The organism is Niastella yeongjuensis (assembly GCF_900110245.1).
Classification (GTDB): Bacteria; Bacteroidota; Bacteroidia; order Chitinophagales; family Chitinophagaceae; genus Niastella; species Niastella yeongjuensis.
The window spans coordinates 115,344-159,351 of sequence record NZ_FOCZ01000017.1; the positions used below are offsets into that span (position 1 = coordinate 115,344).

The following is a 44,008-nucleotide window of genomic DNA, read 5'->3' on the forward strand; positions in this document are numbered from 1 at the left end:
TGCTGCCGGCGACTGGCAACATGCCATCAATGGTTTTTGGTCGCCCCTGTATTGCTGGATATTATGTATTTGCAAGCTGGCCGGGTTTCCCCTGTTGCCATGCTGTTATATCATAAATTTTATAGTGGCCGGGCTGGGTTTGTATATTTTATGCAACCTGGCCCGGCGTTATTTAGTAAAGCCCCTGTTTTATTACGCGTTTAACGGCTATATGCTGCTGTTGCTGTTGTTTTACGCTATGTCGGCCCTTACCCCCGATCTGATGGCCGCTGTTTTTTGTATCTGGGTCCTGCGTCTCGTAACTGATAAACGTTTTGAATATAACAATCAAATGCCCTGGTGGGCTGGTACTATTGCAGCCTGTGCTTATTTCGCCAAACTGTATAGCATTGTACCCCTGCATTTGTTTATGGGTGGCTGGCTGTTGTTACTGCTGATAAAATACCGGTCTTTCAAATCAAAGAAAGGAACGTCCTTATTAAAAGCATACGGGCTTTTTATACTTCTCTCTACCTGTTGGATAGTAGTCATAAGCCTTCATGAGGGCAAACCTGTTATTGCAACTGCCGGTCCCTTCAATCATAATTTTATGAGCCCCGATTATGATAAGGAATATCCTACCGATGCAGACTTATATGCCCCGCCATTTTCAGCCGCTTACAACGCACATGTTAACCCCGCTCATTTGCTTGATCAATATGACTGGTCGGTCTTTGGTAATGCCCGCAATTTTAACCACCAGGTAAAACTTATCAAACAATCCACCCGGGAATTGATCAGGAACCTGGATGGAACCGGTGCCAAATGGCTGGTATTGCTCTTCTCTTTATTGATACTGGCTTTTAATCGTAAAAAGCTGGTCAATGAAAACTATGATCGCAGTATTCATACAATAGCCTGGTTCTTTGTTTGCTATCCATTACTCTACCTGCCCTTATTTATTCTTGACCGTTACATTTTAACTTGTATCATTCTGTTTCACCTGTTTCTTTTTTTCGTTGCACAACGGGCCTGGAACCTGTTAAATAAAAAGATCTTTACCCCGGCATTAGCCCTTTTATTGCTGTTAAGTATATATCCTTTTCTTACGCTTGGGCTTCAAAAATTAACCCAGGCTTCAGGAGATTATCAGTATCAAAAAAACTTTTATCAGCAATTGCCACAGTTATCGTTTTTGACAAACCAGCGCATTGCAGTTTACCCATACGCCACCACTGAAGCTTCCCAGCTTTCTTATTATTTTCATTGCCGCAGTTACGGTACCTGGGGCGACAGACAATACCAGTCCCTTAAAAAATTCAATATCCGGTACCTGATCGCAAAAAAAGAGCTGGCCAGGTATCCTTTTCTGCATATAAAAAAGAAAATGCTACTTGCAGAAGTAGCATTTTACGTGTATGAAATCGAATAATGTAGTAGGTGATGTTTCCCTGGTTATTTAGGCAGTTTTTTCAGTTCTGCTTCATTTACTTTAACCGGATATTTTTTCTTTAAATCTGCTATCCATTTTTCTTCCAGGGCTGCCTGGTAATCATTGATCACAAAACCCCGTGCATCGTTAAACCCACGCATTTCGCGGTTAGGATATAATTTAACTATGAATGAAAAAGCCACCGTATTATCCGACTCGTTTTTCACATTGGCAGTAATCAGTCCTTCAGTGAAGTTTGTTCTTCCTACAACGGGTATCTGGCTCAGTTCAAAACGGCCTGAATCGCCCTGCAAGTGACCCGCGCTTTCATTGATGTATCTCTGCCAGTTCTTATAGTTTTCTTTCATTTTTGTTCTGAACTCTTCTGAAAGCTCCTGGTTGGTGACAGTCAGGATAATTGCATCAGCGCTGCTTTCCCACCAGTATTTGTCTTTATGGGCATTGTAGAAATTCCGCAGCCCGGCCGAATCAACAGAAGCAGGGTCCCAGATGTTGCGTTGCATAACTTCGAACAAGAGGTTTCCTTCTTTAAACTCAGCCAACTGGTCTTTAAAATCTTTATTAAATTCTTCCAGGTGCTGGCGGTAGTAATCAAATGCGCTTACTTCAGTAAATTCCTCCAGTATTTGTGCCCTGGTTTTGCCAGTCTTCATGTTTTCATAGTTACGTATTGTTTCAAGGTAGGCTTGAAAATCCTTTACAGTAACTGTTTTTTTGGCAAATGAAAACAGCGGTGTTTTTAATGTAACATCTGCAAAAACCGGTATGCGGTTATTGTCTAAAATACTATCAGCAATCTGAAACAGGTGTTGTTCGTTTACCTTGATCTTTTTATAACCGGTCAACAGAAGCACTTTCTTCAGCAACATTTTCTGTGATACTTCCAGCCTGTCGGTTTGCACTATGCGTTGCTTCATATCGTCGCGCATTTGCGTATTGACGGTATCGCCGGTAGCCGGCTTGTATGATAAACGCTTTATCAGGTGATAGCCAAAACTGGATAATACCGGCTTACTGATCTCACTGTCTTTTGTGAGGGCAAATGCGGCGTTTTCAAAAGGCAGTTCGTATTGTCCAACTCCAAACTCCATCATTTCACCGCCAGCCTGCCAGGAGATGTTATCGTTGCTGAACTTGGTCACCAGCACTTTAAAATCGCCGCCGCTGGTCAATGCGTTATAGATTGAATCGGCTCTTTTTTTTATTATTTCTTTTTGTGCTTCCGTGGCATCTGGAGGGAAAGCCAATAAGATCTGCGCCACTTTCATTCTGCCCAACCCTTCTCTTTCGCCCAGGTTTTTAAAGATGTGAAATCCGGCTTTGCTGCGAAGGACTGTTGTGTATTTGTTAACCGGGGTGCTATATATTCCATTTTCCAACTCATAAGGCAATACCACTGAGGTAATATATCCAATGTCACCTTTATTTGCTGAAACAGTGGCATCTTCAGAATACTGCGCGGCTACTTTACCAAAATCCTGACCCTTTTGTAACTCGCCGTAAGCGGCATTGATTTTATCCTGCGCCTTCTTAACATCTTCCAGGGTGGCATATTTTCCGGCCGCTACGAAGATGTGGGCAATATGAATATCTTTTTTGCCGCGAACAATAGCTTCAGTAGTAAGCTGATTGATGCTGACCTCGTCCCGTACATAACTATCAATTATCTGGGCACGAAAGCTGTTTATTTCAGCCTGCTGGTTGGACATTGTGTCCATTTTTTTATCAAGCGCCGCCTGTACTTTTAGTTTGAAACGTATGTACAGTTCCAGGTAATCGTGGTACGCCTGATCGGTCGGCCTGGTATCGGAATTATTCTTGTTATAGGCCTTTAGAAATTCATTTTTTGTAACCGCTTTGCCGCCATAGGTAAACAATACCTGAGCGTTTGCGGCCGCAGTCATGAAGATCAATAATGAAGCCAGCGCCGCTTTACTGATAACAGTCATAATGCTAGTTAGATTTTTTTGTTTTTAGTTTAAGATCAATCACTTCATCCACTTGCGTGTAGCTGAGTTTCTTGGCTATGATGTTTTTGTCCTTATCGAGCAAATACAAAATAGGGGTTTGGTACACATCGTACAGCTGGCGATAATTGGGTTTGTTCGCGGCTTCCTCTTCTTTTTGCTGGGAAGGTAGCTGGTATACATGGGTCCAGCCGGTAAGTTTATTATCGTTGATGAATTTTTTCCAGTTCTCTTTTCCGCCATCTACCATTACCCCGTATAAAGAAACGCCTTCGTTTTTCCATTTGGCTTTGTAGATAGAATCAACTTTGGGAACGGTTTCTTTACAGTGGCTGCAGGTAGGGTCCCAGAAACAGATCACTACAAAATTGCTTTTTATATTATGCAATGGTGCCGGCTTGTCGAGGGTATCAACCAGGTCAAGGGGGGCCGCCGGTTGCCCAATCAGGTTAGCCATCATGCTATAGGCCCTTTTGAAAGTAAAATCTTTATACTGTTGTGTAAAGAAATCGGCCTGACCTGTATTGATGTATTTTTCAAACAGGTGAACAAATACAGCATCCTGGCCCATGTATTCAGGATTAATGTATTTCTGTACAAAATGCACCATCAGGAATTTAAACATCTCGGTGTTGCTTCTTGAATACAATAACATATGATCGACTTCCGCAATTATTGAATCGGGGTTCGGTACTACCAGTTCTTTATAATATTTTTCGAGCTTTGCTTCAAAGAAGGGAGTTCGCACCAGTCTGCCATCACTGAAAGAAACGCCATCCCAGTAATGAGATTTGAAATACCGGTATGCATACAGAGAGTCGTATTTCCCGCCCGGTTGTTTGGCAGCCGGTGGGATTACCGGTTCTTTCATCGCCTGAAACAGGGTGGTCAAAAATGAATTGGGGTTTTTAGCCATCATACTATCCCGGTACAACTGCATTTTATCGGTAAGCCATTTCAACCGGGTTCTCAGTTTGGTTGAATCCTTTGCGTTCTTTACCGTTTTTAACTCCTCGCCTGTTTTATTGATCTCGTTTCCTATCTGGTTGGTGAACCGGGTATACAAATGGAAGAGGTTATTTTCCTGCGAACCCGTAAAAATTACGCTATTGGGTAGGGTTGCCGAATCGGCAGCGATGGAAAACTGTTGTTGTTTATCCAGCAGCAGCTCGAACAGGATCTCTTTACGGGGCGAAACGACGAAGTAAATACCGCCCGGCAGGGGTTCCTTTCCGGAAAACACACCTTTGCCATTTTCATCCAGCATAGCAGAGTCTGCCAGGGCTTTTAATTTGCCATAATAATAACCCAGGTAAACGTAGGTGTTCTTATAAGGCTTTAACGTAATGGGAATGTTATAACCCGACTGTGCCACAGCTAACGTACAGCTTATCAGGAATATAGTTAGCGATAAAAGTCTTTTCATAGTGTTGCAATAACAGAAAAATAGCTTAATTATTGAAAATTAAAACGGTTAAGTTGTTAATTCCTTGCAAAGGTAATGGGATATACATGTTAACATAGTCGAAAGTTACAATGTTATAGCAGGAAGGCCTGTTTACGCCCCCTAATTGGCAGCGATAGGCTATTTTTGTGTTATAATATTTACAGATGAAACTAAGCCATCTTGCAGAAACTTTAATTGGGTCGGAAATTGTAAAACTGGGCGGTGAAATACGCGATAAGATCCGTGCGGGAGAAAGGATCTACAATTTTACAGTTGGTGATTTTGACCCCGCCATATTCCCTATTCCCCAGGCATTGGAAGAAGAAATTATAAAGGCCTACCGGGAGCATTTTACCAATTACCCCGCTGGAGATGGAAACCTCGATCTGCGGGAGGCCATTGCACAATTCCTGAAAGAACGGGAACAACTCAGCTATAAACCATCAGAAATACTGGTAGCCTCTGGCGGCCGGCCCCTGATCTATTCTTTATACCGCGCCATTTGTGATAAGGAAGACAAGGTGATCTATGCCGTTCCCTCCTGGAACAATAACCATTATACGCATTTTATAGGGGCAGAACATGTGGTCATTGAGGCCCGGGCTGAAAATAACTTTATGCCCATTGCCAAAGACATTAAGCCGCATTTAAAAGGCGCCACTTTACTGGCCTTGTGTTCGCCGCAAAACCCCACGGGTACTACTTTTACCAAACACGACCTGGAAGCCATCTGCGACATGGTGCTGGAAGAAAACAACCGCCGGGGCGAGCATGAAAAGAAGTTATATGCGATGTACGATCAAATGTACTGGCAACTCACCTATGGTGATATTGAACACTACAATCCCGTATCGCTTAGACCAGCCATGCAGGATTACACGATCTTTATTGATGCCATCAGCAAGTGTTTTGCTGCTACCGGTGTACGTGTAGGCTGGGCGTGTGGTCCTCAGATTATCCGCGATAAAATGAACGCCATTTTAAGTCACCTGGGTGCCTGGGCCCCTATGGCCGAACAAAAAGCCTGTGCCCGTTTCCTGTATAATAATGAGGCGATCGACAATTATTTGAAGCATTTTAAAGCAGAAGTGGAAGTGCGTTTGCGGGATATTTACAATGGCCTGCAACAGTTAAAAAAAGAAGGTTTTTCTGTTGATGCCATTGCGCCGCAAGCTGCCATTTATCTTACCATAAAAATTGACCTGGTTGGTAAAAAAACTGCCAGTGGTAATGAATTAGCGCAGCAAAGTGATGTTACCGCCTATTTGTTGAATGAAGCAAAGTTGGCCGTGGTACCATTTTATGCGTTTGGGGCCGACCGTTCATCACCCTGGTATCGCTTAAGTGTGGGAACCTGTAAGAAAGAAGAGATCGGCGAAATGATCGATCAGCTTCGGAATGCGTTGAAGAAATTAAGTTGATCACCAATAAAAAAGATTGGCACGGTTTGGAACCGTGCCAATCTTTTTCTCGCTTTTTTATATAAACAACCGACTAATTCTTGTTGCAGATAAATACAAAGGGTTTTAAAGTATCCTTTTCTATTATCTTTTGTAATTGCGCCTTTTTTGTAAGTATCCGGTATTTCTGTAAATCGAATACCTCATGTGCCAGGCAAAAACTTTCCAGCGTTTCAAAATCCCCTAACAGCGTATTCAACTGTTGAAGCTCATATTGCATGGCTTCCTGGTTTGTATATGCATCCTTTACCAGAACAAGCAAATCGCGATTAGAGTTTTTCATTACACATCGGCTTTAATATCCTACAAATCCCCTGTTTAAACCACAGCCGCATTTTTTGGACGAACCGCCACCAGCAATGCGATTACCGGAACTGCAACTGGCCATAACCAGGCTAACAATTATCACAATGAACACGGAATAACTTACTTTCTTCATATACTTGGTTCTTACTAAATTAAACTATTTTACGAACAAATTAGTACTTCACGTTGGCTGAATTCAACAATTTTAACACCAAACTGCAAAAACCCGTCGTACTATTATCGCCGTTGGACTGGGGATTAGGCCACACCACCCGTTGTATCCCCATCATCCACGAATTGTTACAGCAGGGTTGTACGGTTATTATAGCTTGTAACTCAACACAAAAATCCTTGTTGATCCGGGAGTTTCCCCAGCTTACCTATGTGCAGTTGGCAGGCTATAATTTGAAATACGGCAAAAAGCGGTGGGGTACAATTGTCCGGATCATCCTCCAGACTCCAAAAATATTGATCAAAATCAATAACGAAAACAACTGGTTAAATATTTTCCTGAAATCGCAACCTGTTGATATCATCATATCCGATAACCGGTTCGGTTTATATGCCCGGCATGTGCATTCTATTTTCATTACCCACCAACTGTATATAAAAACCGGGCTGGGTAAGTTCACCGACCGGCTGGTTCAATGGCTAAACTATCGTCGCATTATCCGGTTCACAGCCTGTTGGGTTCCCGACCGCCAGGGAGACAAATCGCTGGGTGGCAGGTTATCCAATCCGGCTACCTTGCCAGCCATTCCGGTTCAATACCTTGGTGGATTGAGCCGGTTTAATGCCTGCCCCCATACAACCAATTCAATTCATTTATTGGTCATTCTTTCAGGTCCTGAGCCGCAGCGAAGCATATTTGAAAAATTGTTGCTGAGGCAGCTGGAACAACAACGGGGTAAAATAGTATTGGTGCGGGGACTACCAGGTGCCGGCGAGGAAGTGCAGGTAAAAAACGAGCTGATCATATACAATCACGTACCTGCTGCAGTATTGAACAACCTGATGTGTAATGCTGCCTTGGTGATCAGCCGATCGGGTTACACTACAGTAATGGACCTGTTGAAGCTGGGTAAAAAAAGCATTTTGGTGCCTACACCGGGGCAGGCTGAACAGGAATATGTAGCTACCCACCTGCACACGGCACAATTGGCCTATACGCTGTCACAGGCTCATTTCAACTTACAAAAAGCATTGACGGCTGCCAATGAATTCAAGTATAAGGTTAGCCCCTGGCCCATGGAAGAATACAAAAAAGCAATTAAAGACTCAATTGAAGAAGTCAAAAAAAGATCCAACCTGTAAGATCAATATAAGAACCAGGCAGGTCATCCCATATCCCAGTTATCCCCAAAATTCTACTTTCCCGGCCCAGCCTTGGGGTAATCAAAAAACCAGTATTCTTTCTCCGCCTCTTTAAATTCAGACCAGTCTTTTATATCAACTTTTATGGCAAAGATGGCGCAGGTAGGCATATCGTCGATGCGTACATCGGTTAATTCATTGGCGAATTCTGTAATACCGGGATTATGTGCAAAGAGGGCAATGGTATTTGCCGATGCAGGCGCCTTTGCTATGGCGTTGTAAAATGCTTCGGGGCCGGCCAGGTATAACTCCGGAACCAGAATGATGTCTTCTTTTTCGCCACCATATTCTTTAATGAACAGTGAGGCGGTTTTACGCGCTCTTTTGGCGGAGCTTGAGATAAATGCATCGACCTTTACATGACGCTCCAATAATCGCGCGGCCATTTTAGGCGCATCTTCTTTACCTCTTTCATTTAAAGGACGATCAAAATCCTCCATGCCGGGTTGGTCCCAGCTGCTCTTGGCGTGCCTTATGATTATTACTGATTTCATAAAAAATAATAGGGGGATAAATCCCCCTAAAAATAATAAGTTCGATCAAAGGAATCAGAAATTTAACAGGTTCCTGTTTATTAAAATTGGTTCCCCATAGGAAGCTAAACGGTCGGCAAGTGCATTTGCCGCAAATACTTTGCCAAATGCACCTACCGACCGTGGAAAAATACGATTAGTTAGGCGTAATAGGAACAAATAAAAAAAGAGGAGAATTACAGTCCGCTTGAATTGATATAATTAATCAGCGAGGCTGTATTTTTTACCTTTAATTTTTTGAGTATGTTGTGGCGGTGCACTTCCACCGTTTTTATAGATATTGCTAACTTGTCTGCTATTTCTTTAGATGACAAGCCGTTGCGAATAAGATTTATCACCTCAATTTCGCGTTCAGAAAGTTGGTTCAAACCATCTCCTCCTTCTTCTTCATTCATCATTTGCTCAGACAGAATGTTCTTCACTTCCTGGCAGATGTAAACATTGCCAGCGGTTACCTGGTGAATAGCATCCAGCATTTCCTTTCGGGGAGAATTTTTGGTTACATAACCACGTGCGCCAAGACGCAGCATTTTTTTAGCATACGCAGGTTGCGAGTGCATGGATACAGCAATGACTTTTGAACCGGGTGATAGTTTACGGATCATTTTCAAGATGTCAAACCCATTCAACGGGGACATATTAATGTCGAGGAGCACAATGTTGGGACGCTTGTCGCGCGCGATTTCAATGGCTCTTTGACCATCCCCTAATTCAGCAATAACTTCCAGTTCTTCGTTCCTTCCTAACAAATACGACCAGGTTTCGCGGATCAAGGTGTGATCATCAACAATCATGATGGTAATTTTACTCATACTAATTTTTTTTCAGTAGTGTGTGAATGAGCTTATAATCTGCACAACGGGGCATACAAAACAGGCACCAAGGCTGTTTCAAGACCTTTTGTACAACTACTAATGGATGAGCTTATACCTTAGTTTCTCAGAGGGTATCGAAGAGGTTACATATAATCCCGTACCTGATATTAAGCATTTTTTCTGATATACACAAATACCAAATTAAAAATGCATTAATAACAGTATAATTTTCAATCTAATAGATTTTTAATACCCTCTTTCGTTTTTACCCTCCATATAGTTAATAAATGCCTTATTTACCACCCGGTTGCCGCCAGGGGTCGGGTAATTACCGGTAAAATACCAGTCGCCTGTATTGGTTGGACACGCTTGATGAAGGGATTCAATTGTCTGAAAAATTACCTGCACCGGGATTTCAAGCCCCTTAGGTGTAATTAATTCAGCAACTTTATTCGAGATCTGTTCGGTTGTGAATGGTTTATAAACGTGCTGAACCACGTTTTCCGTATGTAACTGGTTTAAACGTTGCAATTCTTTACATCTTTCGTACAATTCCGTCAGCTTATGTTCAATACCCTGCTCTTTCATTAACTCTGTAGCCGCTTTGAACGCAATAAAATCGCCCAGCTTACTCATATCAATACCATAACAATCGGGGTAGCGGATCTGTGGCGCCGAAGATACAACAATGATCTTTTTCGGTTCCAGCCTGGCCAGCATACGCACGATGCTTTCTTTAAGGGTTGTACCCCTCACGATAGAATCATCAATCACCACCAAAGTATCAACACCCTTTTCCACCGTTCCGTAGGTAACATCATAAACGTGCTGCACCATTTCATTACGGGTTACGTCCTCAGTAATGAAGGTGCGCATCTTCACGTCTTTAATGGCGATCTTCTCAACCCGTACCTTACGGTTGATCATTTCAGACAACTCAGCCTCGGTAAAATTCTTACCCCAGGACAGTATACGCTCAATTTTTACTTTCTTTAAATAATCATCCAGGCCTTTCCATAACCCGTAAAAGGCTACTTCGGCCGTATTGGGAATAAATGAAAAGATGGTGTGCTTAAGATCGTTGTTAACAGCTTCCAGAATGTGAGGACTCAAATTGTAGCCCAGTTGTTTCCGCTCTACATAGATCTTTTCATCACTGCCGCGTGAAAAATAAATGCGTTCAAAGCTACATGCCTTGCGTTCTTTTGGCTCTACAACTTTGTCGATCGTGAACTCGCCATTGGCTTTTACCACCAATCCCATACCGGGCATCAGTTCCTTCACCTCATTTTCACCAACATTGAACACCGTACGTATAGCCGACCGCTCAGAAGCAGCGACAATTACATCTTCATCTATATAATAGTATGCAGGACGAATGCCATGGGCATCCCTGAATACAAATGAATCGCCATTACCCAGCAAACCACCAACGGTAAAACCGCCATCGAACAAGGGTACTGCTTTACGCAACATCCCCAGAACATCCAGGTCGTGCTGTGCCTGCTCATCGCCCTTAACCAGAAAATGATGGATCACTTCCATCATAGCGGCCAGGTCGCTTTGCTTTTGAAACTCCCCAGGCTCTATATTGATCAGGTTAAACAACTCATCGGTGTTAACCAGGTTAAAGTTGCCTGCCAGCGCCAGGTTACGGGCTGGAATGGTATTCCGTTTTATAAATGGATGACAGAATTCTGCATTGTTCTTTCCCTGAGTGCCATAGCGCAGGTGCCCTAACAGCAGTTCACCGAGAAATGAAATATGCCCCTTCATTAAACCAGGGTGTTTCATTACATCGGGCTGGTATTTCTCCAGCTCTTTCACTTCTGCACTTACTTTGCTAAAGATATCTGCAATCGGTTGATTGGCAGCACTTCTAACCCGGGAGAGAAAGGGGTAACCAGGTTCCACATTCAGCTTCACAGCAGCCAAACCGGCGCCATCCTGGCCTCGGTTGTGTTGCTTTTCCATGAGCAGGTACAGCTTGTTAAGGCCCCACATTACTGTACCGTATTGTTGTAAATAGTAGGAGAACGGCTTTCTTAAACGGATGAATGCCAAACCGCATTCATGCTTTATTGCATCACTCATGTATTACTCCCGATTATAAAAAGAAAGCGCAAAGCTACAAGTAATTAAGGAAAAGAAGAAATGTGAGAGGGGTGTGAAGTGTTAGAGAAAATGAAAAAAACCCCCAGTCTTCATAGGTATGGGGGTTGTTCCTCATCAGGACATTGGATCAATATCTGCGCCGGTTTGTTTTTTAATTTAAACGGGCATTGGACGGTTCGGCTTTCACTAGGATCTTTGGACTACGGACGTTGGATTTTATTGATCTTTTACTATAGATATTGGTAGTACAAACTTCTTAAATTTTCTGAAAGAATTCACAAATTATTCAATGTCTTTTAAACACTTAATGAATTTTCTCAGCAGGATATAAATGTTTACCCCTAGACGAATGATGCAAATCCCCCAAATTGGCGATTAATTGTCCCTTATATTGTTAATACTAAATATTAATTATGTATTATATATAATTGTGTGTTATAAACAACTACATACTCGTTGCCACATTATTAATAAAATTCACCAGCGAGGCCGAATTTTTAAGTTTCAGCTTTTTCAGAATGTTATGCCGGTGCACCTCTACTGTTTTTAATGAAATATTCAGGCTCATGGCAATCTCTTTCGATGATTGTCCTTCCTTAATAAGGTTGATGATCTGAATTTCACGCTCTGTAAGGGCGTTTACATTCGGCACATCCTTATTCTCCTCCAACACCAGCTCAGAGATGTTATTCTTTATTTCATCGCAGATGTATTTATTACCGCTATGCACCTCCATAATAGCGTTTATCATTTCTTCTTTCGAAGAATTCTTGGTAACGTACCCGCGGGCGCCAATCTGCAGCATTTTTTTTGCATAGGCTGGCTGCGAGTGCATGGAGATCCCAATAATACGGGAAGCCGGCGATACCTTCCTGATCTTTTCAGTGGCTTCGAACCCTGAAATAGGCAGCATGTTTATATCCATCAACACAATCTGGGGTTTCTTGTTTTTGGCCATTTCCACAGCCTGCTCCGAGTCGCCGCATTCAGCCACAACAGTAAAGCGGGGATCGTTATTGAGGATGAAACTCCAGGTTTCCCGTATCAATTTGTGGTCATCCGCAATTAAAACACTAATTTTTTCCATAATCAATAAGGGGGTTTAGATATTCGAAATAGGGACATTAATTTTCATTTTACATCCTTCGCCAAGGGCTGTTACAATATTTACGCTTCCATTGAACAGCTGGGCACGGCTGGCTATGTTAGATAGTCCAACTCCTTTTTTCGACCGCACTTTATCCAATTCAAATCCTTTTCCATCATCACTGATCGTAAGGTCAACCTCATGACCCTCACTATCTGCAATTAGCTCAATCACCAGGTTCTTGGCTGCAGCATGTTTTAAAACGTTATTCACCTGCTCCTGGATTATGCGAAAAAGCATCAGCTTCCGCTTTTCATCCAGGATATTATCAATGGTTCCGGAATAATAAAACTCCACGTGCAGGCGGCGCGTGGCTTTAATATTTTCCACCAGGTCCTGTACTGAATCTATAAGGCCGAGATCACCAATACTTGGCGGTACCAGTGACCGGGAAATTGTCCGGATCTCATTGATGGCATCGGAAATATTATTAGTACTGCGCTTGATCAGCTCGAGCCGGCTGGCATCATCTGTTTCCGCCAGTTCAAGGTATAGTTTAGCCGTTGACAGGATCTGGTTCACATTATCATGCAATTCCTTGCCAATTTCAGCCCTTTCTTTTTCCTGGGCGTTCACTACGGCCTGTGCAATCAGCTTTTGTTTATCTACCTGCTGTTTTAATAATTTCTTTTCCAGTTCCTTTTTATCGGTAACATCCTGCATGGAACCCACCATACGGGCTATTTTACCAGAGTGGTCATAAATCAGGAACCCCCGGTCAAACACCAGGGCATATTCGCCATCAGGTTTTATGAACCGGTATTCATCTTCCCAAATTTTGGAAGTACTGTCTGCTATAAACTTGTTTAACCCGTTCACCACGCGGTCGCGGTCTTCGGGGTGAATGCAACTTTCCCAGAAATTAGAGGCATTATCCACGTACCCGGGTTTTAATCCAAACAGGGTATAAATGCCTTCGCCCCAATACAAACTATTGGTGTTCACATCCCAGTCCCAAATGGCATCGTTGGTGGCCTTGGTCACCAGCAAATACCGTTCGTTACTCAATCTTATTTTTAGTTCGGCGCTTTTATTCTCGATGATTATCCGCAATAAACTGATCACCCGTTCGAATAGTTTCAACTCACTTTCGGTTGGGCTGGCCGGATACTTATGGTACACGGCAATGGTAGCCAGCACATCGTTGGCTGAATTTATTATAGGGAACGACCAGCACGACCGTAATCCGAACTTAAGGGCATACTGCTTGTAATTCTCCCACAAGGGATCGGTTTCAACGTCAACCGTAATAACCCGTTCTTTTCTATAAATAGCGGTACCGCAGGATGCCACATAAGGGCCAATCTTCACGCCATTTATTCCGCGTGCAAATTCTTCGGGCAGACTGGGTCCCGATAAATGCATGATGGTTTGCTTGTCTTCAGTCAACATGATCACCGATAAGATTATGTCGGTGAAAGTTTTTTCAAGCCCGCTGAGGTAATAATCGACGGTTGTCTTTAAGGAAGCTGCGGGTTGGGCATTTATTTCCAACACCTGCCTTTCCAATTCCAATAAGCGTTCCTGTGTTTTACGATCGGTAATATCCCGGAAGTATATAAAGGCACCTTGTGAAAACGGATAGACACTTGTTTCCAGCCAGCGATTGAACGTTGGCAGAAAATGTTCAAAGCTTGAAGAGGTATCTTTGTTGATGGCTTCTATATACTGTCTGTACTCAGCCGTTTCAATAAAATTGGGGAAGATCTTTTCTACGCCTGAACCGATCACATGTTTCGATTCAAGGCCGGTTAAATGTTCTACGGCATGGTTCCATAGAAATATGGTCAGCTTTTTATCTACTGCAATAAACCCATCGGTTATGCTGGCCAGGATGTTCGTTATACGTTCACTGTATTCTGTAAGTTGTTGCTGACTGCGTTTTAATTCCAATGAAGCGGCCTGCTCTGCCAGTTTTCGTTCGGTAAGGTCTTTGTTAATGGAAACGATGTCAGTTACTTCACCTTTTTTATTCCTTACCAGTGAAAGTGTTGACCAGAAAACAATTCTTTTACCGTCAGATGGTCTTATAAATGAAATTTCTCCATTCCAGGCACCTGTGGTAAACAACTCCTCCAACAATTTCTCGCGGGTGCTGTCATGAAAGTCGAAATTGATCAACTCATGAATGGCGCGGCCCATAATATCAGCCGTTTTTATCCCAAACAACTTTTCAGCTGCCTGGTTATAGCTTTTTGTATGGTAATTTTCGTCAGATGACATCACGGCATCGAATACATTATCCAACACCGTAGCCTGGTAGCGGTTGGCTTTTTCAGCCATCCGCAGCTGGGTTATTTCATTCTGGGTGGTCCAAACACGTAATAACCTATCATTCTCCACTACGCCCACCAGGTTATTTAAAAAGTAGCGTTTGTTTCCCTGGTGATCTATATGCATGGAGAGCCGGCGGTATACTTTATAGCCTTGTTGTATAAACTCTTTTGCCACCTGGTAAGTAACCGGTTCGTTGGGATCAAAGAAAACCGACACCTTTTTACCAATCATATCACCGGCATTTTCATAACCATAAAAATGCGCCATCTGATCGTTACACTCGGCCAAACAACCCTCAAACAATTGTTGAATTTGTTTTTCTTCGGAATCGTTGATGTTCACCGGTGTTTGTAATTCACAACGCCAGATGATCTCTGAACTCTGTTGTACAAATGCTTTATATCGTTCTGTAACTTCTCTTAATTCCTGGCGGGTAGCTTCAAGAAGTGCCGCTGTATCTTCTGGTTGTTCATTAAATTCCGGTACTGCGTTCCAGGTTATTACATTATTCGCGGTGTGATTGCTTCGCTGACAGGTAGCCCTGAAACCAACATGGCGCACACCCGATTTTCCCTTTATTGCCAGTTGTATATTTAGACCGGTATCTATGCCGGTACCCGTATGTAGTATTGCCTGTAGCTTAGGTTTATCGGCAGCGTCAATTATTTTTTTGAAGGAGTTGCCAATCAGAGCTGACTGGTGTTTACCAGTAAAAGAAAGTAAGTCAACTGAAGCCCATAAGATGATTCCCGCCATGTCTGTTTGCAGGCTAAGGGCGGTAAAATCATAAGTTACTTCAGGAATGGATTTCTTCGACTGTTTTAACATACAGCATAGTGCAGCTTACATGATAAACTTTGACTTAATATTTACATGTAAATACTTATACAAAATACTTAAAAGCTCGTTTATGCCAAGAACCCGAAAGGTGTTTTCTAAGCCATTTAAGTGTTTACACCTACAAATAAATGATTATTTATTACAATGAATAACACATTAGCTCAAAAGCATATAACTGCTGTTTTGCCCAAAATTAGTTAGGTTTCCTACCCAGACACCTGTATAACAAAGAAGCCCCAACGATGTCGTCGGGGCTTTTTATATAAACTTTTACTTTACTTACTTGTTTCCGCTCGATGCATACTGCATCCAGTTTGATAATGTGCTGCAACCTTTGAATTCGTCATCGATCATAATGTAATACGCGGGGATCTTTGAAGCAAACCAGGCTTCCAATGCGTGTTGCTTTTTTACCTCCAATGCGTCTTTAGCCAGGCGGTCATAATCATCTTTCATGTTTTCAACGTGTGGCTCGGTGCGGGTTTTCAGGTAAACAATGCGTACGCCTTTTTTACCTCTTTCATCGGTATAAGGTGTAGGCTTTGAATATTCACCTGGTTTTATTCCCGATTTTGCCAGCATTTCAACCAGGTCTTTATCGAGCTGGCTTAATTCCAGGAATGTTGAACCAGCCTGGTTTTGGATATAACCACCGGTAAATTTGGAGTTTTCATCATCACTGTATCTGGCAACAGCTTCACCAAATGCTATAGTACCGGCAATCAGTTTAGCACGTACAGAATCGAGTTTATTAACAGCTTCATTGATTTCGTCGTCGGTGATGGAAGGTACCCGTAAAATGTGGCGAATGATGGCATCATCACCGGCACGGCTTACCATTTGTATAATGTGGTAGCCAAATTTTGATTTGAATACCGGCGATACCTGTCCTTCTTTAAGCCGGAAGGCATTGCTAAGCCAGGTGGGGTCCCATGTTTTTTCTGTGCGGTTAATGGAATATTGACCACCATTTTCCTTACTGCCGGGGTCCTGTGTATATAATTTGGCGAGGGTCTCAAACTTCTGCTGTCCCGATTCTACCTGTTTCTTAAAATCATTTAATTCATCGATGGTGAGTTTTTCCAGGTCGCGGCTGGCCTTGGGGTTCACCACTATTTGACCAATCACCACTTGCGATTCATAATAAGGCAGGTTTTTCTGGTCCTTTTTTTGGAAGTAGGCGCTTACTTCCTGGGGGGTGATCTTGATATTCTCTACGATCTTATCGCGCATGCGCTCGGCCAGTTTCCTTTCTTTAAAGGTTTGGCGAAAATCTTCTTTTATCTGGTAAACGGTACGACCGGCAATTTCTTCGAGGGCTTCTTTTGAACCGTACATTTGAACGAAACCACGGATCTGGTTATCGAGCAGGGCGTCAATTTCATCGTCCCCAACCTGTAAGGAGTCTTTTTCGGCCTGCAATACCAATGCCTTTAAGGTAAGGATCTGCTCCATAATGGCGCAATTGGCGTTTTCTGGAACCGGCTCCCCCCGGCGCTGGCGGTCGAGGATATCGTTGTACACATCAGATTTTAATATGATCTTATCGCCCACAATGCCTACAATTTTATCGGCAACAACTTTACGTGGGGCCTGGGCTACCGCAATGGTTACAAAAAGCAAGGCGGTAAGAAAGGTAAAAACAGACTTCATCTGAATATTTTTGAAAGGGACAGGGCCAAATTTACTGGTTAACAGGTTGGCGCAGCTGTTATTTAACAAAAGTTTCGGGTACTAGTTTAAGAAAACAAGGCACAAGAAGGAATTCCCGCTTGTGCCTTGACTATTTTGTACTTATAATTTTATAATGTGCGTTTTACTTCTTCCAGTTCAAACGCTTCGATTATATCGCCTACTTTGATATCGGTAAAGCCCTTAACCGTTAAACCGCACTCCATACCTGAAGGTACTTCCTTAACGTCGTCTTTAAAGCGTTTCAAAGATTGCAGTTCACCGCCTTGTCCTTCACCACGCGGGTACTCTACGATTCCATCGCGAATTACGCGGATCTTCGAGTTACGCAGGATCTTACCATCGAGTACATAACAACCTGCCACGGTAGCTTTATCGAATTTGAACACGTTGCGTACTTCCACGTTGGCGATGATCTTTTCAGTGACTTTCGGTTCCAACATCCCTTCCATCGCGCTCTTCACTTCTTCGATAGCGTTGTAGATGATAGAGTAGAGTTTGATTTCCACCCCTTCAGACTCGGCCAGGCGAGCTGCCTGTGTTGAAGGCCGTACGTTGAAACCTACTACGATGGCGTCGGATGCTGTTGCCAGCATTACATCACTTTCGCTGATAGCACCTACTGCTTTATGTACTACTGATACAACGATCTCTTCGGTTGACAGTTTTTGTAATGAGTCGCTCAACGCTTCTACCGAACCATCCACGTCGCCTTTCAGGATCAGGTTCAACTGTTTGAAGTTTCCTAATGCCAAACGACGGCCAATTTCATCGAGCGTGATATGTTTCTTGGTACGTATTCCTTGTTCGCGTAAGATCTGTGCACGGCGGTTAGCTACTTCCTTGGCTTCGGCTTCATCTTCATATACTTTGAATTTCTCACCAGCCTGAGGTGCTCCGTTCAAGCCCAGGATTAATACCGGGGTAGAAGGCGGCGCTTCGTCAACGCGTTTGTTACGCTCGTTGAACATAGCTTTTACACGGCCAAAGAACTGCCCGGATACTACCAGGTCGCCATGTTTCAGGGTACCATTTTGAACCAGAACAGTGGCTACATAACCACGTCCTTTATCGAGGGTAGCCTCAATGATGGTACCGGTTGCTTCCCTGTCGGGGTTGGCTTTCAGATCGAGCAACTCAGCTTCAAGCAGGATTTTTTCAAGCAGGTTGTCTACATTCAATCCTTGTTTGGCGCTCAATTGCTGGCTTTGGTATTTACCTCCCCATTCTTCCACCAACAGGTTCATACCTGCCAGTTGTTCGTATATCTTTTGTGGGTTGGCACCGTCTTTATCAATTTTGTTGATGGCAAAGATCATTGGTACACCGGCAGCCTGTGCGTGGCTGATGGCCTCCTTGGTTTGCGGCATCACCGCATCGTCTGCTGCCACCACAATTACTGCTATATCGGTTACTTTGGCACCACGGGCACGCATCGCTGTAAACGCTTCGTGACCAGGTGTATCGAGGAAGGATATCTTTTTACCATTGGCCAGTGTTACTTCGTAGGCACCAATGTGCTGGGTGATACCACCCGCCTCACCGGCAACCACATTTGCACTGCGGATATAGTCGAGCAACGATGTTTTACCGTGGTCAACGTGACCCATAATGGTAACGATAGGAGCGCGGTGTTGCAGGTCTTCTGCACTGTCTGCTTCTTCTTCTTCCTCCAGTTCCAGCTGCTTTTCCATATCGATAAACTCGGCTTCAAACCCGAATTCACCGGCTACCAGTTCAATTACCTCGGCATCCAAACGCTGGTTGATAGACACCATGAGACCAAGGCTCATACACTTGCTGATCACTTCTGCAAAGCTTACATCCATCAGGTTGGCCAGTTCGCTTACGCTGATAAACTCTGTAACCTGCAGTTTGTTATCCTGTCCATCAACACCTTCACGTTCGGCCATGTTCTGGCGTTTTTCGTGGCGGCGTTGTTTTTTAATGCCTTTTTGGTTTTTGTTACCGGAAAGCTTGGCTTGTGTTTCGCGTATTTTATCCTGGATCTCTTTTTCGTTGATCTCTTTCGGCTCGCGGGATACATGACGATTACCACCTCCCTGGTGACGGTTCTGGCCGGGACGGTTTTGACCGCCTCTGAAGCCTCCGCCGCCCTGGTGCTGGCCACCGCCCGGACGGTGTTGACCGCCACCCTGCTGGCCCTGACCACCGTGATGGCCTCCGCCGCCATGATGACCGCCTTGTCCACCCTGCTGACCTGGTTCTCTTTTCTTGAAAAGATGTTGAGCCCGTTCCTGCGCAGACTGTTGAGATTGCTGCTGCTGGTCCTTCTTTTCAATGGGAATGCGCTTGCGCTTCCTCTTTTCCTCGTTGGGCTTCGGTTTGGTGCGGGCTTCGTCGCCAACCGGTAATTCTATTTTGCCCAGAATTTTCGGTCCCGTAAGTTTATCTGCTTTAATATTTTCAATAACCGGTGGCAGTGCTTCTTCCTTCGGCTCTTCTTGCTTTTGCACCTCCTTAACCGGCTCCTGTTGCTTTTTCTTTTCAACTACTACCTGTTTGGCAGGCTGTTGCTGCTGCTGTGGCCTGGCAACTTCTTCTTTTGGCTTTTTAGCCTTCTCTTCTACCACAGGCGTAGTAGCTGTAACTATTGGAGCTTCTTCTTTGGGCGCCTCTGTTACGGGTGCTTCTTCGGCAACCGTTTTCGGTTTTTCTTCCTTTACAGGCGGCGGCGTTTCTTCCTTCGCCTTTACCGGAGGCTCTTCTTCCTTTTTCTTTACGACTATTGGCGTTTTCTTCGGTCTTGTTGACGAATCTATAGCCGACAGGTCGATCTTATCCAATATTTTCGGCCCTTCAATTCCGGGTGTTTCCACCTTCGTAATTTCAGGTTGCTTATCCTCAGCTTTTGGCTCTTCTACAGCTTCTTTTACAGGCTCCTTCGTTTCTACAATTTCCTTCTTTTCTTCCACTACAACAGGCGGAGCTTCTTCTACAACGGGTGGCTCTTCAACTACAACAGGTTGTTTTTCAACTACCGGCACTACTTCCTCCACTTTTTCTACCTTCTCCTCTTTCTTCTCTTCTTTTTTCTCCTCTTTTTTCTCCTCTTTTTTCTCCTCTTTTTTCTCCTCTTTTTTCTCCTCTACAACTTTCTCTACTTTCTCTTCTTTTTCTACCTTTTCTACTTTCTCTTCTTTCTTCTCTTCCACAACCGGAGCTGGTTCCTGTTTTTTAACCACCTCTTTCTTAACAGCCGCAGCATCATCTTCCTTCTTCTTCTTTGCTTCCAGACTTCCCTTCGGCAGATCAATCTGATCGCTTTTTAACTTGGCCACTTTATCACTCTGGAATTCCTGTTGCAAAGCACGATACATATCCTCCGTCAGTTTTGACGTGGGTTTGAGATCGTCATTACTAAATCCCTTTCCTACCAAAAAGTCTACCAGCGTTTCCTTGCCGATGTTAAACTCTTTGGCTGCGGCCATTAATCTTATTGTTGTTGTTTCTGCCATTCGTTATTGTAAGACAATTTTTTGTTTTGTTCGCTGTTTGGATAAGCAAATTACTTGGAAAAAGGCAAATTGATCACATTTCCTAATTATGTCATATGTATTTAATAACCAATCTGACTATTCTGCCTATCCTTTTTCAAATTCTTCATTCAGAATGCGACGAACTTCGTTGATGGTCTCTCTTTCGAGATCGGTTCTTCTTTCCAGCTCTTCTGCCGTGAGATCCAGCACACTGCGGGCTGTATCGCAACCAACGCGTTTGAGCTCATCAATAATCCAGGTTTCAATTTCATCGCTAAATTCTTCCAGATCGATATCAAATTCCTGGGGTTCGCCTTCCGTATCGCGATAAACGTCGATGCTATATCCCGTTAATTCCTGTGCCAGCTTGATATTCACGCCTTTTTTCCCGATTGCCAGCGACACCTGATCAGGTTTCAGGTAAACATTCGCCTGTTTTTTATCATTGTCAAGATCCTGGGTAGTGATCTTGGCCGGTGTTAGCGAGCGTTGGATCAGCAGTTGAATATTATTGGTCCAGTTAATAACATCGATGTTCTCGTTCTTCAGTTCCCGTACAATTCCATGGATACGGCTACCTTTCATACCTACGCAGGCGCCCACGGGATCAATACGATCGTCGTATGACTCCACGGCCACTTTCGCCCTTTCGCCGGGCTCCCGAACGATCTTTTTAATAACAATTAAACCATCAAATATTTCAGGCACCTCAATTTCAAGCAGTTTTGCAAGGAAAGAGGGAGAGGTACGGGATAAAATAATGACCGGAGAATTGTTTTTTAATTCTACTTTTTTAACAACGGCGCGGATATTTTCACCTTTCTTGAAATAGTCTTGCGGAATTTGCTCACTCTTAGGCAATATTAACTCATTCCCTTCTTCATCGAGCAATAAAATTTCTTTTTTCCAAACCTGGTATACCTCAGCACTGATAATTTCACCTATTCTGTCACCATATTTTTTAACCAGTACGTTCTTTTTCAGATCACTAATACGGCTTGCCAGGGTTTGTTTGGCGGCCAGAATTGCCCGGCGGCCAAAATCGAGGATATTTATTTCCTCATATAATTCTTCCCCTACTTCAAAGTCGGGTTCTATTTTAACGGCATCGCTATAAGCAATTTCAGCCAGCGGGTCCATCACAGCTCCATCCTCAACTATAGTACGGCGGCGCATAATTTCCAGGTCACCCTTTTCTGCATTCACAATTACGTCAAAATTCTCGTCACTGCCATATTTTTTACGCAGCAGGGTTTTGAAAACATCCTCTACCACTTTCATCATGGTAGGGCGATCAATATTTTCCGCGTCCTTAAAGTCTGCGAAGGCCTCTATCAAGTTTATGCTTGCCATATACTACAATTTTTTTCTTCCGGCATTTTGTACCGAAAAACCTTATTAAAATACAGTTTGAATTGTTGTTGATTTAATTTGATCAAATTGAAATTGGTGCGTTATCACCTCTTTCTTTTTATTTTTTCCTTTTGTCTCCTCAACCGTAATGGTGTCTTCTCCCACCTCAGTCATTTTGCCGGCAACTTTAATACCGTCTTTGAGGATTACCTCAACCGACCGGCCCAGGTTCTTCCTGTATTGCCGTAACAACTTTAAGGGTTCGTCAACGCCGGGAGAAGATACTTCAAGCGAAAAGTCTCCATTAGGGAATAGATTGTCCTCTTCGATCTTTTTATATAAAGCCCGGTTCCAGGAGATACACTTCTCAATAGTCACTCCCTGGTCACCATCCAAAAATAGCTTTACGTTATTGGTGGGTTTTACTTTGATCTCTACCAGGAAGTAAGCTGGATCATTAGCCAGCATATCCTGCATCATTTTTTCAATTGCCTGTACTGGTGTTTCCATGTCTTATGGGAAATAAAGAAGGGAACGATTCCGTTCCCTTTCTAATCATCTTTTGCCTTGGCAAAGGTAAGGTAAATAGATTAATACTTCCAAAAACCCTGTTGTTAATTTCGAATAAATGAAAATTTAAATGGGTGACGGCCACCATTTTAAAGAAAGAAAGCCAAAAAACCGCCCGTTACGAACATTCAGAATACAACACTTGTTGATTTGATATAGTTTTGCCAGGTTTCCAATAAATAGTCGGGGGCCTGTTTTTTGCAGCAGCTGAATAGTATTTGCAAGCCCCTAACAGTTTGTTAGCCGGTGTATTTGTACCTTTAGTTTTTGTAATATGAGCATATTTCGCGTACTGTTATATATATTTCTTGCCATCTTCCTTTACAAATTTGTATTCAACTTCCTCGTGCCCGTAATTAAAATGTCGTGGCGCGTACGTAGCCAGATAAAGGAGTTTCAACGCCAGCACCAGCAGCAAGAGGATCCGCTGCAACAAAATACCACGGCCAATAACCGGACGTCTTCTCCCCCCCATAACCATACAGCCAGCAAACCAAAAGCCGGCGATTACATTGATTTTGAAGATGTAAAAGAATAATCAATATTTTAAAGGCCCAGATCGAGGATCGTTTTCCCTCCGGTGAGGTGCAGTCCCTGTAAACCAGCCTTTTGCGCCCCTTCCACATTTACAAGGGCATCGTCAATAAACAGGGTTTCTGCCGCATGCACGCTGCTGTCCTTTATAACATATTCAAATGCCGCTACATCGGGTTTACGCAGTTTTATGAGGTGGGAATAGTACGCCTTTGTAAAAAGATTGTCCATGTCGCTGCCATATACTTCCCGGTAAGCTTTGTGAAAATGCAGTAGGTGTATTTGATTGGTATTGCTGAATAAATAAAGCCGGTATTTGCTTTGCAGCTTTTTAAGGAACTCCACCCGTTTGGCTGGAAAATCCAGCAACATATCATTCCAGGCAGCAATGATCTGGTCTTTGGTGGTGCCTGGTGCCGACAGCTGCTGCGCCTTTTCTATAAACAACTCGTCTGAAATGGTGCCCATTTCATAATCCCTGAAAAAAGAAGTAGCAAAGCCAATGCGAAATAATTCATCAATGTGGGTAAGACCCAATGCTTTAAATGCATCGCTGGTTTTGGGAACATCCAGGTTGAGTAAAACTCCGCCCAAATCAAAAATTATGCTTTTCACAGGTGCCATCAATTATTAATTTGGGAGCAAGTTACACTTCAAAATTATTTCTCCAATCTAAAGCCGGCTTCCTTTACATCACGGCTGTTGGTGCCAATGAATAATTTAAACTCACCGGGCTCCGATACATATTTCAGCTCGCTATTGTAAAATCTAAGGTCGTTCTCACTAATTGTGAATTCCACTTTTTTCATTTCCCCTGCATTCAGTTTTATTTTCTGAAAGCCTTTCAACTCTTTTACCGGGCGGGTTACCGACCCCACGAGGTCCCGGATGTAGAGCTGTACGGTCTCTTCCCCGGCCATATTTCCGGTATTCTTAACCAGCACCGTTGCTGTAATCGGCTGTCCCGGGCGTATTGTATTCTGGCTTAGCTGAATGGTATCGTAAGTGAACGTTGTATAGCTGAGCCCGTAGCCAAAAGGGTACAAGGGCGAATTGTCAACATCCAGGTAATCTGATTTGAATTTGGGGTTGCCACCTTCATACGGCCTGCCGGTATTTTTGTGATTATAGTAAATCGGAATCTGGCCCACATTGCGTGGAAAGGAGGTAGTGAGTTTGCCCGAGGGGTTGTAACTGCCAAACAACACATCGGCAATGGCATTCCCGGCTTCGGTGCCGGCAAACCAGGCCTCTACAATGGCCGGCGCCTGTTCATCGAGCCAGGGAATGGTAAGCGGTCGCCCATTCATTAATACCACCACCAACGGCTTTCCGGTTTTTACCAGGGCTTCTATCAGCCTTCGCTGACTGCCCGGTAAATCCAGACTGGTGCGGCTGGATGACTCGCCCGACATCTCCGCCGCTTCGCCCACCACAGCCACTACCACATCTGCTTTCCCTGCTGCATCAACCGCTTCCTGTATCATTACTTCCGGGGTTCGGGGATCTATTTCTGTTGGTTTGCCAAATGGGCTGATGCGTTTGGCAAAGGCGGTATCATCGGTTATATTGGACCCTTTTGCAAACAACATTTGCACGCTGCCTGCCACATTTTTAAAGCCTTCCTGTATACTTACGCTTTTTGTTTTATCACCACTTACGGCCCAGGTGCCTAACATTTCTGCGTGATTATCGGCCAGCGGGCCTATCAGGGCAATGGTGCCTGATTTTTTTAAGGGCAGGGTCTGGCGTTCATTTTTTAACAGCACCATGGAGCGGGCAGCGGTTTCGCGCGCTGCCTGCCTGTTCTGCGCGGTCAGGATCTCTTTATCGGGCCTTGATTCGTTTATATAACGAAATGGATCATCGAACAAACCGAGCTTGTATTTTGCTTCCAGTACCCGCTGGCAGGCATCGTTGATTTCCTTCGGGGTTACCTTACCTGCTTTCAGGGAGTTTTGTAAAGTGGTCAGAAAACCTTCGCCTACCATGTCCATATCCAGACCGGCTTTTAAAGCCAGGGCCGATACAGTAGACAAATCGCCCATGCCGTGCGCTATCATTTCATTTACCGAGGTATAATCTGAGACTACAAAGCCTTTAAACCCCCATTTGTTGCGTAACAACTCAGTCAGCAGCCAATGGTTGCCTGTTGCCGGAATGCCATCAATTTCATTGAAGGAGCTCATTACACTGCCTACGCCGGCATCAACTGCCGCCTTGTAGGGAGGCAGGTATTCATTGTACATTCTGATGCGGCTCATGTCGGTGGTATTATAATCGCGGCCGGCTTCTGCAGCGCCATACAGGGCAAAATGTTTTACACAGGCCATTACCGTATTGTCTTTCGACAGGTCAGTACCCTGATAGCCCTTTACCATGGCCCGCGCAATTTTTGAACCCAGGTAAGGGTCTTCACCCGAACCTTCGGCAATACGGCCCCAACGCGGGTCGCGGGCAATATCAACCATGGGCGAGTATACCCAGCAAAGCCCATCGGCAGATGCTTCAATGGCGGCTATACGGGCAGTGCGCTCTATCAGGGTGGTGTCCCAGGAACAGGAGAGCCCGAGCGGAACGGGAAAAATAGTTTTGTGTCCATGTATTACATCCAACCCAAAGATGAGGGGAATGTGCAGGCGGCTTTCTTTTACAGCCAGGGTTTGAGCCTGGCGAATTTTATCGGGTCCAAAAATGCCGAAAAGGCCGCCCACCCGTCCTTTGCGGATATTATCTTCCACGCCCCGGCTTACTACCGAGCCGGTAGGTACACCCGAACCAGGTGTAACCAGATTCAGCTGGCCGATCTTTTCGTCCAGCGTCATTTTGCTCATGAGGCTGGCCACGTACGCCTTCATTTTGGCGTCGCTTGTTTGTGCGGTTGCCTGTAACAGAAAGGATAAAGTAACAATCGTTAATACTGTCCTGCGCATATATGTTTATTTATTAGTCTGCTTTTATCACTTTGCTTCTTACAGATACTCCGCTTTCATTGATGGCTTCTATGGTAAAGTAATATGGCTTTTCTTTATCCATGGCCTTACAATAATATTCGTTGCTGCTATATACCATTACACAGTTGTACAATTTGTCGGGCGCCAGCCCCATGTAAATATTATAGGCGTAGGCATTGTCAACCGGCCGCCATTTTAACCAGGCGCTGCGTTTGTCTTTTTCGGTGCGCAAAACAATAAACTGTTTTACTTCTTCGGGTTTGTTGCCGTTACCATTGCCAAATACGCGTAACCCACTGATGGCGAATTTGCCACCGGGCATATGTATATTTTCGAGTTTTATATATCGGGTTTGAACCGGGGTTTGCAATTCAATATAATCATGCGGCACATCGGTTTTATTGTTGCTTTTATCTACCAGCAATTTCCAGTTTTTACCATCTGCACTTTGATATAATTTATATTGATGATAGGTGCCCTGTTGTTTGCCCAGGAAATTTACATCCTGATCGGCATAATTGAGTTGTATGGCCCGTACGGTGCAGGTGCTACCCAGGTCGGTTGCTATCCACTCGCCTTTATTACCGGTAGCAGCGCTCCAGTATGTTTTTATGTTTTCGTCCACGGCAAAATTAGCATAATAACTGGCAAGTGTAGATGAAACAGTGACTGGTTTGGAATAGTTTAGCAGCATCCATCCGGTGAAGGAGGCTTCGCCTCCTTCAGCCCCCTCCCGGCCTCCTCCGCCGGCTGGCGGAGAGGAGACGTTAATAGGTAGATAATGAGGATAGTCTCCAAAGGCGGCATCCATATACATCACATCGTCTTTATCAAAACCGGCGGGCCAGATGCCAATACGCCGTTCAAAGTTATTTTTCACCGAAATGGCTATGGTCGATACATGCCACCAGTTATTGTTAGGGTCTTTAAAGGTGGCACCATGACCGGCCCCCCGGGCAAAACCACCGGGTTTGTAACTCAGGGGTTGTGACTGGGGTATAAATGGACCCAGCGGATGGTCACCCACCACCACACCATCGGCATACCCGCTGAACTCGGTACCGGGCGCGCCATATTGCAGATAGTATTTTCCGTTATGTTTGGTCATCCAGGCGCCTTCTATAAACGGATCAAGGAACGTGTTGTCCTGGTATTCGCCAAAACGCTGCCAGCCATAACGCCAGGGTTCCAGCAAATACATTTCCTTGCGGGTGCCTTTGGGAGCAAATGTTTTGCGGTCAATTTCAATCCCGTACAACGGATACCGGTTGCTGCTGCCATTGTACATATATAACTTACCGTCGTCATCCAGAAAAAAATCAGGGTCCCAGCCACCTATTTCAAATGAATCTATGGCTTCTTTCCATTCATTGGCTTTGGGGTTAGTGCTCATCCAAATGGGAAAGTTGGTTGAATAGGTTGAACCAAATACCAGTAACGTGTCGCCCTGCACCCAAACCGCCGGCGCACACAATTCGTCATAGACCTTATGCCAGGGTTTTAGAAACAAGCGGGAAACAAAATGCCAGTTGCTCATATCGCTGCTCCACCAATAACCCCATTGGTTGGTACTGAATAAATAATAATCGCCTTTGTACATTACTATGACCGGGTCGGCGGTAGCCCGGTGTTTGCCCCATTCGGTAAAATTGGGAATGGGCGTATACCCGTAGTCGATATTAATTGGGTTGCAATAGGTCTTTATTGTAAAGGTGGGCCCTCCGCCAGTTGGCGGATGGCCCACCTTTTCTGCATGCACACGATCGGTTTTCGCACTGCTTTGAGGAAAAACCTGCGGAACAAGGACCGCAAGAAAGAAAGCTGTATAAATAAGTTTTGTAAACATGTTAGGGTGTTTGATCCGGTCTTCGGCCTGTCAGGGTCATTTAAAGTGGGGGCTTGTAAAGCCCAGTTTTTTTAACCCTGTTTTTATTTCAGGGCAGCTCATAAACAATTTCCATAACAACCCGCTGCGATAGTTTTCCATCATCACTACTATAGGCCCCTGATCAATAGCCAGGTACCGTTGTGGGTACCAGTTGGCAGTCTGGCTAAATGCATCATAAAAACCATAAGGGCCCCAAAGCTTATCTTTCTCATCGTTGTACCAATGCCGCATAGCCTGCATGGATTGTTGTGGTGTGTATGGAAAGGAGGACAAAGCTGCGGTGGGCGATATTACCCCCAGATCGGTGTTCTTGCCCGGTGCATGTGCATCATAGCCGTGTATGGAATAACTGGCTGTAAGTCCCCAGCTATCGGGACCATATCCATTGAAATATTTTGGATTCTTTACACACCAGGCATAATTGATGAGGGTTTGATTTTTATTTTCTTCCCAATAATCGGCATAGCGGTCCTTTAACCCATGCGGGTCGAGCCCCAGCCAGGAGTAATGGGCCCAGAACAGGGGGCCGCCATAGGGCGAATCGCCCTGGTGGTACAACTGCAGGGAATAGCCCATAATAGGACAGTGTGAAACGATCTGGCCATTTTGCGCCCAACCCTCATGGTACACTTCGGGTGGTACGCCATGGGTGGGCGAAGCCGCTGCCAGTATATACATGATCATACATTCGTTATACCCATGCACCGGAAAATTCATTTCCCAGTTATAGGTTGGGCTCCAATGCCAGTACAATACATTTTCACCATGGCGGTACCAGTCAAACTCAACCTCCTGCCACAACGTGTCTATACGTTTAGATAATACCTGCTCGGCTGAATCGCCATTTTTAAAGAATTGCCGGGCACAAAGCAAACCCTGTAACAGGAAAGAGGTTTCAACCAGGTCGCCGCCATTGTCCTTTCGGCCAAAGGGTTTTACCTTACCGGTTTCCCCATAAAACCAATGGGGCCAGGCGCCATGAAAACGATCGGCTGTTTGCAGAAAATGAACAATTCTGTCAAGCTGTTCGCGTCCCTGGTCGCGGGTAATAAACCCGCGGTGGATGCCCACCAACAGGGCCATTACTCCAAAGCCGCTGCCTCCAGTGGTAACAACGCTCTGATCTTTTTCGGGGTACACATTATCAACGTGAATACGTTCCCGGGCCATCCCACTGTTTGGCTCTGCCCCCTCCCAGAAATATTGAAAGGTTTGTTGCTGCACCTGGGTAAAAACCTCCTCATCTTCAGGCGTAAACTTCGCCTCTCCATTCACTGGTTTCTGCGTATTCGAGCATCGGATCACTAAAAAAGAAATTACAATCGTTATTAGGGTTAACCTGGAACGTATCATTGTGGCGTGTCGTTTAGTTTCGGTACTTGTGTGGGTACAGATCGATCACTACAAATTCGGGTCCAGGTCCTTTTGTGCCTGTGGAATGGGCACATACTCCTTTCCAGGTGCAAAGCCCTGATTTGCCAATACCGTGGCAGCTTGCCCGGTGCGCAGCAGGTCATTGTATCGTTCACCCCACCACTCACAGGCAAATTCAGCGCGGCGTTCATCCAGCACCTGTTGTAAAGTCACCCCGGTTAACGGATTTAATTTGGCCCGCACGCGCACCAGGTTAAAGGGCACATCACCATTTTGGCCTTTTCTAACTTTTGCCTCCGCATTTAATAATAAAACATCAGCATAGCGCAATACGCGTACGTTATTATTGGAACCATAGTCGGTTCTTCCGCCTGTCATTTGATTCCTGGGCAGGTATGCCTTACCCATGAACCTGGTTTGCGAGTTGGAGTTGCCATAAACAGTATCCCCAGATGGAGAAACTACATACGAGCTCTCACTGGAACCGACGAATAGGATAGAGGTTTTCAGTCGAACGGAATCGTTACGGCTATTGAAAAAATCAACAACTGTTTGTGTAGGCGCTAAAAAGCCCCAGCCGGAAATAGGACTGCCCTGCTGATTGCCACTCGGTCCCTGAAAAGTAAAGAACGCACCGGGCAATACCGAGGTACCTGTACTGGTGCCAAAATCGGTAAACTGCAATTCATATAACGATTCATCAGACAGCTTGCCTGGAAGTTTCCAGAGTTGATAAAAATCGGGGTACAGGGAGAATTTATTACTATTGATGATATCATTTGTGGCAGATAAAACAACATCCCAGAACGGACTGCCATTATCGTTACCTGCTGCATCGGCGGCTGCTTTAGCCTTTATTAAAAGGGCGGTGTATTTTGTTATAGCGCCCTTGTGTGTAGACTGGTTAGGACGGGCATCTTCCAGGAAACCAATGGCAGAATCCATTTCATTCATAACCCATTGTCGTATTTCCAGTACCGAACTTGCCCTTCTGGTAGTTAAACTGTCGTTGTTGGTAATAATAGGTACATTACCAAATACCCGGGAGATCAGCATATGCGCCCAGGCACGGATCACCCTTACTTCAGATCTGTACTGATTGTAAAACGCCAGGTTGGCGGCATCACTGGCGGCGATGTTTGCCCGATACCTGTCAAGATCATTCAATGCTTCATTGCAATACAACACAGCCGCGTAATGGTCGTTCCAATAGTTATTGTTGCCCCAGAAAGTAACCACACCTGGATTTTCATTCTGAAAGTTTTTAATATCGGAAAGCGTTCCCTGGTCGTTGGGCGACGATCCCTTGGCCACATCATCACCGCGTACAACGCGTACTCCGCAATCCATCCAGTGTACAAAACCCGGATTTTCGCCGGCGGCCGTACGATAAGCACCTGATACCGGTGAATACATCGCACCTAAATTGGTGTAGTCGATCGTTGTGCTGCGTGGTCTGTCTTCTACATCGTGATCCAGGTACTTACTACAAGCTGTTGCCTGTATCAACAGCAGTAGAAATAAGATATATTTTATAGTCTTCATGATCCTGAGTAATTAAGGTTAATAAGTAATTCTTACCCCAATAGAATAAACAGCAGTTGTGGGATACACATTATTGTCGTACCCGAACGAGGAGATCTGGGTAGGCGTTGTATTGGCTGGTCCCGCTGCCCTGTCTTTCGGTAGCTGTGCCGGGGCTGCTATTTCAGGGGTTATACCAGAGTACCTGGTCCAGATAACCGGACGATCGGCCGTTGCATACACCCTGAACGAGGCGCCACTGGTGCCACCCACTTTGAAGTTGTATCCCAGTTGAATATTCTGTAGCCGCAGGTACGATCCGTTCTCTACAAAAAACGAACTGGCATTGTTATTCCACGATTGGGTAGACCCAATGGCTGAAGGATATTTATTGGTAGAACCTTCGCCTGTCCACAAGCTGGTTACAAATTTTTCATCCCCATTCATGTCGGAGAACTTTTGCCGGGCCGCGCGGTTATTGTTCAGAATATAACTTTCGCCCACACCCTGGAAGAAAATACTCAGATCAAAATCTTTGTAATCCACTCCCAGATTAAATCCATAATTGATCTTAGGCAGGTAACTTCCCAGGTTTACGCGATCGTTTTCATCGATCTTTTTATCATTGTTTACATCTGCGAACTTGAAGTAGCCCGGTTTTAAATTATTGGCAACGGCAACGGGGTCTGCATCTATTTCGGCCTGGTTCTGGTAAACACCAGCTACCTGGTACCCATAAAAGAAGTTGAATGGCTCGCCCACCTGTGACTGGGTTGGAAACTCAGCCACGCCGCCCGGAATGTTTTTCTGACCGGCGAGGTCAACCACATTGTTTTTCACCGTGGTGAGATTGCCGCCTACATGATAACCTATCTCCCCTATTTTATCGGCCCAGTCAAGGGTTACCTCTACACCGCTGTTATCTACCTTACCCCAGTTACTGTATACCTTTACATTGCCTATAAAAGGATAGGTTCTTTCAAATGCCAGGTCATTTGTTCTGCGGTGATAGTAATCCACAGAACCCTTTAACCGTTTATTCAATAAAGAAAAGTCAACACCCACATCCCATTCGTCTACTACTTCCCATTTTACTGTACCAAATAAAGGGTCTATACGATAACCGGTTACAGGTACACCATTGGTGATGCCGGTACTGTTGAAAATGCCTGAATAGTCATTGCCGCTGTACACTACTGCATAACCCGTGCTCGGTGGCACATTGTCGTTACCCAGTTTTCCCCACGACCCACGCAATTTCAACAGGTCGAAGATCTTGTTGTCTTTCATAAAGTCCTCATCCGAGACCACCCAGCCTACACCAACCGAAGGGAAGTAACCCCACTTCTCCTGGTACTTCGACGTACCATCTGCACGGAAAGTAGCTGTTAACAAATACTTGCCGGCATAGTTATATTCCAGTCTGCCGAAATAGGAGATAGAGGTATTTCTGTAACCTGTTTCATTATAGCCATTCGAACGGCGGGGACCCTGGTCGGCATACCAGTAAATTTGATCGGGCGGTATACTGTCGGTAATCACCTGCGTTGATCTGAACTGTTCCTGCCGGGCAGATTGACCTAAGAGCACCGTCCAATGGTGTTTGTCCTTGCTGTCTTTGTAGGTAATTAAATTATCGAGGATATAATTGTTTGTTCTGTCCTGCGTGGAGGTAAGCACCGAAACCCTTGCCTGCTGGATATTATCAACATAATATTCGGGCAGGTAGTTCTGGTTCAGGTTAGATCCATAGCGCTGACTCAACTGGGAACGGACAGACAATTTATTTTTTAGGAGATCTGCTTCCAGATAAACCGAGGGAAGTATTTGGAAACCTTTTGTTTTATCGTACCAGTAATTGGCTGCAGCAACCGGGTTATTAAAAACACCGTTGGCAAAACCAAGCGAAGTGGAAGAAGCATATTTGGTAGGTCTTGCCAGCGTATTGGTAGCATCAAACACAGGGTATAATGGAGAAGCCATATATGCCAATGAAAAAGCGCCGGCATTAGGATTCTGTTGGGTGAAGTTGGTGAAATGCGCAGTAATGCCCATCTTCAAAAAATCATATGGTTTGGCCTCAACCTGGAAGCGGCCATTATATCTTTTATAACTGCTTTCGGTTTCGGTAACACCATCCTGGTACAGGTAATTCAACCCAAGGGTATAATTAACTTTTGGCGCGCCGCCGCTTATATCCAGACTATGGTTGTGCATAAGGGCCGAACTCTTCAAAATTTCATTGTACCAGTCGGTATTGGTAGTTGGGTTTACGCCACTACCACCAAATTTGGTTACCGAATTGGTAACCCGCGCAGAATCTGCAGAAGTTTGTTTAGCCAGCTGCATGGCAGCATACTGTGAGCCATTAGCCAATTTGGTATTACCCGTAGGTACCTGTACGCCAAAGTAACCATTATAGGTTACCCGCGTCTTTTGGTTGTATTTCCCTTTTTTGGTGGTGATGATTACCACTCCGTTTGCAGCCCGTACGCCATAAATAGCAGCAGCGGAGGCGTCTTTCAAAATCGACATTTCCCCAATATCATTGGTATTTAAGAAGTCGATATTATCTACGAACATGCCATCCACTACATACAATGGTGACGTATTATTAAATGAACCCACCCCTCTAATCTTTACGGTGGGTGAACCGCCCGGTGCTCCACTGGTTATTACCTGTACGCCCGTTACATTCCCCTGTAATGCCTGCATGGGGCTGGCTGTGGTGCGTTTGTTCAGGTCTTCAGGATTCACCACGGCCACCGGGGCCGTTAAATCTCTTTTCGTGCTGGTACCATAACCAACCACTACAACCTGTTGCAGCGAGGAGGCATCGGCTGCTTTTAAACTAACATCGATGGTAGCGCGCCCATTAACGGTTATTTCCTGGGTTTCAAATCCCAGGGAAGAAATTACCAGTATAGCGCTGTCAGGTACAGTAAGGGAATAATTTCCGGCTCCATCGGTGGTGGTGCCAATGGAAGTATTCTTCACTACCACCGAGGCACCGGCAACAGGTTCACCAGTGGAGCTGGTAACCCTGCCCGTCACTTTAATATTTTGAACTTCTGCCATACCCGTTTTAAGGATCACCAGGTTGTTGGCCATTAACTGATAGGAGAGACCGGTATTGTTAAGCAATCTGCCTAACACCTCAGTTACTTCGGCATTGACCATGGTAAGCGTAATGCGGGGTGCATTGGTTACCAGGTTTTCATTATACAGAAACCGGAAATTGCTTTTCTTTTCAATAAATGATAATGCCCTTTTCAATTGGGTTGACTGAAAGTCAACACTGATCCTGTTTTGCGAATAGCCACCGGCTGTAACATGAAGACAACTTATGAGTATTATAGCGAATGCAAGCTTCATAATCCGGACGAACTTTAGGAAAATCGGGTCCCTGCCGAAACTCAGCGGAATTCCGTTTTTTTTCATACTTTGATAATTGGAAGGTTAAATAATAGGTGTTTCCTGCGCCTAAACAGGAAAGCTCAATTCAGCCTGTATTTTACCTGGCGGAATCTCACTGCAATGAGGTTCCGCTTTTTTATTTTTATATCTACGAACTGTTGTTATTCATTAGCAATCGTTTTGATTTTAAATTCATCTTCCTATAGTTATTATATTACCCTGTATGGTATAATGAAAAGGCTTTGTTATACTCATATAATCGAGGGCCTGTTGTATGGTTTCATTTTCAAAGGTTCCGGTGAAAGATTCCTGCTGCATTTTTACATCTTTAAACCGGATCTCTACATTGTACCAGCGTTGCAGTTTTTCAGCAATCTCCCCGAACGATTCATTGTCAAATACCAGTTTGTTTTGCACCCAGGCTGTTTCAATTACCAGGCTATCAGCCCCGGTATAGTTTAGTTTGCTATATGAAACAAAAGGCTGGTTGCTTTTTAAGCCAGCTTTAGGGGTAACCGGCGTGCTCACTTCCTCATTCATCACCACCAGTTTTTCGTTGGGGCGTAACATAAATTTTTCTTCGGGGCGGTTATGGATCGATACCTCCACCTTGCCATGAACCAGGCTGGTCTCTGTTTGCTTTTCGTTGGGATACGCTTTTACATTAAATGCTGTGCCCAGCACGCGTACATCAATTTGCTGAGTATGGATTATGAAGGGGATCTTTTGGGTTGTTCCCGGCGCCATAACAGACATTACTTCAAAATAGGCTTCACCGCTGAGTGTCACTTCCCTGATGTCGCCACCAAAATTCTTGTCGTAGGACAACTGGCTACCGGCATTCAGCCACACTTTTGATCCATCGGGCAGGTTGATGGTTGTTTTGGAACCATTATGGGTACTCACTTTATTCTTTTCGCCGGTTTGCGCTACCGGAAAAGGGCGGGCAGATACTGCCCGTTTTGTTACTGCGTTATACCAATAAAAACTGGCCACCATAAGTGCAGCGGTTGCTATACTTATGATCATTAATTTTTTTCGCGAACGCTTTTGTGTGGTTGTGTATGTATTGTCGGGTTGAAGTTCAGTTTTTTCATGGGCGTGGTTCCAGTCTGTAGTGGCCTCTTTTAATTTGTTTACATGACGGTTAAAGGCCTCCTCCGTGTCGTTGCTTACAGGGGTGGACAAATTCCATAAATCAGTTATGTTTTGAAGCGCATAATGCATGTCAGGGTCGCTACGCAACAGCCCCTCCAGTTCGTTCAACTCCCCGGCACTTGCTTCACCGGCCAGTTTTTTACTAATTAAAAACCAGGTTCTGTCCTTATTCATGTGTATAATACATATACACATAAGGACACCATTGTAAAAAGCATACCCCCAAGCCCGTGAAAGATTTTTTTACATAGGTAGTGGTCGGGAATATCCCAACCGGGTTTTAGGAAGATAAAGTGGTACGAATATCGAAATGAATGGCCAGCCCAATTTTTTTGATGGCAATAGCCATTTGGTTTTCAACCGTTTTTAAAGAAATATGCAATAGGTCTGCCACTTCCCGGTATTTAAGGCCATCTTCTTTTATTAATTTGAAAATGAGTTGGCAGCGGGGCGGCAGGTCGTTAATGGCTTTTTGAACCCGGTTCATCATTTCGGCAGTAAGCATTAATTTTTCGGGGTCGAAATAAATGCTTTGCAGCTGCACGAAGTATTGCTCAGGTTGCAGGAAGATCTTTTTCCGGGTACGGAGATAATTGAGGGCTCCGTTTTTGGTACTGATAAAGAGGTATAGTTTGAGGTTATGGATGCGGTTAAGGCCTGCTCTTTTCTTCCATACCTTTATAAATACGTCAGAAACGATTTCTTCCGCCACTTCAGGGGAACGGACAAAAGAGGCGGCAAATTGCTGAAGGGACTTATAGAACAGGCTAAACAGTTCCTTATAGGCAAACTGGTCGTCAAAAAGCGCAATGCGCTGTTGCAGTTCCTGGATGTTGGCGCTGGCAAGCATAATAAAAAACTGCTAATCGTTCTTAAAAAGAGACCAAATGGGTCACCGGAATGCTGCTGCTAAGATAATTTAAAAATTAAATGAGATTTCTGATTGGTACTGCTTGAATTTTTCTAATTTTGCTGCTCTCTAAACAGAAAGCTCTTTTATTCAAAAATATTTCCGACCAAATCGGAATGGATCCTTAGCTCAGACGGTTAGAGCATCTGACTCATAATCAGAGGGTCGCTGGTTCGATCCCAGCAGGATCCACTTACAGTTCTTATTTCATCGTTGGCTTCTCTCCAAAAAAAATTCTCAGGAGGGTTAAGGTATGCCTTACACAAGTCGCCCGGTTCTCTGGTCGATTAAAACAGAGGCTCTGTAGTGTTAATTACCTTATTTGACGTATCGCTCCCCGATAGCCGCCGGAACGGTTCGTAATAAAGTCAACTCATTACCTCTTTTGCCCATGGCAGTGCTATGGGCTTTTTTGTAACCTTAACCTTTCATTAACCCTGTGAAAGATACTTTTGACAATCATTTGAGAACAGTATGAAAAAATTGATTACGCTTTCCCTCGCATTGGCATTTGTACTTCCCATTTTTGCACAGGATTCTACCAAGACTGCAGCCCCTGCACCTGCATCTGCAACTCCATCCAAGAAAAAGGTGTGGAAGTATAACCCCAACCGGGCTAACGACCACTTCATGATACAACTGGGGTATAATGGCTGGGCCTCTAAACCAGATACCATTGCTACCAAAGGCATACCCCGTACATTTAATATGTACTTTATGTTCGACTTCCCCTTCAAAACCAGCCCCCGTTTTAGCGTAGGTATTGGTGCTGGTTTAGGTACCGACAATTTCTACCTCGATAAAATGTCGGTTGATATTGCCGGAAGAACCTCCAATACACTCGCATTTAAATCCGACACCAACTACTTCAAAAAATACAAGATCGCCACTACTTATCTTGAAATACCTGTAGAGCTCCGCTTCGCTGCCGACCCCGACAACACCAATAAAAGCTGGAAAGTGGCTGTGGGTGGTAAAATCGGAACTATGTTAAGCGCTATGACAAAAGGTAAGAACCTGATGTCGAGCAAAGGTGGGACCATTAACAACTACACTGAGAAAATAAAATCAAAACGTTACTTTAATAGTACACGTCTGGCCGTAACCGGTCGTATAAGCAAAGGGGTGTTTGGAATTTTCGGTCAGTACCAGATCAACCAGTTTATTAAAGACGGCGCAGTTCCTCCAGGTTCACCCCTCGTCGACATAAGACCGTTCACAATTGGTTTATCGATCAGCGGTTTGTAAACAGAACAATCAATTATCAACATACGATCCGGAAGGCACCCCCTTCCGGATTTTTTATTTCCCGTCGGGCTTGACCTTCATCGGGCCTTTTTCCTCTTTTCGACGGGTCCAATCCGCATAAAAACGACTTTCCGCCTTAACGGTTCCTTCGTTTCGGCGTCATGTCCCCCAGTTTCCGGTTTTTCAGCTTACTTTTGCACCGAAAATCGAAGGACTTGTTAGATAAGAAGAACATCATTCAAAACGAAGAGAAAGCTGTACTGGTAGGACTGGTACATAAATTACAAACCGAAGTACAGGTAACAGAATACCTGGACGAACTGGCATTTCTGGCCGAAACGGCCGGTGCCAAAGCAGTAAAACGATTTGTACAAAAGCTCCCGCATCCCGATAGCCGCACCTTTGTTGGTAAAGGAAAGCTGGAAGAGATCAGGGCCTATATCGAAGGCCGGGACATCAACGTCATTATTTTCGACGATGAACTAAGCGGTTCACAGATCCAGAATATTGAAAAGGTGCTCGATGTAAAAACTATCGACCGCAGTGACCTTATTCTGGACATATTTGCCCGCCGTGCCAAAACCGCTCAGGCCAAAACCCAGGTAGAACTGGCCCAGTACCAGTATCTGATGCCGCGTTTGCGTGGTATGTGGAAACACCTGGAACGTCTTGGAGGTGGTATTGGTACAAGAGGTCCGGGGGAAACGGAAATTGAAACTGACCGACGGATCGTTCGTGAAAAAATAGCCTTGCTGCGCAAACGCCTGAGTGAAATAGATAAACAATCTGCCACTCAACGTAAAGACCGGGGTGAATTTATTCGGGTAGCCCTGGTAGGTTATACCAACGTGGGCAAAAGCACCATCATGAACCTGCTGTCGAAGAGCGATGTATTTGCCGAAAACAAATTATTCGCCACGCTCGATACCACTACCCGCAAAGTAGTTTTTGAGACCACACCTTTTTTACTAAGCGATACGGTTGGTTTTATTCGCAAACTGCCCCACCACCTGGTAGAAAGCTTTAAAAGCACGCTCGATGAAGTACGCGAGGCCGATATCCTGCTGCACGTGGCCGACACCTCGCACCCGCAATACGAAGATCAGATTGGCGTAGTAAACAAAACCTTGCAGGAACTGAACGTAATTGATAAGCCGGTGATCACTATTTTCAATAAAATGGACCAGTACGAAAAAAATACCTTCGACCCCTGGCTGGAAGAAGAAGTACGCACCGAGATCCTGAAGGACCTAAAAGATCGTTGGGAAAATGAACTGCAGGGCAATTGTGTTTTTATTTCTGCAACAGAAAGAAGGAATATCGACGAGCTGCGGTCGACCATTTTAAACAAGGTGAAGGAATTATATACGATCCGGTATCCATATAAAACGGGGTTTTAACAGGGTATGACCGAGAAAAAATACCAGTACCATCGAATAGCTGAAGATTCATCCGAACTCAACTTTAATGAGCAGGGTATTGCTGTGGTTGAAATAAAAGGGAAAAAGATCTGCGTGACCCGGGTTGGGGAGGAATGGTTTGGCTTTGCTTATAAATGTCCGCACGCCAGTGGAATTATGTCGGAAGGATATATCGATGCGGTAGGAAATGTGGTTTGTCCGGTACACCGGTACAAATTCAGTTTGAAGAATGGGCGTAACACGAGTGGCGAGGGATATTATTTAAAGATTTATCCGGTAGAAATGCGGAATGAAGCCATTTTTGTGGGCATTCCAGACGGTGGATTATTTGGCTGGCTGTAGGGCTGAAAAAAAATCTTTGAAATCGGACTAATTTTTCTTTTTTCTTTTGTTTTCGAACTGGGAAATTCCTTATTTTTGCTGCCCAATTCGGAACAGAGGTAGCAAATAACTACCAGTTTTTCAATCAGTTCTGAAATGGAAACATATTCCTCCTTAGCTCAGTTGGTTAGAGCATCTGACTGTTAATCAGAGGGTCTCAGGTTCAAGTCCTGAAGGGGGAGCTGAAAATCAATCACCTAAAAGGTCGCTTCGGCGGCCTTTTTGCATTTTTGCCAGTAATTTGCCAGCAAGTAGGCGAAGTGGTTTGAAAGAGCTGACTTTGTTCTAAAATTACAATTTTTATCCTTGTAACATACTTCACCTAATTCATACTAATATTTTGCAATGTACTTAATGCAGAAAGGATAAATGTAACCAAGTATTTAGTCTAAATTTTTTTCTTCTACAGTTCGGATAAAAAATTAAAAAGCATTAATCCAATGGAATATTTAAATCAGTATAAAGATTTAATAGGTCTTTTACTTGCGTTAGTAGCCTTAATAATTTCAATTATTGCTTTATTATATACAATTAAAGCATTTGCGTTAAAAGCCGGATATTACCTAAGGTGTAGTTATTCAACTTGCTCATCAATGGAATGTGATGATTCATATATTTCGAGTCTAACCTTAGAAAATTTAAAAGATAGAGCCGCCGTAATATTTGAAATTTACATAAAGCTGGGAAACAATAATTATTTATTACTAGAAGATTTTAAAGATTCCCCTTTAATACTAAAGCCGTTTGAAGTTTATCATAAAGAATATGATCCAATTTTATTTTATTCTACAAGCCTCAATATTATAAAGCTAAACGACTTATTTAATAATCGTCAACTTAAAACGCAAGTTATTGTAAGTACTACTGATGGAAAATATAAAGTGAACGCCCGCACTGACCGTTGGAGACCGGAAATCTTGTTTTTTAAAAACTATCTGACTACAATTGTTCATCCAGTACGATTAAAATATGAAAATAGCTCTTATGGATCCAACGTCCGATACTTAGTTCACTTTAAGTATAGAAACAATGAAGATCAGATAGTCGCCATACATGAAGAAGATGAGCAAACTAAAAAATTCACCAAATTTAACTTAACTAAAGAAAGTATTGCCTCAAAAGAACAACTTACAGCTTTACTCAGTACACAAAAAGCAAATGGCAATATTAATTGTGAGTCGTTTGAAGTAATAGACTTTAATAACAGAGCTAAAGAAATAATCAGTGAATTTGCCACCACCCCATTAAAAGGAAAAGCTTATAATTATTTTTATTACACTTTTATAGGCAGACTCTTTACATTTCTTGAGAATAGAAGGCTTAAGAAAAATAATAAGCTTCTTAAAGAAAACTATAACGGGAATGTTAACAGTAATAGGCAATGATTTTACTCCTATCCTCATTTATAAAAATTGGAACTTATTTTCATATTTTAAAGTTTCCTTTAACAAGTTTGAATTCTTGGGGATGTTTTTCCATTTGAAAAATCGGTATACCCTTGGCTGAGGCAATTTTGAAAAGTTTATTTTTTAAATCGTCGCTGTTTAAAGCAAATCGGGTTCCTAAATAAATCCCTTTAGGTACAGGCACTTTCATTTTTTGTGGGAATTTGTCCTTTTGCTTAAATATTGTAAGTCTCCATTCCTGCTCATATACCCAATCTTTAGATTTTATTAGGCTTGCGCCAATCATTTGCATCGTTGTATACTCTTCGAAAAGACCTATTTTATGCACTCTATCACGATACATGACTGGCTGCATAAAAGCTCTTATCTCATCCACATCTTCAAGATCATACTCAATACAAATCCCTTTATGTTCGCATGCATAATGACTCCATAATAATAGGGAACTACTGTTCAGGCTAAAACTACATATCCGCAAATTTCGATTCATTTCCTCAACGATTTCAGTCCATCGCCGCTGAACCTTTTTAAGTTGTTCTTCGGAATTTATACCAATCGCTATTTTTCTTAGTGCGCAAATCTTTAAATATTCATCATAAGGCTTATCAGAGGTAGACAATACTGATATTTCTTTCGTTGTCAACCTTTGACCAGTCATTATTTCAAATGTTAATCGAAATTGATCAGAGCCATAAAAATGCCTCAAGCATTCATCATTATCAAACTGAATAGAACATTCAAAGGGATCATTTAATGAAGCTATTTCGGCTAACCAAATATACCCCTCTTCAATTGTTTGAATTGTTCTCTCAGTTAACCATCTATATTTAAAAAATGACTTGGGAAAGTGTAAGCTCTTGAGAGGGATTGCTTCTTCAATGTTGTCGGTGATCATGAATTCCCAATAACTCTCTATCCAATTGTTATTCATTCTTAAAATTAAAGGCTTGATATAAATTTCGATTTTACATGGACAATTTGAAAAGCTACTTTGACAAATATGTACATATTTGTCAAAGTGGCTTTTCCGGTAAAAAATCCCTTGGCGAACATTTAAAAATTTTCGCCAACTCGTTCAAGTGGTTGACATTGTACTTGTCACGGCGCTTTAGGCTTTCAACATTCGACACAAAGCTATCAGCCATATTCAGAGCCTGCGACAATGCCGTTTGGATCATTCCGCTCTCCTCGCGCATCTCCCTTACCTTATTAATAATGTACATGTCTAACTTAGTAGAATGGGGCTTGCTTTCCATGCAGTATTTTGGATGCAATCAACTTTTATAAAATAAATTTTACAACCGGACATGTCCGGTTAATATTATTTTCCTATATTTGTTATGTATAAAACGGGAACTATTACTCGAATAGTTCCCTCTACATATATTATTTTCGCAGTCTCCATCGAAGATAGACTGCATTGCCTTTTTGTCTTTTCCTTGTTGGCCTAAGGAACCCAGGATAAGATAAACACGGCGATGCTCACGTTTTTGCGTGGGCTCGCTTGTATGTGCCCAGGTTCCTTAGGCCAATGGGTAACGCAAGTGGCCTGCGCATTTTTCTTTTATTACCGCAGGCTCATTCACCAATTATGTAAGCTAAAAACTTTTACATATGGAAGAGCCATTAACCAAGTCCGCATCTAACTTCAATTTCAGCGGCAAAACCTACAACAAACATCCACAATGGTATAATCAGCCATTACGTCTTTCAGAGGAGCAATTGGATAATCCCCTTCTTGTTCTTGATGACTTTTTCCAATGCTATCATTTAAATGAAACCAGGGAATTACTATGGCAATGGCTTACAGCAATTATTTCAAGCCCAGGAAGCATTTCAAGTGAGCCACTTGAGCGCAGCAACCATATCTACTTTTATGAAAAAATAGAAGAGATAATTGAAGCTGCATTTGTTTTAAAAACAAATCGACTTTCAGGAGATCGGAATCCACCAGATTATTCATCTCCTTTAAATAGTGAAGCGTGACAGACATTGGTGTCCGATTAAGGGAATTCAGAATACAGTCAAATATTAAGATGCCTGTCATTGCAACCGAAACCGGTATTGCAAAGGAAACACTGTATAAATGGGAAAAAGGAACAAAGCCCAGTAGAATAGCCGATTACTTTACATTAAAGGCGTACCTGGACAGGATGGAAAATAATTTGGCAGAAGAAGCCTTTGACGCGGAAAGTAAGAAACCGGCTACATTAAGACTGCTTTTAAGAAATAGACGTCCAGCAGTCTTACAAACAGATTGTAAAGCTGCCACTGGAAGCATAATTTTTTCAAATGACGAACCAGAGTTAATTGTGGACCGCATCAATGCTCCTTTTCTCGGTTTTGTAGAGGGTGTTATTGAAGTAACTGGTCACAGCATGGCACCCACATTCAGTAATGGCTGCCGGATAACAATTTCCCGGCTAACTGATAACCGCACTCTTACTTCAGGTCAATATTATTACATAATTGACACCAACTGGCAGGGCATCGTAAGGAGAGTTTACCAAGGTGAAAAGGGCAATAATATCCAACTGGTTTCTGATAATCCAGACCAGTTTGCATTTCCTCCCATGGAAAAAAGCCTAGATCAAATAGAAGCCATTTTCAAAATAGGGGCTTCAATGAGAGTATAAAATACTTTGTGTAAATAGGCGCAAGTAACTGCTTAGAGCCGGCATCTGTTTTCAAAGATAGTTAAGAACTGATGAAGAATAAGCCCCCAGTTGTGAAGGGTCGCATTCCATTTCTTTTCGATATTCATGAGCGCCAGGTAAACCGCTTTTTGGGCGGCCATATCATCAGTAAATTGAACTTTAGTTTTGATGTACTTCCTAATGCCCCGGTTCACATTTTCGATGGTATTGGTGGTATAAATGATTTTCCTGATCTCCATGGGAAAATCAAAATAGCTGGTCAGGTTATCCCAGTTGGTTTTCCATGACAGGATCGCATGTTTGTATTT

At 43.6% G+C, this 44,008-nt stretch carries 33 protein-coding genes and 2 tRNA genes (1 of these 35 running past the window's edge); 12 read left to right on the top strand and 23 right to left on the bottom strand.

Translation table 11 applies throughout. The features are described 5' to 3' along the window. A protein-coding gene (locus tag BMX95_RS30225) for a hypothetical protein (RefSeq protein WP_081200375.1) crosses the window boundary here: on the top strand, positions 1–1,411 show its 3' portion. It extends 140 nt beyond the left edge of the window; the window shows 1,411 of its 1,551 coding nt (coding positions 141–1,551); its start codon lies off the left edge, out of view; it ends in the stop codon at positions 1,409–1,411. 23 nt (positions 1,412–1,434) lie between these two features. Here BMX95_RS30225 and BMX95_RS30230 read toward each other — a convergent pair whose 3' ends face one another. Next, entirely contained in the window at positions 1,435–3,381 is a 1,947-nt protein-coding gene (locus BMX95_RS30230; protein ID WP_081200377.1) for a peptidylprolyl isomerase, read from the bottom strand. Positions 3,382–3,385: 4 nt separating this feature from the next. Next, positions 3,386–4,825, bottom strand: coding sequence for a DUF5106 domain-containing protein (locus tag BMX95_RS30235; RefSeq protein WP_081200379.1), 1,440 nt, complete (start codon positions 4,823–4,825; stop codon positions 3,386–3,388). Between the two features lie 185 nt (positions 4,826–5,010). On the opposite strand from BMX95_RS30235, the gene BMX95_RS30240 reads away from it, so the two are divergent. Then, a complete protein-coding gene (locus BMX95_RS30240; RefSeq protein ID WP_081200382.1) occupies positions 5,011–6,267 on the top strand; it encodes a pyridoxal phosphate-dependent aminotransferase in 1,257 nt (418 codons plus the stop codon). 73 nt (positions 6,268–6,340) lie between these two features. On the opposite strand, the gene BMX95_RS30245 is transcribed toward BMX95_RS30240, so the two are convergent. Continuing rightward, on the bottom strand, positions 6,341–6,589 hold the full coding sequence (locus tag BMX95_RS30245) for a hypothetical protein (protein WP_081200384.1): 249 nt from the start codon (positions 6,587–6,589) through the stop codon (positions 6,341–6,343). A 209-nt stretch (positions 6,590–6,798) separates the two neighbouring features. Here BMX95_RS30245 and BMX95_RS30250 point away from each other — a divergent pair, with 209 nt between their 5' ends. Beyond that, positions 6,799–7,926, top strand: a complete 1,128-nt coding sequence (locus tag BMX95_RS30250) for a glycosyltransferase (RefSeq protein ID WP_081200386.1) — start codon at positions 6,799–6,801, stop codon at positions 7,924–7,926. A gap of 53 nt (positions 7,927–7,979) precedes the next feature. On the opposite strand, the gene BMX95_RS30255 is transcribed toward BMX95_RS30250, so the two are convergent. The 9 genes from BMX95_RS30255 to BMX95_RS30295 form a co-directional block, all read right to left on the bottom strand. After that, complete coding sequence (locus BMX95_RS30255) at positions 7,980–8,480, bottom strand: SixA phosphatase family protein (protein ID WP_081200388.1); 501 nt, start codon at positions 8,478–8,480, stop codon at positions 7,980–7,982. Between the two features lie 215 nt (positions 8,481–8,695). Beyond that, a complete protein-coding gene (locus tag BMX95_RS30260) occupies positions 8,696–9,331 on the bottom strand; it encodes a response regulator (RefSeq protein WP_014222228.1) in 636 nt (211 codons plus the stop codon). 249 nt (positions 9,332–9,580) lie between these two features. Next, the gene (locus BMX95_RS30265) at positions 9,581–11,428 is read right to left on the bottom strand and encodes an amidophosphoribosyltransferase (RefSeq protein ID WP_081200390.1); all 1,848 of its coding nucleotides are present in this window, start codon (positions 11,426–11,428) and stop codon (positions 9,581–9,583) included. A 466-nt stretch (positions 11,429–11,894) separates the two neighbouring features. Further along, complete coding sequence (locus BMX95_RS30270; protein WP_081200392.1) at positions 11,895–12,536, bottom strand: response regulator; 642 nt, start codon at positions 12,534–12,536, stop codon at positions 11,895–11,897. Between the two features lie 15 nt (positions 12,537–12,551). Continuing rightward, positions 12,552–15,701 (bottom strand): PAS domain S-box protein, encoded by a 3,150-nt coding sequence (locus tag BMX95_RS30275; protein ID WP_081200394.1) that lies wholly within the window; start codon positions 15,699–15,701, stop codon positions 12,552–12,554. Positions 15,702–15,992: 291 nt separating this feature from the next. Continuing rightward, the gene (locus BMX95_RS30280) at positions 15,993–17,366 is read right to left on the bottom strand and encodes a peptidylprolyl isomerase (protein ID WP_081200428.1); all 1,374 of its coding nucleotides are present in this window, start codon (positions 17,364–17,366) and stop codon (positions 15,993–15,995) included. A 149-nt stretch (positions 17,367–17,515) separates the two neighbouring features. Further along, positions 17,516–20,884 (bottom strand): translation initiation factor IF-2, encoded by a 3,369-nt coding sequence (gene infB / locus BMX95_RS30285; protein ID WP_242673121.1) that lies wholly within the window; start codon positions 20,882–20,884, stop codon positions 17,516–17,518. A 126-nt stretch (positions 20,885–21,010) separates the two neighbouring features. Further along, complete coding sequence (gene nusA, locus BMX95_RS30290) at positions 21,011–22,258, bottom strand: transcription termination factor NusA (RefSeq protein WP_081145586.1); 1,248 nt, start codon at positions 22,256–22,258, stop codon at positions 21,011–21,013. Positions 22,259–22,303: 45 nt separating this feature from the next. Next, positions 22,304–22,768, bottom strand: a complete 465-nt coding sequence (locus tag BMX95_RS30295; protein WP_081200398.1) for an LSm family protein — start codon at positions 22,766–22,768, stop codon at positions 22,304–22,306. Positions 22,769–23,102: 334 nt separating this feature from the next. Between BMX95_RS30295 and BMX95_RS30300 the strand changes: the two genes are divergently transcribed. Then, on the top strand, positions 23,103–23,366 hold the full coding sequence (locus BMX95_RS30300; RefSeq protein ID WP_081200400.1) for a DUF4834 family protein: 264 nt from the start codon (positions 23,103–23,105) through the stop codon (positions 23,364–23,366). A gap of 8 nt (positions 23,367–23,374) precedes the next feature. Here BMX95_RS30300 and BMX95_RS30305 read toward each other — a convergent pair whose 3' ends face one another. The 8 genes from BMX95_RS30305 to BMX95_RS30340 all read right to left on the bottom strand — a co-directional run bounded on the left by BMX95_RS30305 (position 23,375) and on the right by BMX95_RS30340 (position 36,527). Then, positions 23,375–23,977: an HAD family hydrolase gene (locus BMX95_RS30305; protein WP_165758913.1), complete on the bottom strand. Its 603-nt coding sequence runs from the start codon at positions 23,975–23,977 to the stop codon at positions 23,375–23,377. Positions 23,978–24,021: 44 nt separating this feature from the next. Then, positions 24,022–26,295 (bottom strand): beta-glucosidase BglX, encoded by a 2,274-nt coding sequence (gene bglX, locus BMX95_RS30310; protein WP_081200404.1) that lies wholly within the window; start codon positions 26,293–26,295, stop codon positions 24,022–24,024. A 13-nt stretch (positions 26,296–26,308) separates the two neighbouring features. Then, on the bottom strand, positions 26,309–28,162 hold the full coding sequence (locus BMX95_RS30315) for a family 43 glycosylhydrolase (RefSeq protein ID WP_090519677.1): 1,854 nt from the start codon (positions 28,160–28,162) through the stop codon (positions 26,309–26,311). Between the two features lie 36 nt (positions 28,163–28,198). Continuing rightward, positions 28,199–29,509: a glucoamylase family protein gene (locus BMX95_RS30320; protein ID WP_242673122.1), complete on the bottom strand. Its 1,311-nt coding sequence runs from the start codon at positions 29,507–29,509 to the stop codon at positions 28,199–28,201. Between the two features lie 96 nt (positions 29,510–29,605). Continuing rightward, the gene (locus BMX95_RS30325) at positions 29,606–31,123 is read right to left on the bottom strand and encodes a RagB/SusD family nutrient uptake outer membrane protein (protein ID WP_081200408.1); all 1,518 of its coding nucleotides are present in this window, start codon (positions 31,121–31,123) and stop codon (positions 29,606–29,608) included. A gap of 18 nt (positions 31,124–31,141) precedes the next feature. Then, positions 31,142–34,477, bottom strand: coding sequence for a TonB-dependent receptor (locus tag BMX95_RS30330; protein ID WP_165758914.1), 3,336 nt, complete (start codon positions 34,475–34,477; stop codon positions 31,142–31,144). Positions 34,478–34,711: 234 nt separating this feature from the next. Continuing rightward, positions 34,712–35,851 (bottom strand): FecR family protein, encoded by a 1,140-nt coding sequence (locus tag BMX95_RS30335; RefSeq protein WP_165758915.1) that lies wholly within the window; start codon positions 35,849–35,851, stop codon positions 34,712–34,714. Between the two features lie 106 nt (positions 35,852–35,957). Beyond that, the gene (locus tag BMX95_RS30340) at positions 35,958–36,527 is read right to left on the bottom strand and encodes an RNA polymerase sigma-70 factor (protein WP_081200414.1); all 570 of its coding nucleotides are present in this window, start codon (positions 36,525–36,527) and stop codon (positions 35,958–35,960) included. A gap of 178 nt (positions 36,528–36,705) precedes the next feature. Between BMX95_RS30340 and BMX95_RS30345 the strand changes: the two genes are divergently transcribed. The 6 genes from BMX95_RS30345 to BMX95_RS30370 all read left to right on the top strand — a co-directional run bounded on the left by BMX95_RS30345 (position 36,706) and on the right by BMX95_RS30370 (position 41,022). Next, positions 36,706–36,779 (top strand) — tRNA-Ile (locus BMX95_RS30345). A gap of 282 nt (positions 36,780–37,061) precedes the next feature. Further along, entirely contained in the window at positions 37,062–37,835 is a 774-nt protein-coding gene (locus BMX95_RS30350; RefSeq protein ID WP_081200416.1) for an outer membrane beta-barrel protein, read from the top strand. 215 nt (positions 37,836–38,050) lie between these two features. Further along, the gene (gene hflX / locus BMX95_RS30355) at positions 38,051–39,235 is read left to right on the top strand and encodes a GTPase HflX (RefSeq protein WP_081200417.1); all 1,185 of its coding nucleotides are present in this window, start codon (positions 38,051–38,053) and stop codon (positions 39,233–39,235) included. Positions 39,236–39,241: 6 nt separating this feature from the next. Beyond that, positions 39,242–39,598 (top strand): Rieske (2Fe-2S) protein, encoded by a 357-nt coding sequence (locus tag BMX95_RS30360; RefSeq protein WP_081200418.1) that lies wholly within the window; start codon positions 39,242–39,244, stop codon positions 39,596–39,598. 147 nt (positions 39,599–39,745) lie between these two features. Further along, a tRNA-Asn gene (locus BMX95_RS30365) sits at positions 39,746–39,819 on the top strand. A 258-nt stretch (positions 39,820–40,077) separates the two neighbouring features. After that, on the top strand, positions 40,078–41,022 hold the full coding sequence (locus tag BMX95_RS30370) for a hypothetical protein (RefSeq protein ID WP_081200419.1): 945 nt from the start codon (positions 40,078–40,080) through the stop codon (positions 41,020–41,022). Between the two features lie 40 nt (positions 41,023–41,062). Here BMX95_RS30370 and BMX95_RS30375 read toward each other — a convergent pair whose 3' ends face one another. Together BMX95_RS30375 and BMX95_RS35900 are read right to left on the bottom strand one after the other, a co-directional pair. Then, complete coding sequence (locus BMX95_RS30375; RefSeq protein ID WP_165758916.1) at positions 41,063–41,938, bottom strand: DUF2971 domain-containing protein; 876 nt, start codon at positions 41,936–41,938, stop codon at positions 41,063–41,065. A 118-nt stretch (positions 41,939–42,056) separates the two neighbouring features. Beyond that, the gene (locus BMX95_RS35900; protein ID WP_081200421.1) at positions 42,057–42,299 is read right to left on the bottom strand and encodes a helix-turn-helix domain-containing protein; all 243 of its coding nucleotides are present in this window, start codon (positions 42,297–42,299) and stop codon (positions 42,057–42,059) included. Positions 42,300–42,657: 358 nt separating this feature from the next. Here BMX95_RS35900 and BMX95_RS30385 point away from each other — a divergent pair, with 358 nt between their 5' ends. Next, positions 42,658–43,029: a hypothetical protein gene (locus BMX95_RS30385; RefSeq protein ID WP_081200422.1), complete on the top strand. Its 372-nt coding sequence runs from the start codon at positions 42,658–42,660 to the stop codon at positions 43,027–43,029. Positions 43,030–43,079: 50 nt separating this feature from the next. Further along, positions 43,080–43,679, top strand: a complete 600-nt coding sequence (locus tag BMX95_RS30390) for a S24 family peptidase (protein WP_081200423.1) — start codon at positions 43,080–43,082, stop codon at positions 43,677–43,679. 32 nt (positions 43,680–43,711) lie between these two features. On the opposite strand, the gene BMX95_RS30395 is transcribed toward BMX95_RS30390, so the two are convergent. Then, positions 43,712–44,008: transposase (locus BMX95_RS30395; RefSeq protein WP_177193733.1), on the bottom strand; the 297-nt coding region annotated here is incomplete at its 5' end.

Bases quoted from the DNA above. Each gene is read 5' to 3' on its own strand.
- infB (WP_242673121.1), bottom strand. From the start codon at position 20,884: ATGGCAGAAACAACAACAATAAGATTAATGGCCGCAGCCAAAGAGTTT.
- BMX95_RS30275 (WP_081200394.1), bottom strand. From the start codon at position 15,701: ATGTTAAAACAGTCGAAGAAATCCATTCCTGAAGTAACTTATGATTTT.
- BMX95_RS30325 (WP_081200408.1), bottom strand. From the start codon at position 31,123: ATGAAGACTATAAAATATATCTTATTTCTACTGCTGTTGATACAGGCA.
- BMX95_RS30385 (WP_081200422.1), top strand. From the start codon at position 42,658: ATGGAAGAGCCATTAACCAAGTCCGCATCTAACTTCAATTTCAGCGGC.
- BMX95_RS30375 (WP_165758916.1), bottom strand. From the start codon at position 41,938: ATGATCACCGACAACATTGAAGAAGCAATCCCTCTCAAGAGCTTACAC.
- BMX95_RS30315 (WP_090519677.1), bottom strand. From the start codon at position 28,162: ATGTTTACAAAACTTATTTATACAGCTTTCTTTCTTGCGGTCCTTGTT.
- BMX95_RS30350 (WP_081200416.1), top strand. From the start codon at position 37,062: ATGAAAAAATTGATTACGCTTTCCCTCGCATTGGCATTTGTACTTCCC.
- BMX95_RS30245 (WP_081200384.1), bottom strand. From the start codon at position 6,589: ATGAAAAACTCTAATCGCGATTTGCTTGTTCTGGTAAAGGATGCATAT.
- nusA (WP_081145586.1), bottom strand. From the start codon at position 22,258: ATGGCAAGCATAAACTTGATAGAGGCCTTCGCAGACTTTAAGGACGCG.
- BMX95_RS30260 (WP_014222228.1), bottom strand. From the start codon at position 9,331: ATGAGTAAAATTACCATCATGATTGTTGATGATCACACCTTGATCCGC.
- bglX (WP_081200404.1), bottom strand. From the start codon at position 26,295: ATGCGCAGGACAGTATTAACGATTGTTACTTTATCCTTTCTGTTACAG.
- BMX95_RS30335 (WP_165758915.1), bottom strand. From the start codon at position 35,851: ATGAATAAGGACAGAACCTGGTTTTTAATTAGTAAAAAACTGGCCGGT.
- BMX95_RS30295 (WP_081200398.1), bottom strand. From the start codon at position 22,768: ATGGAAACACCAGTACAGGCAATTGAAAAAATGATGCAGGATATGCTG.
- BMX95_RS30230 (WP_081200377.1), bottom strand. From the start codon at position 3,381: ATGACTGTTATCAGTAAAGCGGCGCTGGCTTCATTATTGATCTTCATG.
- BMX95_RS30390 (WP_081200423.1), top strand. From the start codon at position 43,080: ATGCCTGTCATTGCAACCGAAACCGGTATTGCAAAGGAAACACTGTAT.
- BMX95_RS30300 (WP_081200400.1), top strand. From the start codon at position 23,103: ATGAGCATATTTCGCGTACTGTTATATATATTTCTTGCCATCTTCCTT.
- BMX95_RS30330 (WP_165758914.1), bottom strand. From the start codon at position 34,477: ATGAAGCTTGCATTCGCTATAATACTCATAAGTTGTCTTCATGTTACA.
- BMX95_RS30270 (WP_081200392.1), bottom strand. From the start codon at position 12,536: ATGGAAAAAATTAGTGTTTTAATTGCGGATGACCACAAATTGATACGG.
- BMX95_RS30255 (WP_081200388.1), bottom strand. From the start codon at position 8,480: ATGAAATCAGTAATAATCATAAGGCACGCCAAGAGCAGCTGGGACCAA.
- BMX95_RS30235 (WP_081200379.1), bottom strand. From the start codon at position 4,825: ATGAAAAGACTTTTATCGCTAACTATATTCCTGATAAGCTGTACGTTA.
- BMX95_RS30265 (WP_081200390.1), bottom strand. From the start codon at position 11,428: ATGAGTGATGCAATAAAGCATGAATGCGGTTTGGCATTCATCCGTTTA.
- BMX95_RS30280 (WP_081200428.1), bottom strand. From the start codon at position 17,366: ATGAAGTCTGTTTTTACCTTTCTTACCGCCTTGCTTTTTGTAACCATT.
- BMX95_RS30240 (WP_081200382.1), top strand. From the start codon at position 5,011: ATGAAACTAAGCCATCTTGCAGAAACTTTAATTGGGTCGGAAATTGTA.
- BMX95_RS30340 (WP_081200414.1), bottom strand. From the start codon at position 36,527: ATGCTTGCCAGCGCCAACATCCAGGAACTGCAACAGCGCATTGCGCTT.
- BMX95_RS30360 (WP_081200418.1), top strand. From the start codon at position 39,242: ATGACCGAGAAAAAATACCAGTACCATCGAATAGCTGAAGATTCATCC.
- BMX95_RS35900 (WP_081200421.1), bottom strand. From the start codon at position 42,299: ATGGAAAGCAAGCCCCATTCTACTAAGTTAGACATGTACATTATTAAT.
- BMX95_RS30370 (WP_081200419.1), top strand. From the start codon at position 40,078: ATGGAATATTTAAATCAGTATAAAGATTTAATAGGTCTTTTACTTGCG.